Genomic DNA, 57,054 nt, shown 5'->3' with positions numbered 1-57,054 from the left:
GAGCGCGCCCTGGCCGCCGTGTCCGACCTGACCGACGAGCGCGCCCAGCGTTACCTGCCCTCGCTCCAGGTCCGGGCGTTCCTGCCGTCGCTGTACCTGAACCTGGCCGACTGCCACCGGCGCCTGGGCAACCCCGCCCAGGCCCGGGAGCACCTGGCCCGGGCCGGCGAACACCTGGCGCACCTGTCCGACGACCCGTACGGCGAGGCCATCCGCGCCGCAATCCGCGAGTTCGCCGCGGACGACCCGACCGACGCCCGGCGGTAACGGTCGGCGGGTCCGCCGGCGATCTGTAGGTTGTCTTCTTGACGGGCGGCTGGTGTGTAGCTAAGTTTCAGCCACCCGGACTGAGAGGCGTCTATGCAGACCCGACTCGTTACCGCGACCGCCTGGGCGGCCACACTGGTGGCCACCCTCGCTTCCCTCCCTGCCCAGGCCGCCACGCCGGCGCGCCCGCCGAATGCCGAGCACGGCTGGGTGACGTCCACGCTGCGACACATGAGCCTGGAGCAGAAGGTCGGCCAACTCTTCGCCACCTACGTCTACGGCGGTGACGCCGTGGACCCCAGCGCCACAGACCGGGCCGCGAACCTCGCCGCCTTCGGTGTGGAGACCCCGGCCGAGGTGATCGAGCGGTACCACCTGGGCGGCGTCTGCTACTTCTCCTGGTCGCACAACCTGGACAGTCCCCGGCAGATCGCGACCCTCTCCAACGGACTCCAGCGTGCCGCCCGCGGCGACGGGGCGAAGGGCAGGGTGCCGCTGCTCATCTCCACCGACCAGGAGCAGGGCGCGGTGGTGCGAATGCCCTCCCCCGCCGCCCAGTTCCCCGGGTCGATGGCGCTGGGCGCGGGGCGGTCGGCCCAGGCCGCCCAGACGGCGGCGGAGGTCACCGGACGCGAGCTGCGCGCCGTCGGCATCCGCCAGCCGTACGCGCCGATCGCCGACGTCAACGTCAACCCGGGCAACCCGGTGATCGGCGTGCGGTCCTTCGGCGCCGACCCCACCCTCGTGGCCGACCTCACCGCCGCCCAGGTCACCGGTTTCCAGGACCAGGCCGGGGTGACCGCCGCGGCGAAGCACTTCCCGGGGCACGGCGACACGGCCACCGACAGCCACACCGGTCTCCCGGTGATCAACCACAGCCGCGCCGAGTGGGACCGGATCGACGCGCCGCCGTTCAGGCGTGCCATCCGCGCCGGGGTCGACACGATCATGACCGCGCACATCGTGGTCCCGGCGCTCGACCCGTCCGGCGACCCCGCGACCTTGTCGCCGACGATCCTCACCGGTGTGCTGCGCGGTGAGCTCGGTTTCCGGGGCGTCATCGTCACCGACGCGCTCAACATGGCTGGCGTGCGGGCGAAGTACGGCGACGAGCGGGTGCCCGTCCTGGCGCTCAAGGCCGGCGCCGACCAGCTCCTGATGCCGCCGAATCTCGCGCTGGCGCGGGACGCGGTGCTGCGGGCCGTCGCCACCGGCGAGCTCACCGAGCGTCGGATCGACGAGTCGGTCCGACGCATCCTCGGCGTGAAGTATCGCCAGGGACTGGCCCGCTCCCCGCTGGTCGACGTGGAGAAGGCCGTGCGGACCGTCGGCGCTCCGGAGCACCTCGCCGCCGTCACCCGGGTCACCGACCCCACGCTCACCGCCGTCCGCAACGACGCCGGAGTGCTGCCCCTGCCCCACGCCGACCGGTCGGTCCTGATCACGGGCTGGGACAGCGCCGCCTTCGCCCCGGTCGCGACGGTCGCCGCCGGATTCACCGCGCGGGGTGCCCGTGCCACCGCCCGACCGGCGACCCTGCCCTCCGACGCGACGATCGCCGCCACGGCGAGCCAGGCCGCCGAGCACGACCTCACCGTCGTGCTCGTGAACAAGGCGTGGGACACCGCCGTCACCGACCCGCGAGCCACCCAGCAGCGCCTCGTCGCGGCGTTGCTCGGCACCGGGAAACCCGTTGTCGTCGTGGCCGTCCGCGACCCGTACGACATCGCTTACCTGCCGGGTGTCACCACCTACCTGGCGACGTACTCGTACACCCGCGCGGCGATGGACGCCCTCGTCCGCGCGCTGCACGGCGAGTTGTCCCCGAGCGGACGGCTGCCCGTCACGATCCCCACGGCCGAGGGGGCGGGCTCCGTGCTCTACCCCTACGGCCACGGCCTGAGCTGGTAGGAGGCAAGCATGCAGCGGAGGAATCTCCTCATCGGCGCGGTCGGCGCGGGCGCGCTGGGGGCGGGGACGCTCGGCGCAGGACCGGCGTCGGCCGGCTCCCGTGTTCGTCGGGTCCGCACCGGCCTCGACGAACTGGTGTCGTCCGGGTTCGCCGAACTCGCCGGTCAGCGTGTGGGCGTCGTCTCCAACCCGACCGGTGTCGACGCGTCCTACCGGCACCTCGTCGACCTGATGCACGGCTCCGGTCGGGTGCGACTGGTCGCGGCGTTCGGCCCCGAGCACGGCTTCCGCGGCTCCGCCCAGGCCGGTGGCAGCGAGGGAACCGGCGTCGACGCACGCACCGGCATCCCGGTGTACGACGCGTACGGCGCCTCGCAGGCTCGGTGGGAGGCCATGTTCACCGAGGCCGGGGTGGACACGGTGGTCTTCGACATCCAGGACGTCGGAGTCCGCTTCTACACCTACATCTGGACGATGTACACCTCGATGGTCGCCGCGGCCCGGGTCGGCAAACGCTACGTCGTGCTGGACCGGCCCAACCCGATCGGCGGGCGGGCCTACGGGCCGTTGATGACCAGCGCGTACACCTCGGGAGTCGGCCTGAAGGAGATCATCCAGCAGCACGGGATGACCGTCGGGGAGCTGGCCCGGTTCTTCAACGCCACGTTCCTGCCGGCCGAGGCGGGGCGACCGGTCGACCTGCACGTGGTCCGCTGCCGGCACTGGAAGCGCGACGCCCTCGCCGCCGACACCGGCGTGCCGTGGGTGATGCCCAGCCCGAACATGCCCACCCCGGACACCGCTCTGGTCTACCCGGGAACCGGCCTGTTCGAGGGTGTCGCCTCGATCACCGAGGGGCGCGGCACGACTCGTCCGTTCGAACTGATCGGCGGGCTGGCGACGGACTTCGACCACCACTGGGGTGACCGGCTCAACGCCCGGAACCTGCCCGGGGTCGAGTTCCGCGAGGCGTACTTCTCGCCGACCTCGGCGGGGCAGAAGCCGGACCTGCTCAACAAGCTCTGCGCCGGCGTCGAGGTCAAGGTCGTCGACCCGGCGGTGTACGACCCGATCCGCACCGGCGTGGCCATGCTCGTGGAGGCCCACAAGTACCCGGCGTTCGCCTGGCGACGTGACTCGTGGGACGCCGTGCGCCCGTACTGGATCGACAAGCTCACCGGGTCGCCGCGACTGCGGACCCAGATCGACGCCGGAGCTGACGTGGACGACGTCGTCGGCGCCTGGGCCGAGGAGTTGGCCACCTTCAACCGGCAACGCCGGCCCTACCTGCTCTACTGAGGAGCGCGGTCATGACCAGGTCGACTCGTCGTCCGCTCCGCTCACTCGCGCTCGGCCTGGCTCTGGTGACCCTGGGCACGGCGCTGCCCGCCACCGGGGCGGCCGCCGCGACACCTTCGTCCGGTCCGCCGACCGTCACCCCCGCCGACCTCCAGTTCCGCCACGACACGTTGCGCCGGGGCAGCGCCCGCCAGGTCGGACTGCTCCCCGACCAGGTGGATCGCATGCCCGCCGACCTGGCGGCGTACCTGCAGCCGACCCCGGACCACCCCGGCTACCCGGCGTACGCCGGCGCGGTGGTCCTGGCCGCCAAGGACGGTGTGATCGTCCAACACGCCGCCGTGGGCAGCGCGGTGAAGTACTCCGAGGTTGGGCCACCCCCCGGCCTGGTCGGTGTGGAACTCCCCGCCGACCAGCAGATCCCGACCCGGCGCGACACCATCTTCGACCTGGCGTCGGTGTCGAAACTGTTCACCACGATCGTCGCCATGCAACAGGTGGAGCGGGGACGGGTGGAGCTGGACGTGCCGGTCGCCCGGTACGTGCCGGAGTTCGCCGCCGGCGGCAAGGCGACGGTGACCGTGCGGATGCTGCTCACCCACACATCGGGTCTGCCCGCGTTCGCACCACTGTGGAGCAGGTACCCGACACCGGCCGAGCGGTTCGCCGCCGCGCTCGCCACGCCGCTCACCACCGGGGCGACGCCCGGTGGCCAGTACGTCTACTCCGACCTGGGGCTGATCGCGCTGGGCGTCCTGCTGGAGCGGGTCGCCGGTCGGCCGCTGGCCGACCTGGTCCGCGACGGCGTGACCGGGCCGCTGGGCATGACCGACACCGGCTACAACCCCGGCCCGCAGCGGCGGTCGCGGATCGCCGCGACCGAATACCAGCCGTACGCGGGACGCGGCATGGTGTGGGGTGAGGTGCACGACGAGAACGCGTGGTCGCTCGGCGGGGTGGCCGGGCACGCCGGGGTCTTCTCCACGGCCGCGGACCTGGCCGTGCTCTGCCAGTCGCTGCTCAACGGCGGCGAATACCGCGGCCGGCGGATCCTGCGCGCGCAAACGGTGCGCGCGATGCTGGTCAACTACAACGCGCCGCTGGAGTCGGCCTACCCGGAGAGCGACCGCGGGCTCGGTTTCGAGCTGAACAAGCACTGGTACATGATGGGGCTCTCCTCGCCGGTGGCCTTCGGGCACACTGGCTTCACCGGAACGTCGATCGTCATCGACCCGCTCTCCCACTCGTTCGTCGTGATGCTCAGCAACCGGGTGCACCCGGACCGGGGCTGGGGCAGCAACAATGTCGCCCGACGGGCCGTCGCGCGTGACCTCGCGGAGGCGTTGCCGGTACGCCCGCGCTCGGCCAGCTCCTGGCGGGCCGACCCACGGGACTCCGCGACGAGCACGCTCACGGCGCCGCTGCGCCGGCCCGGCCGTGGCGGGGCGGCGAGCTTCCTGCTCTGGTACGACACCGAGCCCCGCTTCGACAGCGCGCGATTCGAGGTTTCCACCGACGGTGGTCAGACCTGGGCGCTGGCGACGATGCAGCTCCGCGACGCCGCCCGCCGGTGGAGCGCCGACGGAACGGTCACCGGCTACGGGGGTCGGGTGTGGTGGCAGGTCTCGGTGGTGCTGCCCGACCAGGCCACCCACCTGCGGTTCAGCAGCAGCACCGACGGCTCCGGGCAGGGGCGTGGCGTCTACGTCGACCGGGTCGTGGCAGCGGACCGGCACGGCATCCTCTTCTCCGGCGAGGGTGCCGACGCCCCCCGGTTCGTCGCCGACGGGTGGTCACCGGCCCGGAGCTGAGACGTTGCACTGTCGCAGCGTCCCTGCCAGGGTCGACGGATGTCAGCAGCGACCGGTACCAACCTGCTCGAGGCAGCCGACGAGATGACGCGGGTGCTGCACCCGCACCACGAGCGTGACTGGTCCGTGCCCGCCGGCACGCTGACGTGGAGCTGCTGGACCACCGCCGCGCACGTCGCGCACGACCTGCTCGCATACGCCGGCCAGGTCTCCGCCAGCCCGAAGGACAGCTACCTGCCGTACGACCTGCGGGTCTCGCCCGACGCGGGCCCGGCGCAGACCCTCACCGTGGTGCGTGCCTGCGCCGGGCTGCTCGCCACCGCCGTCGACGCTGCCCCGACGGACGCGCGGGCCTGGCATTGGGGTCCCTGCGACCCGGCCGGCTTCGCCGCGATGGGGGTGGCCGAGACCCTGCTGCACACCCACGACATCACCCTCGGTCTCGGCGTGCCGTGGCAACCACCGCGGCGGTTGAGCACAGTGGTGCTGCGGCGGCTCTTCCCGGACGCCCCGGACGGCGCCGCGCCCGAGGTGCTGCTGTGGATGACCGGTCGCGGTGACCTGCCCGGCCGGGCACGGCGCACCTCGTGGGTTTGGCGGGCGGCGGTGGACTGACCGTCAGCCGGCGGTCAGCGAGTGCCGGTGACCGTCCAGCGGAAAGGGTGGCCGGGCCGGCAGCATCTCCTGAAAGACGTAGCCGCTCTTCTGCGCCACCCGGCAGGACGCCAGGTTGTCCACCTGGTGCAGCAGGTCGAGGCGGGTCAGGCCGGGAAACCGGTCGAACGCCCACCCGCTCAGCGCGACGACCGCCCGGGGGGCGATTCCGCGACCGCGGGCCCAGGCCGCTGTCCAGTACCCCACCTCGGCTGTCGGGCCGTCCGGCGTGGCGTTCTTGAGCACCACGTTCGCCACCAGCCGTGGGCCGTCCGGGTCGTCCCGGAGGACGGCGAAGCTGTAGCGGCTGCCGTCGTTCCAGTCCCGTCGCACCCGGTCCAGCCACTGCCGCGCCTCGGCGGCGTTGGTCACGGGCAGGCGGGTCCACCGGCGCAACACCGGATCCCGGTACGCGTCCACGAGGGCGTCCAGGTCGTCGGCGCACCACTGTCGCAGGGTGAGGTCCCGCGCCGGGGAGACGGCCGGCGCCCGTAGCTCGATCAGCATCCGCACAGTGTGCCGCCGCGAGTCCTGATCGGGGTGCCCCTACCCGTCGCGGGTCAGCCCCGGCGGCGCCAGCGCAGCCACCAGCTCCGGCGGGTGCGCCGCGGCGACGCGACGGCGGTCACCGGCTCGCCGGCGGGCGTGGTGATCTCGGGTCGGGCACGCTCGGCGCGCCACCGGCGCACCACCTCGTCGGCGTTCACCGGCCGCACTGAGACGCGAGGGCCGTCGGGGTTGCGCAGCCACGCCACGATCTGGGCGTTGAGCTGCCCCACGAAGTCCCGCACGGACTGTTCGGTGGGCAGGTCGCGGACCTCGTCGGGGACCTGCTCGACGCGTCGGCGCAGTTGCAGCGAGGTGGGCAGGAGCAGGTCGCTGGGCAGAGCCTCACGCTCCAGGAAACTCTTGATCCACCACGACTCGTCGTACGGCGCCCCTCGACCGGGGATCGGCTTGCCCATCCCGGGCAGGTCGTCGAACTCACCGCGTTGCACGGCTCCCTGGATCTGCGCCTCCACGGCCGCTTCCCACGCCTCTGTCACCCTGCGGCACCTCCCCCGGCCACCGTAACGCGCCGCCTCCGGACGGCGACACGCACTTGCAGTGACTCAGCGCGCCCGCAACCGTGACCATTCCCGGTGGCCGCCGGCCGAGGGGTTTCGGGCCGTCTGGGCGGATCCAGGGCCACGACCTGCCAGGTGGCCCTGGGCCAGCGCGGTCACCTCGGCCTACGGTCGGTGCGGGGTCGCCGAACGGGGGAATCGTCATGGTGAGCACGGGCGCTCTGCTGGGCATCACGTTGGTGGCGTTGGGGCTGGTGCTCACGCCCGGCCCGAACATGGTCTACCTGGTGTCCCGCTCGGTGGCGCAGGGCCGCCGGGCCGGGCTGATCTCGCTGCTCGGGGTGGCTGCCGGGTTCGGCGTCTACCTGGTCGCGGCGGTCGCCGGCCTGGCTGCGGTCTTCGTCCTGGTGCCGACGCTGTACGCGGTGGTGAAGCTGGCCGGGGCCGGCTACCTGCTGTGGCTGGCCTGGCGGACGGTGCGCCCGGGCGGCCACTCGCCGTTCGCGCCCACCCCGCTGCCGCCGGACCCACCCCGGCGACTGTTCACCATGGGCCTGATCACCAACCTGCTGAACCCGAAGATCGCCATCCTCTACGTGTCGCTGCTACCGCAGTTCATCGACCCGGCGCGGGGGCACCTGGCGATGCAGAGTCTGCTGCTGGGCCTGACCCAGATCGCCGTCGCGTTGAGCGTGAACGCGCTGATCGTGCTCAGCGCCGGGGCGCTGGCCGGCTTCTTCGCCCGCCGACCGGTGTGGCTGCGGGTGCAGCGGTGGGTGACCGGGACGGCTCTCGCGGCGTTGGCTGTCCGGATCGCCACGGACCGTTCCCGCGCGGCGATCGCCGCACCCTGACACCCGACGGTCACTGCCCCCGGTGGCGGCGGACCATCCCGGCGGCCAGCGGCGCGGCGTCCAGGTCACCGGCGGCGAGCCGGGCGGCGAGGGTACGGCGGACCAGCCGGTCGGCCAGTGCGGGCGCGTGCCGACCGACGGCCATCTCCAGGCGTCCACGGGCGGTGGTCGCCACGTCCCGGGGCGCCCGGCGGGCGGTGGCGGCGCGCAGGATCGCCGCGACCACCCCCTCGACCGACTCGGGGCGGGACACGCCCCGCAGGGACAGGCCCGCCTCGGCGGTGCTGTCGTGGATGGGTGAGGCGACCATGCTCGGGTAGACGACGCTCACCCCGACGTGGCTGCCCACCTCGTGGCGCAGCGCGTCGGCGTAGGCGACCAGGGCCCGCTTGCTGACCCCGTACGCGGCGGCGAGAGGCAGGGGCAGCACCGCCATCCGGCTGGCCACGAAGATCACCCGTCCGTGGGCGGTGAGCAGCGGGGGCAGCGCCGCGGCGGTGGTCCGCCAGGCGGCGAGCAGGTTGACCTCCAGTTGCTGGCGGACCACCTCGTCGGGCGGCAACTCGGCGGGGGCGGGGCCACCCACCCCGGCGTTGTTGATCAGCAGGTCGAGCCCGCCTAGCTGGTCGACGGCGCCGCCCACCGCCGGTGCGACGGCGTCCGGGTCGGTCAGGTCGCAGCCGAGCACCGGCAGGTTGTCGTCGGGTCGCGCGTGCAGGTCGAGGCCCACCACCCGGGCGCCGGCGGCGGTCAGCGCGGCCCCGAGGTGTCGCCCGAAGGTGCCGCTGGCCCCGGTCACCAGCACCCGGCGACCACTCAGCGTCCGGCGGCTCACTGCCCCGCCCCGACCCGGCGCGTCCCGGCGGCCAGCTCCCGGGTCAGCTCGGCCAGGTAGACGTCGAAGTCCACGCGCATCGCCGGGCGGCGCTGACCCCAGCGGGCGGTCGCGGCCCGCAGCTCGGCGCGGCAGACGGCCCGCTGCCGGTCCTCGTCGGGCAGCGCGTAGCGGCCGGCGAGGTTCGCGGCGATCAGTTTGGCCTGCGCCTCCACCAGGGGAAACGCCGAACCGGTGGACTGCATCAGCCCGACGAAGCTCAGCCCGGGGGCGTCCGGGTGGAACACGTGCCGGTACAACGGCAGGGTGTCGGCGCCCCCGCCGAGCAGCGCCGGGTCGAGGAACGGGACGTCCACCCGGTAGCCGGTGCACCAGACGATCAGGTCGACGCTGTCGCTGCGACCGTCGGTGAACTCGACCCGGTCGCCGTCGAGGGCGGCGACCCCGGGCCGGGCTTCGACGTCACCGTGCGTCAGCCGCGACAGCAGCCCGTCGGAGAGCGTCGGGTGGTCCTGGAGGAAGCCGTGCGTCGGCGCGGGCAGCCCGTAGCGGGCCGGGCTGCCGACGGTGGCGGTGAGCATCGTCTGGCTGATGCGCTGGCGCAGCCGCCACGGCAACCGGCGGGCCAGCGCCCCGTTGAGGGTGTCCGAGGGGCGACCCAGCAGGTACTTCGGCACCACCCAGACACCCCGGCGCAACGACAGCAGGGTGCGGGTGGCGGCGTACGAGGCGTCCACGGCGATGTCCATCGCGGAGTTGCCGCCGCCGACGACGAGGACACGTCTGCCGGCCAACTGCTCCGGACCCCGGTAGTCGTGGCTGTGGATCTGCTCGGCCGTGCAGGTGCCGGGGTACGCGGGGTCGGGCAGTCGGGGCACCCGGTTGTGCCCGTTGGCGACGACCACGGCGTCGACGGTGACCTCGACCGGCCCGTCCGGCCCGCGAGCGGTCACCGTCCAGGTGCCGGCGGAGTCCCGGGTGACCTGCTCGACGGTGTGGCGCAGCCGGATGTCCTCGCCCAGCCCGAAACGGTCGGCGTAGTCGGCGAGGTAGCCGGCGACCCGGCGGTGGTCGGGATAGTCGGGCCAGTCGGTGGGCATCGGGTGGTCGGCGAACTGGGTGCGGCCCCGACTGGTGTTCAGGTGCAGCGTCCGGTACGCGGGCGAGTCGGGTGCCCCGTACACCCAGAGGCCGCCGACCTGGTCGGTGGTCTCGAAGCACACGGTGGGCACTGCCGCGTCGCGTAGCGCCTTGACGGCGGCAAGGCCGGCCGCGCCAGCGCCGATCACCGCGACCCTTGGTGGTGCCTGCATCGCTGCCCCCATTTAATCCAACGTCCGATGGATAATCTCCGGGTGGGGGCGGCCCGTCAAGGGGCCGGCGGTCCGTACAACCCGTCGAGCAGACGATGCACGAACGCCCGGAACTCGCGCCGCTCCCGAGCACCCGGCGCACCCGCGGCCAGCGCCACCACGTGCCCGTGCGTCGCCCACACCAGGCTCCGGACGGTGATGTGCGGGGTGGGTTCCGCCAGCGCGCCGGCCGCCGCGGCGGCGGTGAGCAGCTCCGCCACCAGCCGGTACAACGGTTCGGCGTAGCGCTGGTCGAGCTCGGCGTGCCGCTGCGGTTCCAACCAGCGACGCAACCACAGCGCGGTGGTCTCCGGGCGGTCCTCCAGGAAGTCGACGAACACGTCGACCAACTGGTGCAGCGCCCGCCGCGCCGCGTCCGGCCCCCCGTCGAGGGCGGCGCGGGCCTGCTCGGCGGCCTCGGTCAGCACCTCCCGCTCGGCGGCGAAGACCCGGGCGAAGCAGGCGTCGTAGAGCGCTGCCTTCGTACCCGTGTGGTGCGCGACCGTGGCGACGTCGACCCCGGCGGCGGCGGCGACCTCCCGCAACCCGACGGCGTCGAAGCCGCGTTCGGCGAACAGCGCTGTCGCGGCGGTGAGCACCACCTCGCGGGTCGGCCGGGTCTCGTCGCGTCGCGGGCGACCCGGACGGCGTCGGGGCATGGTCATGGCCGCCATTCTGCCCCTAGAATCCAGCAACCGTTGGATTGCGGAGAGGATGCGGCGATGACCGGGCTCGACCGGCGGCCCGTGGCCGCCACCGACACGGCACTGCCCCGCGGCCCCCTGGCGGGCTTCGCGGCCGGGTCGCTCGGCATGGGTGTCTGGGTGACAGTGCCCGGCCTGCTGCTGCTGTACTTCCTCACCGACGTGCTGGCCGTCGGGCCGTGGCTGGCCGGTCTCGCGCTGCTGCTGCCGAAGATCGCCGACGTGCTGCTGCACCCGTGGGTGGGGCACCGCGCCGACGTCGAGCAGACCCGACGCGGCGACCGGCGTCGCCTGCTGCTGGTCGGATGCGCGCTGCCGCTCGCGTTCGCGGCGCTCTTCGCGGTGCCCGGGGGCCTGACCGGCGCCCCGGCGGCCGCGTGGGTGGCGGTGTTCTTCATCGCCGGCAACCTGCTCTTCGCCGCCTACCAGGTCCCCTACCTGGCAACTCCGGCCGACCTGCGGATCGGCTACCACGAACGCACCCGGCTGATGGCGTTCCGGATGGTCGTGCTGACCCTGGGCATCCTGGTGTCCGGCCTGCTGGCCCCGCTGCTCACCGGCGGCGACGCCGCGACCCGCGACGGCTACCAGCGGATGGGTGTGGTCCTCGCCGTCGGGATGCTGGCGGCCATGCTGGTCGGTGTCGCCGGCATCGCCCGGCTGCGCGGGTCGGCGGCGGATCCCACCCCGGCGGGGCACGGCGGGTGGCCCGCGCTGCGCATCGCGCTGCGCGACCGGCAGTTCCGCTGGCTCGTCGCCGCGTACCTGGCGATGTCCACCACCACTCACCTGGTGCTCGCCGGCGTTCCCTACTACGCCGAGTACGAGCTGCGGGCCCCCGGCCTGACCACGGTCCTGGTGGCCGCGTTCGTGGCGCCGGCGCTGCTGGTCACCCCGGTCTGGCTGGTGGTGGCCCGCCGCGTCGGCAAGCAGCGGGCGCTGCTCGGCGCGCAGGGCGCGTTCGCCGCCGGGTCGTTGGTGCTGGCGGTGGGTCGACCGGCCGGGCTGCCGGTGCTGATCGGCGCGGTGGCGGTGCTCGGGGTGGCGTTCGCCGGCATGCAGCTGCTGCCGTTCTCGATGCTGCCCGACGTGATCCGCGCCGCCACCACCAACGCCGCGGCGGACGGGACCGCCACGGGGGCCGGCACCTACACCGGGGTGTGGACGGCCACCGAGGCCACCGGCGCCGCCCTCGGCCCGTACGCCTATGCCCTGTGCCTGGCCGTTGGTGGTTTCGTGGCCTCGACGGCCGGTGAGTCGCCGGTGCAGCCGGACGCGGCGCTCGCGGCGGTCCGCTACGGCTTCGGGTTGCTGCCGGCGGTGGCGATGCTCGCGGCCCTGCTGCTGCAACGCCGCTACACCCTGGACGCGACCGCCCGGACGACGACGTGAACGGCCGGCACTAGACTTCGCCCTCGATGGACGCCCAGCCCAGCACCACCGAAACCCGCCCGTGCGCCCACTGTGGAGCGCCGGTGCCGCAGCGTGTCGGCGCGGGCCGGCCGTTTCGCTACTGCCGGGACAACGACGGCGCCTGCCAGCGCGCCTCCCGCAACAGCCGGATGCGGCACCGCAACGCCCCCGGCCTGCCCGGGCAGGTGGCCCGCACCTGGGAGGCGGTGGACCGCCTCGACCAGATCGTCGAGACGTTGACCGAGTCGCTGCACGCCGAGTTGTCCCCGGTGGGTGTGCAGCGGCAGGTCGCCCAGGTTCGCGCGGAGGCCGCCACCGAGGTCGCGGCGGCGCAGACCGAACGCGACGAGGCCCGCGACGACGCCGAGAACGCGGCGGCCGACGCGTCGCGCGCCCGCGAGCAGGCCCGGGCGGCTCTCGCCGAGGCCGACGACGCCCGGCAGCGCGCCGAGCAGGCGCACCGGCAGGCCACGGCAGCCGACGAGCGGGCACAGCGCGCCGAGGCCGCCCGCGATCAGGCGCGCCACGACGTCAGCGCCGCCGAGGCGTTGCGCGCCCAGGCTGAACGCGACCGGGACCAGGCCCGCGCCGAGGTGCGCGACCTGCGGGCGCAGCGCGACGCCGAGCGGCAGCGGGTGGCCGACCTGAGCGTGGAACGCGACGCGGTGCGCGCCGACGCCGAGCGGGCCACCCGGGCCGCCGCCGAGGCCACCGAGCGGGCCGGGCGGTGGCAGGCAGAGGTGCAGGACGTGCGGCGCCAGATCGAGCAGGCCCGCGCCGACGCCGCGCGGACCCGGGCCGAGGCCGCCGACGCCGCCCGCGCCCGGGAGCAGGCCGACCGGGCCCGCGACCGCGCGCAGGTCGCGGCCGTGCAGGCCGACGACGCCCGGCAGGAGGCCGCGGAACTCGCGGCGCGGCTGCGCGCGGAGCTGGCGGCCACCGCCGCCCAGCGGGACACGCTGACCGCCGAGCTGACCGCGGCCCGGCAGGCCGCGGCGACCGCCGAGGGCCGCCTCACCGCCCTGACGGTACGACTCGACGCCGCCGAGACCGACCGGGACCTGGCCCAGCGGCGGGTGGCGCAGCTCGGCGACCAGGTCAGCGACCTGGCGTTGGCCCTGGCTCGCCTCGGCGCTGCCACTCCCGGCGACGCCACCCGATGATCGTCGCGCAACCTTCGCTACGCTTCGGCGGTTAACATCCCCGGTGGCAGCGGACACACAGCCCGTTGCGACCCGCCTGGTGATCACCTCACCGGGTGATCGTCCCGGCCGGCTACCCTTGGTCCCGGCCCACACGTGGACGCCTCACGCCCTCGGGCGGGAATGGCTCGACGGGCACACACCGTTACACCCAGAAGACCAGCACCACGAACGAGGGGAAGTCGATCATGGGCGAGCGTATGCTGCGCGGAAGCCGCCTTGGCGCGGTGAGCTACGAATCCGACCGCAACACGGAGCTCGCGCCGCGTCAGACCCGCGAGTACCTGTGCGCCAAGGGCCACCAGTTCGAGGTGCCGTTCGCCGTCGACGCCGAGGTCCCGACGACCTGGGAGTGCAAGTTCGACGGCAGCGTCGCCCGACTCGTCGACGGCAACGAGCCGGAGCAGAAGAAGGCCAAGCCCCCGCGTACCCACTGGGACATGCTTCTGGAGCGGCGTTCGATCGCCGAGCTGGAGGACATCCTCGAGGAGCGCCTGCAGGAGGTTCGGACCCGCCGCGGCCGCGCTTGAGCCGCACGACGAACAACGACGGCGCCCCCGGGTTCTCCCGGGGGCGCCGTCGTTGTCTGCACGCGTGGTCTCAGTGGCGGCCGGGCTCGACGATCTCTCCCTCGATGGCCCGCCCGCCGTCGACCACCACCGGTTGCTCCGGCTGCGGGGTCGGCTGCGGTGCACCCTGACGCACCCGCACCGTACGCGGGCCGAACAGGTCACCGGCGACCATCGACGACACCCGCCGCTCGGTGGCACGGCGCACTCCGGCGCGGGCCAGTCGACGCACCGGCGGCACCAGCAGCAGCAACCCGATCAGGCCGCTGACCAGGCCGGGCACCGCCAGCAGCAACGCGCCGGCCAACCCGACGAGCCCGTCGGTCACCTGCCCACCCGGTGGCTGTCCGGCCGCCGCGGCGGAGCGGAAACCACGCCAGGCGCGCATCCCCTCGCGGCGCAGCAGCACCAGCCCCAGCAGGGACGCGGCGAACACCAGCAGCACGGCCACGCCGAACCCCAGCGCCCGCCCCACACCGACGAACACCGCCAGCTCCACCACCACCGCCAGCAACAGGGCCAACGGCACGAACCTCAGTCCTCGGCGCATCTCACCTCATCGCCATTCCCGCAGGCACCACGGACGTGTCCCGCCCATCCAGCATGACACGAACCCGCTCACGGCCATCGGGCCTGACCGGTGGCGGTGCCGTGCAGACCTCGGCGTACCGCCTGGCGGCGGTCCTGCACACCCCAGGCGGTGATCCGCCACAGCGCCTCGGCCACGATCTTCGGGCTCATCTTGCTGTCGCCGTGTTCCCGTTCGGCGAACGTGATCGGCACCTCCACGATCCGCACCCCGGCCTGGTGCGCCAGCCGGGACAGCTCCACCTGGAACGAGTAGCCCTGGGAGGTCACCGACTCCAGGTCGATGGCGTCCAACGCGCTGATCCGGTACACCCGGTAGCCGCCGGTGGCGTCCGAGACGGGCATGCCCAGCGCGAGGCGCGCGTACAGGTTGCCGCAGCGCGACAGCATCAGCCGCCGCAGCGGCCAGTTGAGCACCCGCGCGCCGCTGGTCCACCGCGACCCGATCACCACGTCGGCGTCGCGGGCGGCGGCCAGCAGCGCCGGCAGGTCCTCCGGGGCGTGTGAGCCGTCGGCGTCCATCTCCACGACCGCCTGGTAGCCGCGCTCCCGCGCCCAACCGAACCCGGCCAGGTACGCCGCGCCGAGGCCCTGCTTGCCGTGGCGGTGCAGCACCTGCACGTGCGCGTCGCCGTCGGCGAGGGCGTCGGCGATCGCGCCGGTGCCGTCGGGGCTGTTGTCGTCGGCGATGAGGATCTGCACCGCCGGGGCGGCGCGCCGGACCCGGCCCACGATCGCGGCGATGTTGTCGGCCTCGTTGTAGGTGGGGATCACCACCAACACCCGGCCCACACCGGGCACCTCGTCCGGGCGTCGGATCGTATCGGTCGCCTGGATCACGGTTCCTCCGCTCCCGCCGGCGTACCGGCTGTTGCTATCCGGACATGACCCGCTGTCGGCGGCGCAGCACCGCCGCGCCGATGAGGGCCGCCGCGGCCAGCGCGGCGAGCGCCACCTCCGGCCACCAGCCGAGGCGGGTGGCGAGGGTACGACCGTCGTCGAGTCGCACCTGCCGCACCACGACCTCCCGGGTGTTGAACCCGGTGGCATCGCTTACCCGCCCGTCGGGTGCGACGAACCCGGACACGCCGACCGTGGAGGCCATCAACGCCGGCCGGCCGTGTTCCACCGCCCGCAGCCGCACCATGGCCATCTGCTGGCGGGCCTCGGCCACGTTGAAGGTGGCGTTGTTGGTCTGCACCACCAGCAGCTGCGCGCCACCGGTGACGGTGTCACGGACCACCTCGTCGTAGGCGACCTCGAAGCAGATCACGTCACCGAGCACGGCCGGGCCGGCGCGTACCACGCCCGGGGTGCTTCCGGGCACGAAGTCGCTGCGGATCAGGTCGACCTGCTTGCTGACCATCCGGGCCACGTCGCGCAGCGGCACGTACTCGGCGAACGGCACGGGGTGGCGCTTGGTGTACAGCTGGTCCAGGTCCGCGCCGGTGCCGGGGCGCCACAGGATGCCCGCGTTGCGGACCTGCCCGACGCCGGGGCCCAGCAGCACCGCACCGACGAGGATCGGCGCGCCGATGGTGTCGGCCGCCTGGGAGATCCGCGCGCCGGCGGTGGGGTTGCGCAGCGGGTCGATGTCGCTGGAGTTCTCCGGCCACACCACCAGGTCGGGTTGGCGCTCCTGCCCGGCGGAGACCCGCGCGGCCAGCTCGATGGTGGCGTCGACGTGGTTGTTGAGCACCGCCTGCCGTTGGGCGTTGAAGTCCAGACCCAGGCGCGGCACGTTGCCCTGCACGATCGCCACGGTGGTGGTGCCGCCCGACCCGGCGGTGGCGACCGGCACGAGCAGGCCCCCGGCGGTCAGCGCGACCGCCACGGCGGCCGGTACGGCCACGGGCGCCCACCGCCGCGCCGAGGTGACCCCCTGCGCGCCGTCGGCGTCCTGGGAGCCCTCAGGGGGCGATGTGCGGGCGGCGGCCCAGCCGCGCCAGGCGGCGGTGACGAGCAACCCGCCGACGAGCGCCACCGCGAAGGTCACCAGCGGCGCGCCGCCCAACGCGGCCAGGCGCAGCAGCGGTGAGGTGTCCTGGCTGAACGCCAACCGCCCCCAGGGGAACCCACCGAACGGGGTGCGGTCCCGCAGCGCCTCCTGCCCCACCCACAGCAGCCCGGTCAGCACCGGCCACGCCCAGCGGACGCGGTCGGCCAGCGGCGACACCCAGGCGGTGGCCGCGCCCAGCAGGGCCAGGTAGCCGGCCTGCAGCAACGACAGCAGCACCCACGGCAGGTAGCCGGTGTGCAGGTTCGTCCAGGCCAGCAGTGGGGCGAAGAGCGCCACGCCGGTGAGGAAGCCCAGGCCGGCGCCCGCGCGCAACCGCCGTCGGTGCGCGGCGGCGGCCAGCAACGCCACCCCGACCGGCGCGAGGGGCCACACCCCGTACGGGGGGAACGCCACCAGCAGTGCCAGCCCGGCGGCCACGGCCAAGGGCACGGCGAACCGCAGCGGCAGCGGCCCACCGGTCACGACCGGCTGACTCGGCGCCGCCGGGCTGTGGGTTTCGTCCCGGTCCAGAATCGTCACCGCTTCACCTCGATCACGGGGCGAAGGCTACCTGGCCGGCGGCCGGAGCAGCCGCATCGGGCCGTTGGGCACGAACCGCCCGACGGACATGAAATCGGGGCGCGGCTCACGCCGCGCCCCGATGCTCCCAGGCCCTTCCCGGCCGGTGTGGCGAGGATGGGGTACGACGACCTTCGGACCGACCGGACGCGGACTGGCTGCCCCCGCCGGGCCGTTGTCTACTGGCCGTGCACCTCACCCTGCCCGTACACCGGTAACCGCGGCCGGTTCGCGCCGCCCCGCCGACCCCCGCCCGCTGGACCTGGCCGCCGCGACGATGACGCTCAAAAATGTCGCTCGGCCAGCGGACGAAGGGACGAAGCGAACAACAGCCGCTTCCCGTGGTAGGACTCAAAGACGGTACGTGCCGACCCCCGTCCGTTGTCAACCCACCCCCGGCCTGTCGTGTGTTGCGCCACGGCGTGTCGGGTCGGCGAGTCTCAATGCGTCCGCAGATGGTGACGCAGCAGCGCCCCCGCCGCGGCCCGGTGTTCCTCGGCGAGCAGCCCTCCTGCGGCCAGCACGTAGTCGGCGTCGATGACGGCGGAGGCTGCCCGCGGCAACGCCCACCCGCCGGCGTGGTCGGCCAGGACGGCCGCCAGCACCTGCGCGGACGCCTGCGCCGGCGCGTGCCGCAGCACCCCACCGGACCCCACCACCAACCGCACGTCACGCAGGTCCCGCCCGGCCCGCTCGCCGGTGGCGGCGCCCCGCGCGTGGCGCCGCAACGCCACCGTCGCCGCGAGGGTGGCGATCCGCCGGTCCACGGCCCGCTCGACGTCGTCGCCGGCGAGGAACGCCGGGTCGGCCGCCCGGCGGGCCGCCGCGTCCGTCAGGTCCTCGGACTCGTCCGGGGTGAGCAGCCGCTCCTCGACGGCGGCGCGCAGCACCCCGGGGGCGCTCCACCGCATGCCCAGGTCGCCCTCCACCGTGCGGGCCCGCCAGAGGCTGCCGGCGACCTCCCGCGCGGGGCCGGTGGCCCGCTCGTCGGGGGTGAGCACCGAGTACACGTCGGTGGTGGCCCCACCCACGTCGACGACGGCGAGGTCACCGCCGATGGTGTCGGCGAGCACCTCCACACCGGTGAGGACCGCGTCGGGGGTGGCCGCGCGGACCAGCCGCGCGAACCGGGTGCCCCTCGACAGTCGTTTCCCCCCGATGACGTGGCGCAGGAACACCGCGCGGATCGCCGCCCGCGCCGACGCCGGGGCGAGCACCCCGATGCGCGGCAGGACGTTCTCGGCGCCCGTCACCGGCACCCCGGCGGCCTCCAGCAGCCCGGTCAGCTGCGCGCGGACGTCGGCGTTGCCCGCGTACACCACCGGCACCCGCCACCGGGAACGGGCCAGGCGGGTCGCGTTGTGGGTGATGGTCTCGGCGTCACCGCCGTCGGTGCCGCCGACCAGCAGCACCACGTCGCATCGGGCCGCCCGCAACGCCGCCAGGTCCGCAGCGCCCAGCCGACCGGCGGCCACGTGCACCACGTGCGCCCCGGCGGACAACCCGACCCGCCGGCCCGCCTGCGCGGTGACCAGCGGCTCGTAACCGATCACGGCCAGCCTCAGCCCACCGCCGGCCGACGAGCAGACGTACCACGGCACGTCGCGCACCCCGAGCCCGGCGGTGGCGGCCGCGACCGCGGCGTCCAGGCCGTGCAACACGTCGGTGCCCACCGTGGTCGGCGCCGCCGCCGCTCCCACCAGCACACCGGCGGCCAGGTCCACCACGGCCACCTTGGTGTACGTGGACCCGACGTCCCCGCAGACCGCCAGGGTCACGACGCCGCGGGAACGACCACGGTGCCGGTCGCGGTGACCGCCACGATCGGCGGGTCGAGGACCTCGGCGGCGGACTCGGAGCGCTCCGGGCGGCCCCGGCACACCACGGCGCAGGACAGCTCCAGGGTGCGGCTGCGGGTGCCCACCCGCGACACCTGGGCGGTGACCTCCACCACGTCACCGGCGCGGATCGGCGCGGTGAACCGCACATCGGAGTACCCGGCGAACAGGCCCTCGTCGCCGTCGGTGCGGATGCACACCTCCGTGGCGACGTCGCCGAACAGCGCGAGGGCGTACGCCCCGTCGACGAGGTTGCCGGCGTAGTGGGCGTGCGAGTACGGCACGTACCGCCGGTGCGTCACGGTCAACCCGAGCCTTGCGTCGGTCATGCCATCGCCTTCCGTTGCGTGATCAGGGCGTGCACGAGGTAGCTGGCCACCTCGCCGGGAGTGGTGCCGCGACCGAAGATGCGGTCCACGCCCAACTCGTCGGTCATCGTCTCGTCGAACCGGGGGCCGCCGACGATCAGCAGTGGCCGCCGCCCGGCGGGCATCGCCTCCCGGAACGCGGCGGACATCTCCCGGGTGTTGTGCAGGTGCGCGTCGCGTTGGGTGACCACCTGCGACACGAGGACCGCGTCGGCCTTCTCCGCCCGGGCTGTCTCCACCAGCTCCGGCACGCTGACCTGCGCGCCCATGTTGGTGACCTTCAACTCCCGGTAGTACTCCAGGCCCTTCTCCCCCGCGATGCCCTTGACGTTGAGGATCGCGTCGATGCCCACGGTGTGCGCATCGGTGCCGATGCACGCCCCGACCACGGACAGCTTGCGCCGCAACCGTTGCTTGATCACCGTGTTGACGTCCTTCGCCGACAGCAGCGCGAAGTCGCGTTCCACCACCTGCACCGCGTTGAGGTCGACCAGGTGGTTGACCCGCCCGTAGACCACGAAGAACGTGAATTCGTCGCCCATCGGCTTGGCGTGCACGACCATCGCCGGGTCGATGCCCATCCGGTTGGCCAACTGCACCGCCGCGCCCTCGGCCCGCTTGTCGTGGCTCACCGGCAGGGTGAACGACACCTGCACCATCCCGTCGCCGGTGGTGTCCCCGTACGGCCGCACGATCTTCTTCGCGGCGTCGGCGGCGCTCATGCCGCGTCCCCTTCCAGGATGTCGGTGGCCGGGTTGCAGTAGTCCGCCTCGTGCGCGGCGACCCCGGCGAGGCCCTTGCCCCGGTCCGCGGGCCGCTTCATGATCCCGAACGTGCCCTCGGCGATGGCGGTGAGCAGCGTCTGCTCCCCGATGCGCTCCAGCAGGTCCAGGGCCTCACCGAGGACCTGGTTGGCGCGGCGGCGGATGAACCCGCCGGGCGCCGGCACGAAGTCCTCGTGCAGCCCACCGGCCGCGCCCAGCACGTACCGCACGTTCTGCAACGCGATGTCCCGGTCGGACAACCACGGCGTCACCACCGCCTCGGTCATCATCCCCACCAGCAGGATGCCCTGACCGGTCAGCGCGCCCGCCAGGTTGAAGAACCCGTCGAGCAGGTTGCCCCGGAACACGTCACCGGTCATGTGCTTCGTCGGCGGCATCCACTTCAGCGGCGCGTCGGGGAACAACTCCCGGGCCAGCAGGGCGTGCGCCAACTCCAGGCGGAACGACTCCGGAACCTCGGGGTTGATCTCGAACGCGTGCCCCAGCCCCAACTGCCAGTCCGCCAACCCCGCCTCGTGCGCGAAGAACTCGTTGAGCAGCTGCGACACCGTCACCGTGTGCGCCTCGTCCACGGCGTCCGCGGTGGTCAGGTAGTTGTCCTCACCGGTGTTGATGATGATCCCGGCGCGGGCGTGCACCTGCCGGGAGAACCGCTGGTCGACGAACGTGCGCACCGGGTTGATGTCGCGGAACAGGATCCCGTACATCGAGTCGTTGAGCATCATGTCGAGCCGTTCCAGGCCCGCCAGGGTCGCCATCTCCGGCATGCACAACCCGGACGCGTAGTTGGTCAACCGCACGTAGCGGCCCAACTCCTTCGACGACTCGTCCAACGCCGCGCGCATCAGCCGGAAGTTCTCCTGCGTGGCGTACGTGCCGGCGAAACCCTCCCGGGTCGCGCCCTCGGGCACGTAGTCCAGCAGCGACTGCCCGGTGGAGCGGATCACCGCGATCACGTCCGCGCCGGCCCGGGCGGCCGCCTGCGCCTGCGGGATGTCCTCGTAGATGTCGCCGGTCGCCACGATCAGGTAGATCCACGGCCGCTGCTTCGGGTCCCCGTGCCGCTTGATGAGCCGGTCCCGCTCGGCGCGCCGCCGGTCGATGCGCCGGACACCCGCCCCGACGGCCCTGCGCGCCGCCGACCGGGCCGCCGTCGCGGCCCGCCCGGTGGGCAGCGCGAAGCGCACCGACCCGGCCGCGGCCTTCTGCGCCAGCAACGTCACATCGGTGATGCCCTCGCGGGCCAGGGCGTCGAACACCGGCACCGCCACCCCGTGGCCCAACCCGACGTCCGCCACGACGGCGTCGACGAGCCGGTTCACCCACGGAATGCCGTCCGGGTCGGCGCCGCTCACCCCGGCCAGCCGCAGCACCGCCCGCTCCACCGACACCGTGGTGTGGCTGCGCGCCAGGTCCACCACCGGCTGCCCGGCCCGGCGCGCCAACTCCCGCGCCCGCGCCACCAGCACCGGATCAAGATCAAGCTTGCCGGTCACGCCGCCGCCCCCGCCACACCGCTCGTCCGCTCGTTCACGACGACCCTTCCTCATAGATGACCTCACCGCGCAGCACCAGCCGCCGGCACACCGGCAACGGCGTCGGGTCGTCCGGACCCCGCTCCTCCGGGTCCTCGGCGAGCAGCACCGGCAGGCCCCGCTCCACCCCCGCGGGCGTCGACCACACCGCGAACGTCGCCGGCGCACCCAACGCGAGGACCCCCTCGACGTCCAGGTGCACCGCCCGCCACCCACCACGGGTGTGCGCGGCGAACGCCGCCCGCACACTCATCCGCTGCGCCGGGTTGTGGTGCGCCGCCGCCGCCCGCACCGAACCCCACGGGTCCAGCGGCGTCACCGGCGAGTCCGACCCGAACGCCAACGCCACACCCACCGAGTGCATCGCACCCATCGGGTTGGACTCCAACGACCGGTCCAACCCCAGCCGCGCCTCGTACATCCGGCCCGCGCCACCCCACAGCCGGTCGAACGCCGGCTGCATGCTCGCCACGACCCCGTACTCCACGAACCGCGCGATCAACCGCTTGTTCATGATCTCCGCGTGCTCGATGCGGTGCCGGGCCGCCCGCAGCCGCTCCACACCCAGCGTCTGCGCCGCCGCGGCGAAACCGTCCAGGACGGTGCCGATCGCCGCGTCACCGATCGCGTGGAAACCGCCCTGCATGCCGTGCGCCGCGCAGTCCACCAGGTGGTCACGCACCTGCTCGGCCGTCAGGTACCCGTGCCCGCAGTCGTCACCGTCGCCGTACGGCTGCGACACGTGCGCCGTGCGCGAACCCAACGCCCCGTCGGCGAACAGGTCACCTCCGGCGCCCACCGCACCCAACTCTCGGGCACGGGCGGCGCCACCCAGCTCACCCCAGTACCCGTACACCTCCGGCAACCCCGCACCGGAGATGCCCAGCAGCCCGGTGAAGTCCTCCTCGTCGGAGATGTCCGGACCGCCGCACTCGTGCACCGCCGCGATCCCCAACGACGCCGCGTGCGACAGGGCCACCCGCTGCGCGGCGACCCGCTGCGCCCGGCTCACCGACGCCTGCGCCGCCGCCCGCACCACGTGGTGCGCGTCGCGCCGCAACCACCCCGACGCGTCGTACCCCGCCGCGTCGGCCGCCTGAGGGCACGCCGCCAGCAACGCCGACGACACCAACGCCGAGTGGATCGACGCCTGCGACAGGTACACCCGCCGACCCCCGGCCGCCCGGTCCAACGCCGCCGCGTCCGGCAACGTCGCATCCGACCAACCTGACTCGTCCCAGCCGTGGCCCAGCAGCACCGCGTCCGCCGGCAGGCCCGCCGCGAACCCGGCCACCGCGTCGAGCAACTGCGCCGCCGAGCGCACCCCGGACAACTCCAGCCCCGACAACGCCAACCCCGTGTCGGTGGCGTGCACGTGCGCGTCGACGAACGCCGGCGTCACCAACGCACCGTCCAGGTCCACCACCCGGTCGGCCGGCGGCGCGGCACCGTCGGTCCCCAACCAGGCAATCCGCCCACCGGACACCAGCAGCGCGGTGGCGCTCGGATCGGCGGGGCAGTGCAGCACGCCGCCGCGGTACAACGTCGAGGGGTTCGTCATGACCTCAGTCTGCCGCGACCCGCGCCGTGAACAGCTGACGCACCCCCGGCTCGGCCCGCAGCAGCCCCAACGCCAGCTCCGCGTGCCCCGGCACGTACCCGTTGCCCACCAGCATCGTCACGTCCGCTGCCAGCCCCTCCGCGCCCAACGCCGCCGCGGAGAAGCTCGTCGCCATCGAGAAGAAGATCACCGTGCCGCCGTCCGCGGTGGCCAGCACCGCGCCGTGCTCACACCCCGGCACGTCCACGCACACCACGGTGACGTCCGCCGGCGCCCCCAGGGCGGTGGTCACCGCCGTGGACAACCCCACCGGGTCCCGCGCGTCGGCCAACGCCACCACCGAGGCCAGGCCGGCGGCCGTCAGCGCGTCGCGCTCGGCCGCCACCGGCACCACCCCGACGGTACGCGCGGCGCCCACCCGCCGCGCCGCGGCGAGGGACAGCGACCCGCTCTTGCCCGCCCCACCGATCACCGCGACCCGCACCGGCGTCGGGTCACCGACGCGACGACGGTCCTCCACGTAGCGCGACACCACCCGCGCGGTCAGCGCGGGCGCCCCGCACACGTCCAGCACCGCCAGGGACAACTGCGGGTCCTCGTCGTCGGGCAGCACCGCGGCGATGGAACGGGCGAACAGGATCGCCCACCCGTCACAGGGCACCTGCTCGCTGCGTCCGTCCCACCGCGCCAGCCCGTCGGTCACCACCAGCGGCGTCAGCGTCAACGACACCAACGTCGCGACCCGCTCACCCACCTTCAGCCCCAGCGGGGAACGCCGGCCGGCCTCCTCGACCGTGCCGATCAACATCCCGCCGGAACCGGTCACCGGGTTCTGCATCTTGCCCCGGGTGGAGATGATCTCCAGCACCTCGGCGCGGACCGCATCGCCGTTGCCGCCGTGCTTCTCCGACAACTGCCGGAAGCTCGCCGCGTCCAGGTTCAGCCGCTGCACCCGGATCCGCACCTCGTTCGGCGCGATCGCCGCCGACGCGTCCAGGCGCCAGGCCGCCTGCGGCAGCACCCCCGCCGGTTGCACGACGCGGTGCAGTCCCACCGGTGACGTCACGCCGACCTCCCCTTGTCCAGCCGCTCGAAGCCCCGGTCAAGGCTCGCGTAACGGGAAAACTTACGGCAGACTAGTTTCTGTACCGAATATTTTCCAGTAGCCTTCGGGCTTCGATGATCAGCCGCAACACCGAGGAGGGGCCGTGACCCAGACCATCCCGCACCCCCGTCACGTCCCGGCCGCCACACCGACCGCCGGGCAGCCCTACGAATACCACCGCCGCCCCCTGGTCGAACCCGACTGGACCCGATTCCCCGGCTGGCGCCACGTCACCCGCGACCAGTGGGAATCCGCCCAGTGGCAGCGCGTCAACTGCGTCAAGAACATCAAGCAGCTCCGCGCCGTCTTCGGCGACCTCATCGACGACACCTTCTACACCGACCTCGAGGCCGACCAGTTGGCCCTGGCCACCATGTCGATGCTGGTGCCACCCCAAATGATCAACACGATGGTGCCGTTCGCGCCCCTCACCACCGAGGCGCTGCTCGCCGACCCCATCCGCCGCTACATGATCCCGGTCGCCTCCGACCGCCGCACCGACTGGCCGTCACACCCCTACGCCAGCCGCGACAGCCTGCACGAGCACGACATGTGGGTCGCCGAAGGCCTCACCCACCGCTACCCCACCAAGGTCCTCGCCGAGCTGCTCTCCACCTGCCCCCAGTACTGCGGGCACTGCACCCGGATGGACCTCGTCGGCAACTCCACCCCCGCCGTCGACAAACTCAAGCTCACCCTCAAGCCCGTCGACCGCTACGACGCCCACATCGCGTACCTCAAGGCCCACCCCGGCGTCCGCGACGTGGTCGTCTCCGGCGGCGACGTGGCCAACGTCCCCTGGCGAAACCTCGAGTCGTACCTCATGCGGCTGCTGGAACTGGAGACGGTCCGCGACATCCGGCTCGCCACCAAGGCCCTCATGGGCCTCCCCCAGCACTGGCTGCAGCCCGACGTCGTCGAGGGCCTGGAACGCGTCGCCCGCACCGCCGCCCGCCGCGGCGTCAACCTCGCCATCCACACCCACGTCAACCACGCCCAGTCACTCACCCCACTGGTCGCCAAGGCCGCCCAGACCGCCCTCGACGTCGGCGTCCGCGACGTCCGCAACCAGGGCGTGCTCATGCGCGGCGTCAACGCCACCACCCCCGAGCTGCTCGACCTCTGCTTCGCGCTCCAGGGCGAAGCCGGGATCCTGCCGTACTACTTCTACATGTGCGACATGATCCCCAACGCCGAACACTGGCGGGTCCCCGTCTGGCACGCCCAGCAACTCCAGCACGACATCATGGGCTACCTGCCCGGCTACGCCACCCCCCGCATCGTCTGCGACGTGCCCTTCGTCGGCAAACGCTGGGTGCACATGCTCACCGACTACGACCGCGAACGCGGCATCTCCTACTGGACGAAGAACTACCGCACCTCCATCGAGTCCGCCGACCTGGAGGCGCTCAACAAGCGCTACGCCTACTACGACCCGATCGACACCCTGCCCGCCGGCGGCCAGCAGTGGTGGAACGACCACCGCGACGACTGACCCACTGACGGCGGCGCCCCCGGGATGATCATCCAGGGGGCGCCGCCGTCGCCCGTCACCGGCAATCCAGACCCTGGACGTACCCGGGCCGCAGCGTCCCGGCCGCGATCTCGTCGGCGTACTCCCAGAACACCTCCGGCCAGTCACCGGCCTTTTCCATGTCCCGCAGCACCCGCCACCCGTGACTGCTCCGCAACGCGTCGGCGGCCCGCCGCACCCCGGCCTCATCCCCGCTCGCCCGCGCCCGCTGCCACTCCGCGATCCACCCACAACCCACCCGCGACGTCGCACCCGCACCGAACTGGTACGAGTCACTCACCGCGATGTCCTCCAACGCGGCGACATCGAACCCCGGCGGGAGCGGCACGTCCGCGAGCACCTTCGCCGCCCGCTCCCGCACCGGCATGACCATCTCCGCCGGAAGCATCGCCAACAACGTTCGCGCGTCCACCCGAACGACGTCCGCGAGAACCCGGTCCAGGTCCTTACGCGACCACTTCCCCGAGGTCTTCATCTCCACGACCACTTTGTCGCGGGGACGCAGCAACACAGTGAAGTCACCATTGAGGCCCTGGAACACATCAGCCGGCCAACCGTCGACCCGCACCGACCTCCCAGGACCGTCAACGCGCTGACCGGCATACCGGTCCGAGTACACGTACGCCGAATACCAGTTCATCTCCAGCTCCCGCTCACCCCGGCGAAAGCGGATCGCGCCCTGCTCCTCGGCGAACCCGTACAGACCCGCCACCGTCCAACCGGCCCGGTCGATCAGCAGCCGCGGGTTCCTCTCCGCCGCCTCCATCGCCGACGGTGAGAAGACGACCCCCGCACCCGCGCTGACAATCGGGGAGACCCCGTCGCCCTCAGCCTGCCCCCGCAACACCATGGACGCCGGCACGACGCTCACGAGCACGGCCGCCGCCGTCATCACGCCCGCGAAACGACGCACCCACAACCGCCGCGGCCGGCCGACACCACGCCAGCCCAACGACTCGGACATGATGTCCTCCAAGAGGGTCTGCTTCACCCCGTCGAGGTCCCCGACGACCCCGAACCCACCCAGGTCGACATCCCGAACCAGCCGGTCGACACGCTCATCCGTGGTCATCAGTCCTCCTTGCCGGTGGATGCGGTCAGCACGTCGAGTACATGTCCGGGCGGCCCCGGTGCGTCACCGACCAACCCCCGCAACCTCGCCCGCGCCCGCGACAACCGGGTCCGCACCGCCGCCGGAGACACCCCCAGCACCGCCGCCACCTGATGCGGCTCCAGCCCCTCCCAGACAGTCAGCATCAGCACCTCCCGGTCCACCTCCGGCAGACCCGCCAACGCCGCCCGAACGGCAAGCTGCTCCGGCACCGCGCTCCCCGGATCGGGCACCGACACGGCGATCTGCTGACGCAACCGCTCACCCAGGCGCTGCCGCCGAACACCACCACGGTGATGATTCGCCAGCACCCGCCGGGCCACCCCGTACAACCACAGCCGAGCCTCACCGACCACCGGAATGTCCTGCCGACGACGCCACGCCACCAAGAAGGTCTCCGCGACCACGTCGGCCGCGTCCTCCGGATGCGAGACACGGCGCAACGCGTACGCCAGCAACGACTCGAAATTCTCGGTGTAGGCCCGCCGGAAGCGGTCCTCGTCCTGCTCTGTCCCGGAGCTCACACCCACTCCATGTCCGACGGGACCCCAACCGTTACAGCCCACGCGACCCGCCCCAGAACGTTCCCCAGGAGAATCACCAACCCGCGAATGCCGTGCACCGCCCACAGCTAGCGTCCACCACCATGGGACACCCGAGGCCAGAGCCAGAAACGGGCACCGCCGACGGGGTCACGCTCGACGAGGTCTTCTTCGACGTCGTGTTCGTGCTCACCGTCACCCAACTTGCCGGCGCCCTCGAAACCCACCTCAACTGGGCTGGATTCGGAAGCAGCGCCCTGATCTTCGGCCTGCTCTGGTACCTCTACACCGGCTACGCCTGGCTCAACAACCACCTGCCACCCCGACAGAACGCCACCAGGCTGCTGCTCTTCGCCGGCATGGCCGGCTTCCTGCTCACCGCCGTCGCCCTACCCGACGCCCTCACCCACACCGGCGTTCTCTTCGCCGTCGGCTATCTCGTCGTCGTCGCCGTACACCTCACCCTGTTCCTGCACTCCAACGCCCGCAGCGGCGCACTCCGACTCGCTCCCTACAACATCGGCGCCGCACTCCTCGTCCTGGCGGCCGCCGCGTTCACCGGCCCCGCCGTGCCCGCCCTCTGGGCCACCGCCGTCTTCACCCAGTCCGTCCTGCCCTACCTGCTCCCCCACCTCTCCTGGACCAGCGTTCCCGACGCCTTCCACCTGCGCCCGAGGCACTTCGTCGAGCGACACGGCCTGCTCGTCATCGTCGCCCTCGGCGAATCCGTCGCCGCCATCGGCATGGGCGTACCCACCGAACAGCTCACCGCCGCAAAGGCCGCCGTGATCGTGCTCGCCCTCGCCCTGCCCGTCGCCATGTGGTGGACCTACTTCACCGACACGCGACCCGCCGAAGCTGCCCTCGCCGCCGCCACACCGGCCACTCGCACCCGGATGGCAGCCCGCGCCTACGTCCTCCCCCACTTCCTGTTGCTGATCGGAGTCATCGCCACCGTCAGCGGCCTGCACGCCGCCGTCGCCCATCCCGGTAAGCCGGCTACCCCCGGTGCCGCCCTCGCCCTCAGTGGTGGCGTCGCGCTCTTCCTGGTCGGCATCACCGCCCACTGCCGCGCCCTGCGCCTGCCCATCCCCCTCAGTCGACCCACCACCGCGCTCGCGGCGCTGGCAACCGTCGCCGTCGGCCTCGCCCTGGCCGCACCCGCCCAGCTTGTCGCCGTCACCGCCGTCCTGGTGCTGATGCTGGCGACCGACACCCTGCGCGCCAAACGTCGCGTCGGCCACGACCGCGGCGCGCCGGTCAGCCCGGGATGAGCGCGCCGCCGCTCGGTCTTGCGCCCGACAACGCGTGCCGGTCAGGCCTCGCCCAACACCTCGGACAACGGCGCCGGCACCAGCCCCCGCTCGCGCAACCCAGCCAGGATGTGCGGCAACGCCTCGTCGGTCATCGCGGCGTTCGCCTCGGTCACATGCATGATCACCACCGACCCCGGGCGGACGTGGTCCAGCACGGCTCGCACCAGCGGCTTCCACGCCGTCGCGAAGGGATCACCGCTGACCACGTCCCCGTCGACGACCGTCACGCCCAGCGGCGCAAGAGCGTCCAGCGTCGCCGCGTCGTGGCAGAGCCCCGGAAAGCGAAAGTACCGGGTCTGCCGACCCCCGTACGGCTTGATCACCTCGAACGTCTTCGCCACGTCCCCGGCCAACTCGTCGACAGGCAGCGAGGGCAGGTCGTAGCAGTCCCCGGTGAACGCCGCGTGCCCGTAGGTGTGGTTGGCCAACTCGAAGCGCGGGTTGTCGGCGATCCGCCGGGTCACGTCCGGATACCGCTGCACCCATTTGCCGGTCAGGAAGAACGTGGCAGACACCTCCTCCCGCTCCAGCAGGTCGAGGATGCGCAGGTTGGCGTACGACTTCACGCGACCGGCACGCAGGCTGGCCAGCATCCCGTCGGTCATGTCCGCGTCGAAGGTCAACGCGACCTTGTTACCGGTCCGCGGCCCGTGGTTCACCACCGGCGCCCTGGTCCCGGTCGGCGTCGTGCCCGGCAACGAGGCAACCGGCGGCGGCGACGGGACACTGGCCGACGGCACGGCCGGGACGACATCCGCGGACGGCACGGCCGAGGAGGCGCCGACCGACGGCGCTTCGGTCGGCGTGGATGGGCCCGACGAGGCGGACGAGCCGACGAAGACCGGCTGGTCCGAGGGTGGTACCCGGGACGCCTCGCACCCGGCACCGCCGAGGATGGCCGCCACAACCAGTACGCCAACAGACCGGCGAAGCCGAGCTCGGATCACGCCGGAGATCATCGCAGACGCGAAAGCGTCTCACTGCCCCGTGCGCGCTGGCGGGGTACTCGTGGGCGCGCGTCTCAGGCCCGCCCGAGAGGTGCCACTCCGATAAGCGATATACCTCAAAGGTATGAATATGACTCTGAGGTATATCGCTTATCAGTGACACACCGCCCCACGGGGACCACCGGGCGGGGCCACCGAGCGACCAGCGGATCAGGCGGAACCGCCGCGCGGGGCGTACATGATGACCGCGACGCCGAGCAGGCAGAGTGCCGCGCCGGTCAGGTCCCACCGGTCCGGGCGGAAGCCGTCCACCACCATCGCCCAGGCCAACGAACCGGCCACGAACACCCCGCCGTACGCGGCCAGGATCCGGCCGAAGTTCGCATCCGGCTGAAACGTCGCCACGAACCCGTAACAGCCCAGCGCGACCACCCCGGCTGCGATCCACCACAGGCCACGGTGCTCCCGCCAGCCCTGCCAGATCAACCAGGCGCCACCGATCTCGGCCAGCGCGGCCAACGCGAACAACACCAGCGAACGGAGCACGGTCACCCGGCGACAGTAGCCGCAGCACAGGTCGGGTCCCCGGGCGACGATGCGCCCGGGGACCCGTGAACCGCTCAGGTCACCTGTTGAAAGCATCCTTGATCTTGCTGCCGGCGTCCTTCATGCTCTGCCCTGCCTGCTTGGCGCGCGCGTCACTCTGCTGACTGGCGCCCTCGCCACGCATCCGCTCGTTGTCGGTCTTGTCGCCCATGCGCTCCCGCGCGGCGCCGGCCATCTGCTCGACCTTGTTCTTTGCCTTCTCGGTGAAGCTCATCGCGCCTCCTCGGTCTGGCGATTGTCCCCGCACGCTTGCCCGGTCTCCGGGTGCCGAAACCGGCGGTGCCGGTCGGCACACCCCGTAAGGCATCCTAGGAAGATAGGTTGAGGGAGGGCCGCTGTCGAGGTCCGACCACGGTGGTTAACTGGCCCCATGGGAGAGCTCCTGCTGATCCGGCACGGCGAGACCACGTGGAGCGCCAGCCTGCGGCACACCTCGTACACCGACCTGGAGCTGACCCCCGACGGCGAGCGACAGGCGCGCACCCTCGCCGCGTTCCTGGCCGACCGGCGGTTCGTGACCGTGCTGTCCAGCCCCCGCTCCCGGGCGCTGCGCACCGCGCAGCTGGCCGGCCTCACCGTCGACGGCGTCGACGAGGACCTCAGCGAGTGGAACTACGGCGAGTACGAGGGCCGCACCACCGTCGACATCCACGCCGACCAGCCGCACTGGAACATCTGGACCGACGGCTGCCCCGGCGGCGAGTCACCCGCGCAGGTGGGTGAACGGCTCGACCGGGTGCTGGCCCGCGTCACCCCGCTGCTCGACCGCGGCACCGTCGCACTGGTCGGTCACGCGCACAGCCTGCGGGTGCTCGGCGCCCGCTGGATCGGCCTGCCCCCGTCCGCCGGCGGACGGCTCCGCCTGGAGACCGCCACGGTCAGCGCGCTCGGTCACGAGCACGGCCGACAGGTCATCCTGCGGTGGAACCAGCCGGCTCCTCCGGCGCCCGGGACCGCGACCGACTCGGCACCGCGGCACTGATCTTCGGCGGCCGGTTCTCGTACGGGGTGGACAGCACCACGGTGGTCCGGGTCGTGACGTTGGCCGAGGTGCGGATCTCCTGCAACACCCGCTCCAGGTCGGCCGGACTGGCCACCCGCACCAGCAGCATGTAGAAGTCCTCCCCCGCCACCGAGTAGCAGGAGTCGATCTCGGGCAGGTGGGACAGCCGCTCCGGCGCGTCGTCCGGCTGCGACGGGTCGAACGGGCGGATCGCCACGAACGCGGTCAGCGGCAGGTCCAGCGCCTCGAACGAGACCCGGGCGGCGTACCCCTTGATCACCCCGCGCTGCTCCAGCCGGCGCACCCGCTGGTGCACCGCGGACACCGACAGTCCCACCTTCTCGGCCAGGTCGGTGTACGACAGACGGCCGTCGGCGGTCAGCGCGGCGACGATAGCGCGGTCGATCTCCTCCACGGCGTGCAACCTACCGGGAAAACCGCCCGACTGCGACGCAGCGCCCGACGCGGCCACGCGGGCGGTGGGCCACGGCACCGCCGCCGCCCACCACCACGCGCCGTCCTCAGCCCTGGGCGAGCGCCCGGGAGATCACCAGACGCTGGATCTGGTTGGTGCCCTCCACGATCTGCAACACCTTGGCCTCGCGCATGTACCGCTCCACCGGGTGATCGGCCACGTAGCCCGCGCCGCCGAGCACCTGCACCGCGTCGGTGGTCACCCGCATCGCCATGTCGGTGGCGAAGAGCTTCGCCTTGGCCGCCTCGATCGCGTACGGGCGACCGGCGTCCCGCAACCGGGCCGCCGCGAGGGTCAGCGTACGGGCGGCGGAGATCTGGGTGGCCGCGTCGGCCAGGAGGAAGCCGAGGCCCTGGAAGTCGATGATGGACCGACCGAACTGCTGCCGCTCCCGCGCGTAGGAGACCGCGTAGTCCAGGGCCGCCTGGGCCAGCCCGACCGCGCACGCCGCGATGCCCAACCGGCCGGAGTCCAGCGCGGACATGGCGATGGTGAAGCCCACGCCCTCGCCGCCGATCAACCGGTCGGCCGGCACCCGTGCCTCGTCGAAGGCGATCTGCGCCACCGGGGAGGAGCGCAGACCCATCGTCCGCTCGGCCGCCTGCGGGGCGATTCCGGGGGTGCTCGCGTCGGCGAGCAGGCAGGAGATGCCCTTCGGGCCGGGCCCTCCGGTGCGGCAGAAGACGTTGTAGAAGTCGGCGGTCCGCGCGTGGGTGATCCACGCCTTGGTGCCGGAGACCAGGTACGCGTCCCCGTCCCGAACCGCCCGGGTGCTCAGCGACGCCGCGTCGGAGCCGCCCTGCGGCTCGGAGAGGCAGTACGCGCCCAGCAACTCGCCACCGAGCATGTCCGGCAGCAGCTTGCGCTGCTCGTCGCTGCCGAACGCCGCCACCGGGTAGCAGGACAGGGTGTGCACGCTGACCGCCTCGGCGACCGCGAGCCACCGGCTGGCCAGGATCTCCAGCACCTGCAGGTACACCTCGTACGGCTGGGCCGCGCCGCCGTACTCCTCGGGGTAGGGCAGGCCGAGCAGGCCGGCCCGGCCGAGGGTACGCAGCACCTCGCGGGGGAACTCGGCGCGCTCCTCGAAGGCGGCGGCCTTCGGCGCGAGCTCGCGGTCGGCGAGCTCGGTGGCGAGACCCAGCAGGTCGTGGGCCTCGTCGGTGGGGAGAATCCGGTCGACAGTCATAACGCGATGAGCTCCGTGGGGGTGGTGTTGAGCCGTTGCACGCCGTCCGTTGTGCAGACGACGATGTCCTCGATACGGGCGCCGTGCCGGCCCGCCAGGTAGATGCCCGGTTCGATGGAGAACGCCATGCCGGCCTCCAGGGGCTGGTCGTTGCCGGCCACCAGGTAGGGCTCCTCGTGACCGTCCAGGCCGATGCCGTGGCCGGTGCGGTGCAGGAACGCGGGGCCGTAGCCGGCGGCGGCGATCGGCTCCCGCGCTGCGGCGTCGGCCGCCGTGCCGGTGACCCCGGGCCGCACCGCCGCGACCGCCGCGCGCTGGGCGTCGCGCAGCACGGTGTAGTAGTCCAGGAAGTCGGCCGGCGCCGGCCCGCCCGCCACGTAGGTGCGGGTGCAGTCCGAGCGGTAGCCCGAGGGCATCGTGCCGCCGATGTCGACCACCACCGGCTCTCCGACGCCGATCGGCCGGTCCGAGGTGCCGTGGTGCGGGCTGGCCCCGTTCGGGCCGGCCGCCACGATGACGAAGTCGACGCTGACGTGCCCGGCGGCGCGGATCGCCGCGGCGATGTCCGTCGCGACCTCGGCCTCGGTGCGGCCGGGGCGCAGCCACTCACCCATCCGCAGGTGCACCTCGTCGATGGCCGCGCCGGCCTCGGCCAGCGCCGCCACCTCCGCCGGGGACTTGCGGATCCGCAGCTCATGCAGCACCTCCCCGGCCAGCCGCTGCGCGGCGCCGGGAAGCGCGGCGCGCAGCGCGAGGACCTGCTCGGCCCACATCCGGTCGGCCAGCCCCACCGCCGCCGGCGGGCCGTCGAGGGCGGCGACCACCAGGGGGTACGGGTCGGTGCCGTCGACGTGGTCAACGATGCGGACCCCGGTGGCCGGCGCGGGGGACGCCTCCGCCGCCGGGCGTTCCAGCCTCGGCACGATCAGGGTCGGCTCGCCCTCGGCGGGCAGCACCAGGCAGGTCAGCCGCTCCCCCGCGTGGGCGTCGTAACCGGTCAGGTAGCGCAGGTCGGAGCCGGGGGTGAGCAGCAGGGCGTCCAGGCCGGCGGCGGCGGTGGCGCGCTGCGCGGCGATCAGCCGATCCGGCGGATACAGCTCGTCGATTCCCACCCCGTCAGCTTAACGGTCGTTTGGGCAAACCCCATATCGACACCGATCGTCGGAAAATCCATCGACGTTGATTGACGCGGACAGTTAACACTCTTTAAGATTTGGCTGCCTCGAGGCCCACCCGTCCCTGCGTCCCCCGCATCTCCCGCCCGTGACAACCCTGCGCGGGCGGGCGTCGTCCCCCGCCCACGGGAAGGCCCCCGATGTCCTCACCACTGCGCCGCGCCCTCACCGCCGGCCTCCTCGCGCTGGCCACCGCCGGCGCCACCCTCGCCATCACCCCCACCGCCGCGCAGGCCGTGGTGCTGCCGAACAACTTCAAGAGCGTCGGCTACATGCCCTCCTGGGCCGGCAACGTCAACACCATCCAGTACAACAAGCTCACCCACATCAACTACGCGTTCGTGCTGCCCAACAACGACGGCAGCCTGCGTGCGGTCGAGAACCCGAGCAAGCTCTCCTCGCTGGTCTCCCTCGCGCACGCCAACAACGTCAAGGTGTCGATCGCCGTCGGCGGCTGGAACGACGGCAACGACTCGGCCTTCGAGGCCCTGGCCGCCAACTCCGGCAGCCGGACCACCTTCGTCAACAACCTGGTCAACTTCGTCAACCAGTACAACCTGGACGGCGTCGACATGGACTGGGAATACCCCGACCCGGGCGCCTCGGCCAACAACTACACGGCGCTCATGACGCAGCTCGGCAGCGCTATGCACAGCCGCGGCAAGCTGCTCACCGCCGCCGTGGTCTCCGAGGGCTACTCCGTCGACGGCGTGCAGACCGCCGTGTTCAACCAGGTCGACTGGCTCAACATCATGGCGTACGACGGCGGCAGCCCGCACGCCAACTACGACTGGTCGATCAACAGCATCAACCTGTGGAAGGCCCGGGGCCTGCCGGCCAGCAAGGCCGTGCTCGGCATCCCGTTCTACAGCCGCCCCGGCTACTTCACCTACTCCGCGCTGGTCGCGCTGGACCCGGCCAACGCCAACCGGGACTGCACCACGGCCGGTGGCGCGCAGCAGTGCTACAACGGCATCCCGACGGTCAAGCGCAAGACGCAGTGGGCGCTCGCCAACGCCGGCGGCGTGATGAACTGGGAGCTGTCGCAGGACACCACCGGCTCGACCTCGCTGGTCAGCGCCATGTACGACACGATCATGGGCGGCACCACGCCGCCGCCGACCGGCCGCACCGGGCGGATCACCGGCATCGGCGGCAAGTGCGTCGACGTGGCCTCGGCGAGCACCGCCAACGGCGCCGCCATCCAGCTGTGGGGCTGCAACGGCACCAACGCGCAGACCTGGACCGTGGCCAGCGACAGCACGCTGCGCGCCCTCGGCAAGTGCGCCGACATCACCAGCGGCTCGACCGCCAACGGCGCGAAGATCCAGCTCTGGGACTGCAACGGCAGCGGTGCGCAGGTCTGGCAGTCGCAGTCCAACGGCACGCTGCGCAACCCGCAGTCGAACAAGTGCCTGGACGCCAGCGACAACAGCTCCGCCGACGGCACCCGGCTGCAGATCTGGGACTGCTTCGCCGGCGCCAACCAGCGCTGGACGCTCCCGGCCTGACGGGTCGAGCCAGGGTCCCCGGTCGACGCCCCGCGCGTCAGCCGGGGATCCCTGCGTGCTGGCGGACCAGGGTGAGCATCTCCTGCACCGAGCCGGCCGGATCGGTGACCGGGAACTGCACGTCCCGCACCACCGCCTGCGGGTCGACCAGCAGCGTCAGCCGCTTGAACCGGGTCATCCCACCGGCGCGGAAGACGGGCAGCAGCAGCCCGGCGGCCAGGCGGCCGTCCTGGTCGGACAGCAGCGGAAACGGCAGCCCGGCGTACGCGGCGAAGTCGGCGAGCTGGTCCGGCCGCTGCGTGCTGATCCCGTACACCCGCGCCCCGGCGGCCTCGAAGTCCGGGTGCCGCTTGGCGTAGGTGGTCGATTCGAGGGTGCAGCCCCGGGCACCGGGGATCTCCGACCAGGCCGGCGGATAGCCCTGCGTCCCCGGCGCGTACGCCCCGGGGAAGAGGTAGAGGACGCTCCACGCGCCCGTCGCGGCCACCGACACCGGCTGACCGTCGGCACCCGGCAGCACGGCCTCGGGCAACCGTCGCCCGATCAGGTCGTGCGCCCGGCGCGCCTCGGCAGACCCGGCGTCGGCCGTCGCGGTCAACTCTCCGTCACCCATCAGATGCCTCGTCCCCCAGTCCTGTAGGGCGATCAGCACCGGTAGGAGCCCCTCGCCCTTGGCGGTGAGCAGGTAGTCGTAGCGCGGTGGGTGTCGTGAGTACGGCCGGCGCTCCAACACACCGTGCTCGACCAGCGCGCCGAGGCGTTCGGTCAGCGCCCGTCGGCTGACGCCCAACTCACGTTGCAGCGCGTCGAAGCGGGTCGTCCCTCCGGCGACGTCGCGCACGATGAGGAACGTCCACCAGTCCCCCAGTACGCCGAGCGCCTGCGCGATGCCGCAGTCCGCATCGGCAAGATCCTCTCGCCGCACCCGCTACCTCCGTTGCTCCCGCTCCGACTATAGTCCGTTCCAGATTGGAACGCATCGGCCGACCAACGGGGGCCGGACGACACGCGCGTCGGAGATCAGGCCGGGGTGTTCTGGCGCTGGTGGACCGCCGGCACGACCAGCATGGTCGGGTCGGCGGTCGGCGCGGTGGCCCGGCCGCCGACCGCGCTCACCGTCCTGGGCACCTCAGCGTTCCCGCTCCACCTGGTCGGAAAGGTCAGACGCTGCCGGCGATGCGGCGCACCCGCGCCGCGTCGGTGAGGACATCGACGCTGTGCACGTACTGGTCGACCGTGCCGGCTGCCCGCCGGGTCGGAGACGCCCAGCCGTCCGTCCTCGCCGACGAAGCGGGTCGGGCAGCCGAGGAAATCCACCGGCAGGTCGGCGTCGAGCGCGGCGCGCAGCGCGGGGGCCCGGGCCACCTCGGCTGCCGGGACGAACAGCTGCAGGCGTGGCCCCCAGTCGTGATCGGTGGACCGCACGGTGTGCAGGCCGAGCAACTCCGAGCCGCCGTCGAGCAGTCCGGCCGCGTACGGCAGGTGGGGACACCGGCGGCGCAGGATCGGCGCGACCACCTCGTCGTGGTGGCGACCGGCCAACGTCAGGCCGGGAAGGAACGCCATACCGGCAGTCTGCGCCGCGCGGCGACCAGCTCGCACGGTCGTTTTCCGGCCCGGCGCGCCCCTGCGGCCCTAGCCTGGGACCGGGGTCCCGCGCGGGCGACCCCGACCGGGAGGACCGACGTGGCAGGGAACGAGGCGAACCGGGCGTCGACACGCCGCCGCCGCCAACTGTGGGCGGGAGTCCTCGCGCTCGTCGGCCTGGCTCTGCTGATCGTCGGGCTCACCGTCGCGGACGGCGTCGCGGCCTGGGTCGAGGTGCTGGTGGCGATCCTGCTGCTGGTGACCAGTTACGTCGTGCAGCACCTGGCCCGGCGGGAGACCGTCTACCGGCACGACAACCAGCGCTGACAGCACCGGGCGGCCGGGGGTGCCCCGGATCGTCGGACGGCTGTGCCAGGCTGTCCGGCGTGGCACACCGACCCCCGATCCTGCTGATCGACGCAGCGAGCCTCTACTTCCGGGCCTACTTCGGCATTCCGGAGTCCGCCGCCAAGGCCGAGGACGGCACCCCGGTCAACGCGGTGCGCGGTTTCCTCGACATGCTCGCCACCCTGATTCGCGTGCGGGGCGCCGACCGGATGGTCTGCGCCCTCGACTACGACTGGCGCCCGGCGTGGCGGGTCGACCTGCTGCCGTCGTACAAGGCGCACCGGGTGGCCCCGCAGGGCGGCGAGATCGTTCCGGACACGCTCTCCCCGCAGGTGCCGATGATCCTGGAGGTGCTGACCGCCGTGGGCATCACCGCGGTCGGCGCGACCGGCTACGAGGCCGACGACGTGCTCGGCACGCTCTCGGTGACCCAGCCCGGCCCGGTCGAGGTGGTCTCCGGTGACCGGGACCTGTTCCAGCTCATCGACGACACCCGGCCGGTCCGGCTGCTCTACGTGGGGCGCGGCGTCGCCAAGCTGGACGACTGCGACGACGCCGCGGTGCGAGCGCGCTACGGCGTGCCGGCCGACCGGTACGCGGACTTCGCCGCGCTGCGCGGCGACCCCAGCGACGGGCTGCCCGGGGTCGCCGGCGTCGGTGAGAAGACCGCCGCCCGGCTCATCGAGCGGTACGGCAGCATCGCCGGCATCCTGGCCGCGCTGGACGACTCCGACTCGTCCTTCGCACCGGGCCTGCGCACCAAGCTGGCCGCGGCCCGCGACTACCTGGCCGTCGCGCCGACGGTGGTCCGGGTCGCCCTGGACGTGCCACTGCCGGAGCTGCCCACCGCGCTGCCGGCCGCCCCGGTCGACCCGGAGCGACTGCTCGACCTGGCCGGACGGTGGAACCTGGCCGGCTCGGCCCGCCGCCTGGTGGACGCCCTCGCCGCCCGCTCCGACGCCTGACCGATCGCCGTGCGGCTGGCGCCTGACCCACTCCCGGGGCGGCGGGCGGGCTCAGGCGCGCAGTCGTGCCGCGAGGTCGCCGACCGCCCCGATGGCGTAGCGCTGCATGGCCGGCCCGAAGGTGATGCGCGTCGCGCCCCAGCGCGCCAACTCGGCCACGGACCCGCTGTCCGCGCCGGCGACCATGTTGATCGGGCCGGTGATGCCCTCGCGCAGCACCGGCAGCAGCTCCGTCGGCGCCAGGATCGGATACACGCAGTCGGCGCCGGCGGCCGTGTAGAGGCGGGCTCGTGCCACCGCGTCGGCCGGGTCACCCGCGCCGACCAGGAACGTGTCGACGCGCGCGTTGATGACGAGCGCGTCGCCGGCCTCCGCGCGGACCTCGGCCAGCCAGTCCGCGTGCCGCTGCGGATCCTTCAGCGTGGTGCCCCCCTCGGAGTCCTCCAGGTTGCAGCCGACGGCGCCCGTCTCCAAAAGCCGCCCGACCAGCTCGCCGGGGGTGAGGCCGTACCCGCCCTCGACGTCGGCGGACACCGGGACGGAGACGGCCCGGACGATCCGCGTCACCGCGGCGAACATCTCGTCGGGCGGGGTCGCGCCGTCCTCGTAGCCGAGCGAGGCGGCGACCCCGGCGCTGGGAATGGCGAGTGCGGGATAACCGGCCTCGGCGAAGGCGCGCGCGCTGGCCGCGTCCCAGGGACCGGGGAGGACGAGCGGGTCTCCGAGCGCGCGGCCGTGGTGCAGCGCCCGGAGGGTCTGAGCAGTCATCGTTCACTTCTCCCGACGGGATGAAGGGCGGAAGGCGCCCGCTTACTTGATCTTGCGGGTCGAGCGGACCACGATGCCCTCGTACTCCGGGTGCTTGACCAGCCAGTCGGCGAGGAACGGGCAGATCGGCACGACGGTCCGGCGCTTGGCGCGCGCGTCGTCCATCACGGCGCGAGCCAGCGTCGACCCGACGCCCCGGCCCTCGAACGCCGGGTCGACCTCGGTGTGGGTGTAGGCGATGATCGAGCCGGTCAGCTGGTAGGTGACGAACCCGGCGACCACGCCCGCCTCGTCGCGCGCCTCGAAGCGCTCCCGCTCCGGCGCGTCTGTCACGGTGAACTGCACCCGACCATCCAACCACCCGAGCGGGTGACGCCTCCCCCGAGGCCAGCAGGAGACCACGCGCCGCGCATTGTCCGGGCCGGAACGGGAAACGCAGCGCCGCAGCCGGCACGTGGGAGGAGACACGCCACATGACGAACCCATCGACGGACGGCGGCTTCGCGGTCGTGGAGATGTTCACCTCACAGGGCTGCTCCAGTTGCCCTCCCGCCGAGGAGCTGCTGACCGAGATCGAGAGTGACGCCCGGGAGCGGGGCCAACCCGTCTTCGGCCTCGGATTCCACGTCGACTACTGGGACGATCTGGGCTGGCCCGACCAGTTCGCCGACGCGGCCTACACCGCGCGGCAGGAGGCGTACGCCCGCGCCTTCGGCTCCGGACGTCTGTACACGCCGCAGATGGTCGTCAACGGCACGGTCGAGTTCGTCGGGTCCGACCGTCGACGGGCGGCCGGCGCGATCGCGTCCGCCCTGGCCACGACCGCCACCACCACGCTCACGCTGTCCGCACCGGACGGCGGCGGGCCGCGAGTGGTGCTGGATTACCAGGTCGATCGGCCACCGGAGGGCGCGGTGCTGAACGTGGCGATCGTGCAACGCGGCCTGGACAGCGAGATCGCCCGGGGGGAGAACGCCGGGCGGACGCTACGGCAGGACAACGTCGTACGCGCCTTCACGTCGGTGGGAGCGGACGCTGAGGGCGGACGGATGGAGCTGACGGTGCCGCCCGACCTCGATCCGCGCAGTGCCATGGTCGTCGGGTACGTGCAGGAGCGCGGCAACCGGGCCGTCATCGGGGCGACCGCCATCGGCCTGTCCACCGCGTAATCTCGGCACATGCGGACGGTACGCGGTGTGCGGGGTCCCGGTGGTTGACGCGGAGGACGTCCGCCGGGTGGCGCTGACCCTGCCGCACGTGGTGGAGATCGCCAGTGACGGCTTCGACTTCCGGGTGGCCGACAAGGGCTTCGTCTGGTCCTATCCGGAGCGGGTGCCGGGCCGGCCGCGGGTGATCCGATCCGACATCGCGGTGCTGTTCGTCGGGGACGAGGCGGAGAAGCAGGCTCTCCTGCTCGGCGAACCGGACGTCTTCTTCACCGCGCCCGGTTACGACGGCCTGCCCCTGGTGCTGCTGCGCCTGGCCGAGATCGACTTCGAGCGCCTGGACGAGCTGGTCACGGACGCGTGGCGGATGCGTGCGCCGGAAACGCTGCTGAGCGAGCGTGAGGGCGCCGACAAATAGCGACATCAGTACGCAACCGGATGGACACATTGACGGGGATCTAGGTGCTCCACTACCGTGGCCGTGAGAGCGCTCTCTCACCTGACCTTCCCCCCAATTCAGACGCAACGCGTCGGAGCCGGCAAGGGCCGCACCCGGCGCGCGATGGAGGCACCATGAAACCTCCCGTCCCCCACCGCCGATGGGTCCTGGCCGCCACCACCGCGCTGGCCCTGATCGTCGGCGGCCTCGCGATCCCCGTCACCCGCGCCGCCGAGGCGGCGCCCGTCGGCGCCGGCAGCTACACCACCACCCCCGTCGGCCCGCTCCCGAGCGGGTGCGGCGCGATGTCCAGCAACCCCCGGCAGTTCGCCACCGCCAACGCGCCCGCCGGACCGATACCCACCAACGACTGGTGGTCCTCGCTGCTGTGGAAGCGCACCGACTGCGCCTTCAGCGAGCCCCTGCACGCCCACCCGATCTCGTACGACACGTTCACCGACGGCCTCGGCTTCTCCGCCAACTCCACGCCCGCCATCAGCGGCACCGCGACCGGAGTCGGGGAGTTCCACTACCCGTACGTGCAGGACATCCGGGTCGGCGTGGCCGGGCTCGGCGCACCCCAGGTCAAGGTCGACGGCTGGACGGACTGGACGGTCAGCCCGCACTGGAGCGACGGGACACGCACGCTGCGCGCCACCATCGGCCACGGCCTGCCCTTCGCGTACTTCCAGGCCACCGGCGGGAACGCGCAGATCAGCACCGCCGGCACCCCCGACGTCTGGTCCAACAGCGGCACCACCATCGGTTTCCGGGTCAACGGTCACGACTACGTCGGGTACGCGCCCAGCGGTGCCAGCTGGTCCGTGGCGTCCGGCCGAATCTCGTCCACCCTGGCCGGCCGCGGCTACTTCTCCGTCGCCCTCCTGCCGCCGACGTCCAGCGCGACCGAGCGCGCCGACCTGGCCGCCACCTACGGCCGGTACGCGCACGCCCACGTGACCGGCACCCAGGTGTCGTACGCGTACAACCCGGCGACCAGCGGCCTGACCACCACGTACGCGTTCACCACGACCGCCCGGGAGGGCACCGCCACCCAGACCGTGGTGAGCCTCTACCCGCACCAGTGGAAGTCGCTGAGCGGCTCCACCGCGATCACGCCGACCTACCCGTCGGCGCGCGGCCGAATGAAGGTGCTCACCGGCGTCAACCAGTTCCGCACCGCCATGAAGTTCCAGGGCATCCTGCCGGAGCTGCCAGCTGTCGGCGACGGCAGCGGTGGGGACCTGTCCACGCTCACCGGGCACCTGGCCGCGACCCGCGCCAACCCGATGGACCAGCGCGGCAACGACACCTACTGGACGGGCAAGGGCCTCGGCCGCGCCGCGCGGATCGCCGAGATCGCCGACCAGGTCAACGACACCACGACGCGCGACAGCGCGCTGAACGCGATCCGTAGCACGCTCACCGACTGGTTCACCGCGTCCAGCGGCAAGACCAGCAGGGTCTTCTACTACGACAACAACTGGGGCACCCTGATCGGCTACCCGGCGTCGTACGGGTCCGACCAGGAGCTCAACGACCACCACTTCCACTACGGCTACTACATCGCCGCCGCAGCGACCCTGGCGAAGTTCGACCCGACGTGGGCGTCCACCAGCCGCTATGGCGGCATGGTCGACCTGCTGATCCGGGACGCCAACAACTACCGTCGCGACGACACCCGCTTCCCGTATCTGCGAGACTTCGACATCTACGCCGGCCACGACTGGGCGTCCGGGCACGGCTCGTTCGGCTCCGGCAACAACCAGGAGTCCTCGTCGGAGGGGATGAACTTCGCGAGCGCCCTGATCCAGTGGGGGCAGACGACCGGCGACACCGCCGTCCGCGACGCGGGCGTCTTCCTCTACACCACGCAGGCCGCGGCGATCCAGGAGTACTGGTTCGACGTCAGCGACCAGAACTTCCCCGCCGCGTTCGGGCACTCGACGGTCGGCATGGTCTGGGGTGACGGCGGCGCGTACGCCACCTGGTTCAGCGCCGAGCCGGAGATGATCCAGGGCATCAACCTGCTGCCGGTCACCGGCGGTCACCTCTACCTGGGCAACAACCCGGCGTACGTGCGGACCAACTACGCCGAACTCGTCCGCAACAACGGCGGACAACCGACGGTGTGGCAGGACATCCTCTGGCAGTTCCAGGCCCTCGGCGACCCCGACGCGGCGCTGGCGAACCTCCGCGCGAACCCGGGCTACACCCCGGAGGAGGGCGAGAGCCGGGCACACACCTTCCACTGGATCCGCAACCTCGCGGCCCTGGGCAATGTCGACACGACGGTGACCGGAAACCACCCACTGTCGGCGGTGTTCTCGCGCAACGGGTCGCGCACCTACGTGGCATCGAACCCGACCGCCGCGCCGATCACTGTGACCTTCTCCAACGGCACCACGCTCACCGTGGGAGCCGGCAAGACGGCCACCACCGGGGCGTACACCTGGAGCGGCGGCAACGCGGCCGGCGGCGTCCCCCCGACGACGCCGTCGGACCCCCCGCCGACGACCACCCCACCGCCGGCCACGGGCGGTCCGACGCGGTACCTGCTGCCCGGAGGCGGGTTGGGCGCCGCCGGTAGCGCGGCCACGACGACAGTCGCGGCGGCGAACGGAAACCACGACGGTACGCCCACCAACGCCCAGGTCTTCACGGCGACCGGCCTCAACCTCGCCTACGCCGGCGGGCAGACCACGTTCGACCTGTTCGTGGACGCCGGGACGGCCGTCGGCAACGGCGTGCAGGTGCGGGTCTCCTACGACCTCACGGGCAACGGGAGCTGGGAGCGGGTGGAGACCCTGCGCTACTTCGCCACCGACCCGGTCCCCGGCTACGAGCACTACACCCAGAACACCGGCCTGTCCTCGGCCACCGGCACGTTGGGCGCACTGAGCAACGGCACGGTCCGGGTGGAGGTCTGGTCGGCGATCGGCAGCAACCCGAGCACCGTGGGCATCGGCAACCAGTCGGTGCTGCGGCTTCCGTACTCCTGATCGATCCGCACGGCGCGACCTGATGTCGGCCGGTGCGGAGGACCCGTCGTGGTTCTCCGCACCGGCCGACGTCAGTCGGTCATCGGGTGTGCTCAGGAAGCGGTGCAGGTGGGCGTCAGGCCGGAGGCGCTGCCGTTGCCCTGGAAACCGAACTCGGTGACCTGGCCGGCACCCAGCCGACCGTTGTAGTCCACGTTGGTGAACCGGACCGTGCCGGTGGAGCCACTGGCCGTCGCACTCCAGGTGTTGGTGACACTCGCGCCACCGGGAAGCGCGACGCTGACGTTCCACCCGTTCGTGGGCAGGCTCGCCCGGTGAGTCACAGGTGCGGCCGCCCTCACCCATCGACTGTGAGCGATAACATGCCGTTCGTCAAGCGTCGGTGGTGCTCGCGCCGATCCCGCGCCGCGGCGGAGTGCCGGAGCCGTGCGGGCACGGCTCCGGCACCGCCCGTCACTGGAATGAGGCGTCGTCGACGAGGAGGCTGTCGGTGCCCGCCGCCGTCTCCACGTAGAACGTGGCCCCGGTCAGCGTGCCGCTCCACGAGACGGTCGCCGTGCCGGTGAGCTGGGTCCAGCCGTTGACGTTCACGTCCGCCGTCGGCGTCAGCTGAAGGTAGTTCGTCGTGCCGTTGGCGGTCAGCGCGATGGTCGCCTTCGCGGACGGTGTGCCGCTCTGCGCGCGTACCCAGACGCTCGTGGTGTAGCTCCTGCCGTTGATGAGCTTCGAGGTCACGTCCTGGCTGGGGCCGTTCCACGCCGAGGTGCGCCCGGTGATCGACAGCGATCCGCTGCCGCCGTGCACGACCGAGGTGTTGGTGGAGAGCGTGCCGCTGCCGTTCACGCCCCAACCCGTCGTGCCGCTCTCGACGTTGCCGTTGGTCAGGACGTTCCCGCTGCCGCCGGTGCCACCGAACTGCCACCAGTTCAGGTTGAACAGGTTGCCGCTGCCGCCGGCGAAGCGCAGGTACAGGTCACGCGTGCCGGTCGCGCCGCTCACCGCGCAGGTGGTGGTGGCCCAGTTCTGCCAGCCGCCGGTGCCACCCACGGTGCAGGTGCCGACGACCGGGCCGCTGGCACTGTCGAGCCGCACCTCGATCCGGCCGCCGCTGGTCGCCGAGGCGACCCGTGCGGTGAACGAGGTCGCGCCCCCGCCGAAGGCGACCCCCTTGACCTTGACGTAGTCGCCGTTCTCGATCCAGCCGACGTTCATGCCGCCCTCGCTGGACGGCTCCGTCTCGATACCGGAACCCCAGGCGATCGTCTCGGCCTCCTGTCGCCCGTACGGATTGAGCGTGCCCACCTGCGGCGCCCCGGCGGTGCTCATGGTGATCGTCGGGATGGTGCCGTTGGAGTTGTAGCTGAACTTCTCCACCGCGACCGAGCGCGTGTAACCGCCACCGCCGGGCAACGCCCCGTTGTGGTAGAAGAAGTACGAGCCGCCGTTGAAGTCGATGACACCGGCGTGGTTGGTGAAGCTGCCGCCCTGCCGGGGCATGATCGTCCCCCGGTACGTCCACGGTCCGGTCGGGCCCGGCGCGGTGGAGTAGGCGATGAACTCCGAGCAGCACTCGGCCGCGAACACGTTGTAGTACAACCCGTTGCGCTTGAAGACCCAGGGCCCCTCCTCGTAGAGGGTGGGCCGACTCGCGTTGCCGGTCCGGGTGCCGAACCCCGCCGTGGTCAACGTGATCCGGGTCGCGCTGCCGGAGTAGGAGATCATGTCCGAGTTCAGCTTCACGTACCACAGGCCCGGGTTGCCCCAGTAGAGGTACGCCTGCCCGTCGTCGTCGATGAACACCGACGGGTCGATCTCGTTGTTGCCGACCAGAGGTCGACCGATGGCGTCCCGGAACGGCCCGGTCGGGCTGTCCGCCACCCCCACTCCGATGACCATCTGCCCGTTCGAGCGCTGTCGTACCGGCACGTACCAGTAGAACTTCCCGTTGCGGGCGATGACCTGCCCGGCCCACGCGTTGGCGTCCGCCCAGGCGAAGGTAGACAGGCTCATCGGCGAACCGTGGTCGGTCCAGTTGACCATGTCGGCGGACGACCAGACGCGCCATTCACGCATGGTGAAGTAGGTGGAGCCGTCCTCGTCGTGTCCGGTGTAGAGGTACACCCGGCCGTTGTGCACCAGGGGTGCCGGGTCGGCGGTGTAGATGTGCTGAACGATGGGGTTGTCGGCCCTGGCCGTGCCGGGCACCAGTGCCAGCACGCAGACGATGCTCGTCAGCCAGGCGACGGCGCGCCGGGCGCGGCTGCCGGTGCCGGTTCTGGTGCGATCTTTCACCTTCACGATTTCTCCTGCCGAATGCGCGGTGCGCGATGTCTGACTCGATCATCTGTTAGCGCTAACAGATGATCGTCGACACTCCCTTCGATTGCGTCTGAGCTGGGTTTTTGACCTGGCACGAGATGACCGGCGCAACCTCGCCGTAACGCTGGCGTATCAGCGCTGACATCCACGTTTTACGATGCACCGTACTGAGGGGTGCGGCGGGCGTCAACGGAGGGCCGGTCGCCATGATCCGCCACCCGCTGCTTCGGGCCATTCCGCCATAACCTCCATTTCGGACCGTGCCGGAGCCCTCAGGCTGCCGTCGGGGTGAGGCACGACGCCGCCAGCCGTGCGAGGCGCGAGTTCGGCACGACCGGATCGGGCGGCAGGCGTCACGGGGGTTGCGGGCATGTTAACGACCAACTATGTTAGCGATCACATTGATGTGGAGCGATTACACAGGGCAGCACGTGGAAGTCCGCAGCGGCCGCACCACCACCCCGCGACGGCCGCCGCCGGCGCGCCCACCCCGCCCGCCGTTGCGCTCGTCCCCCACCAGACCCGTCCCGCTGTCACAAGCCCCCTTGGAGGTTCCATGCCACCCCTCAGCCGCCGACACCTGCTCCAGGCCGCCGGAGCCACAGTGGTGCTCTCCGCAACCGGCACCACTGTCGCCGCCGGCAGCGCGGCTGCGGCCGTGGTGCCACCGGTCCGGTCGGACATCGGTGTCTCGGCGTACCCGTTCGACCTCGGCCAGGTGCGGCTGACCAGCGGCCGCTGGATGGACAACCAGACACGGACGCTCAACTACCTGCGGTTCGTCGACGTCGACCGCCTGCTCTACAACTTCCGCGCCAACCACCGGCTGTCCACCAACGGTGCCGCCACCAACGGCGGCTGGGACGCGCCGAACTTCCCCTTCCGCACCCACATGCAGGGGCACTTCCTGACCGCCTGGGCGTACGCGTACGCGGTGCTGGGCGACACCACCTGCCGGGACAAGGCGAACTACATGGTGGCCGAGCTGGCCAAGTGCCAGGCGAACAACGGGGCTGCCGGTTTCGGCGCGGGTTACCTCTCCGGTTTCCCCGAGTCCGACTTCACCGCGCTCGAGGCGCGGACGTTGTCCAACGGCAACGTGCCCTACTACTGCATCCACAAGACCCTCGCCGGGCTGCTCGACGTCTGGCGCTACACCGGCAACACGCAGGCCCGTACGGTGTTGCTGTCCCTCGCGGGCTGGGTCGACACCCGCACGGCCCGGCTCAGCTCCAGCCAGATGCAGTCGATGCTGGGCACCGAGTTCGGCGGCATGAACGACGTGCTCACCGACATCTACCAGCAGACCGGCGACTCCCGGTGGCTCACCGCCGCCCAGCGGTTCGACCACGCCGCCGTGTTCAACCCCCTGGCCTCCAACTCCGACCAGCTCTCCGGCCTGCACGCCAACACGCAGGTCCCCAAGTGGGTGGGCGCCGCCCGGGAGTTCAAGGCCACCGGGACCACCCGTTACCGGGACATCGCCAGCAACGCGTGGAACATCACCGTCGGCGCGCACTCCTACGTCATCGGCGGCAACAGCCAGGCCGAGCACTTCCGGGCGCCCAACGCGATCGCCGGGTACCTCAACAACGACACCTGCGAGCAGTGCAACACCTACAACATGCTCAAGCTGACCCGGGAGCTGTGGCTGCTCGACCCGAACCGGGCGGACTACTTCGACTTCTACGAGCGCGCGACGATCAACCACCTGATCGGCGGGCAGAACCCGGCGGACAGCCACGGCCACATCACATACTTCACCCCGCTGAGGCCGGGCGGGCGTCGAGGCGTGGGGCCGGCGTGGGGCGGCGGCACCTGGAGCACGGACTACAACTCGTTCTGGTGCTGCCAGGGCACCGGCCTGGAGATCAACACCAGGCTGATGGACTCCATCTACTTCCACAACGGCACGACGCTGACCGTGAACCTGTTCACGCCGTCGGTGCTGACCTGGTCGCAACGCGGCATCACTGTCACGCAGAGCACCAACTACCCGGTCAGTGACACCAGCACGCTGACCCTGTCCGGGTCGATGAGCGGCTCGTGGAGCATCCGGGTGCGGATCCCGGCCTGGACGACCGGCGCCACGATCGCCGTGAACGGCACGGTGCAGAACGTCGCCACCACACCGGGCAGCTACGCCACTGTCACCCGCACCTGGGTCGCCGGCGACACCATCACCGTGCGCCTGCCGATGCAGGTCGTCATGCGGGCCGCCAACGACAACGCCAACGTCGCCGCGGTCACGTACGGCCCGTCGGTGTTGGCCGGCAACTACGGCAACACCGCCCTGAGCACCCTGCCGGCACTCACCGTCTCGTCGATCTCCCGGAGCAGCACCACGGCGCTCGCGTTCACCGCGAACGCCAACGGGTCCACGGTCAACCTGGCCCCCTTCCAGGACGCCCACGGATACAACTACACCGTCTACTGGAGCACCAGCGGCGGCGGCAGCACCGGCGGCAGCAGCCGCCTGGTCAACGTCGGCACCGGGCTGGTCCTCGGCATCCAGAACATGTCCACCGCCGACGGCGGGCTGGCGGTGCAGTGGGGCGACAGCGGCACCGCCGACCACAACTGGGTGATCGTGACCGACGGCAACGCGGTCCGGTTCCGCAACGTCAACAGCGGGAAGGTCCTCGGCGTGGAGAACATGTCCACCGCGGACAACGCCCGGGTCCTGCAATGGTCGGACAACGGCACTGCCGACCACCGATGGATCCTGGTGGACAACGGCGACGGCACCTACAAGATCCGCAACGTCAACAGCAACAAGCTGCTCGGGATCCTGAACGGGTCGACCGCCTGGGGCGCGCAGGCCGTACAGGACTCGGACAACGGCAGCGCGGACAACCGGTGGCGGCTCGTCCGCAACCCCTGACATCCGCAGTCCGACGCGTCACCGGCGCGGCCTCCTGAGGGCCGCGCCGGTGACGTCGGGCGTCGCACGCCGGGCGAGCGGTCGGCAGCGGTCGTACAGTGGATCGGGTCCTGGCCCCAGTGATCGTGGCGGATGTGTCGGCTCGTGCCGCCCCGCCGCCCGGAAGGAGCACAGTGAACCGACCCCTCAGGGCCGCCCTCGGCGGCGCCCTGACCGCCGCCCTCCTGACCTCGGTCGCCGTCGCGCCCGCGCAGGCGCACCCCGGAGTCCGGCCGCCCACCGTCCTCGCCCTCCCCGACGGGTTCCAGCCCGAGGGCATCGCCACCGCCGGAAGGTACGCCTACTTCGGCTCCCGCGCGACGGGCGCCATCCAGCGCGTCGACCTGATCACCGGCCGGGGAACGACGATCGGCGCGCCCACCGGCACACCGTCGCTCGGCCTCAAGGTCGACGCACGCGGCCGGCTGTTCGTCTCCGGCGGCACGGCCGGCGACGCCCGCGTGCTCGACACCCGCACCGGCGAGGTGCTGGCCCGCTACCAGTTCGCCACCACCCCGACGTTCGTCAACGACGTCGTCCTGACCCGCCACGCCGCGTACTTCACCGACTCCAACCGCCCGGTGCTCTACCGGCTGCCACTCGGCCGCGGTGGCGCGCTGCCGCCCGCCGACGGCTTCACCACCATCGCGCTGACCGGCGCGTACGAGCAGGTCGGCACCGGCGTCAACCTCAACGGCATCACCACCACACCGGACGGCAAGGCGTTGATCGTCGTCCAGTCGACCACCGGCACGCTGTTCCGGGTCGACCCGGCGACCGGCGTGAGCACCGTCGTGGACGTGCCCGGCCACACCTTCACCAACGGCGACGGGCTGCTGCTGCTCGGCCGCACCCTCTACGTCGTGCAGAACCGCCTCAACCAGATCGCGGTGGTCACGCTCAACCACGCCGGCACCGCCGGAACGCTCACCACCACCATCACCGACGGAAACTTCGACGTCCCCACGACCGTCGCCAAGGCGCTCGGCCGGCTCTACCTGCCCAACGCCCGCTTCACCACCACACCGACCCCGACCACGCCGTACACGGTCGTCGCGGTCCGCGCGCGCTGACCAGCCCGATGGGGGTACGCGCACCGCGCGTGCCCCCATCGGCAACCCGCGCGGGGAGAGGCCGGGGGCCGGCGCGAGTACGATCACGGGCACCGCGGCGACGACTGTCGCCTCCCCCACCCGGAGTGCGCGTGGCCAATCGTCTGTACCGGTTCCCGCGCCGAGCCCTGGCCGTGGGCCTCCTGATCGTCGCCGCCGGGCTGCCCGCCGGGTCGACGGCGGCCAGTTCCACGGACACCGGCAGACCCATGGTCCTGCGGATGCTCCAGCTGAACCTCTGCAACAGTGGCCGCGCCGGCTGCTACACCGGCCGGTCCGTCGCCGTCGCCTCCGACGTGATCAGGGCCGAGGCCCCCGACCTGGTCACCCTGAACGAGATCTGCGACGACGACGTGCCCGCCCTGCGGCGTGTGTTCGAGACCGTCCACCCGGGTCGCAGCGTCGTGGCCGCGTTCCGGGCCGCCGGCGACCGGCCCAGCGGCGCCGACACCAGGTGTCGCAACGGTCAGGCGTACGGCATCGGGCTGCTGGCCCACGTCCGGACGCCGGACACCCCGCGCGTCGTGTACAGCGGCATCCACCCGACGCAGGACCTCGCGGACCCGGAGGAGCGGGCCTGGCTCTGCGTCGACGTCGACGGCGGCCTGCTCGCCTGCACCACGCACCTGGCCAACACCGGTTACCGCGTCTCGCTCGCCCAGTGCGGCCATCTGCTCGACACGATCCTGCCGACGCTCCGCGGGAGCACCGGATCCGGGCCCGCCCTGCTCGGTGGTGACCTCAATCTGCGGGCCGACGCCGACCCCGACGTGCGCTCCTGTGCGCCGCCGGGCCACTCCCGGGTCGACGACGGCGCACGACAACACATCATGGCGACAACCGGCATCACACTCTGTTGCCGCAGGTCGGTGACCATGCGCGGGGCCACCGACCACCCCGGGCTGCTGGCCACCGTCGTCATCGACGGCAGCCGGCCCGGCCGCCCGCCGACCTGAGTCTCCGGCGACCTGTCCGCCCGTCGCGGGTCAGCGGGGCGGAGTGTCCCGACGGGACGGGAACGGGGTGCCCGGCTGGCCGAGGGTGGAGCGGGCGCGCAACCCGACCGGGTCCGGGGCGGCGACGGGCGTCGCGGCTGCCGCTTCCGGGACCCGACGCCCGTCCAGGTACGCGGCGGCGGCCCGGTCGTCGTCGGTCGGGGCGGCGAGCAGGGCGTAGAGCAGACCGACCACCCCGAAGATCACCGCAACCATGATCGGCACCAGCATGGTGCTCACCCCGACGCCGGTCACCTCGCCCGCCCGTTCGTGGCGGTGCACCGACAGGGCAGTCATGCCGGTGAAGTGCATCCCGTTCACGGCGACGCCCATGACCAGCGCGGAGGCGAAGATGGCCAACCCGCGGCGGACGGTCATCGCGAGCCACAGCGCGACGGTGGACGCCACGACCGCGATGACGACGGACAGCGCAACCCGGACGGTGTCGTACTCGAGGCTGCCGTTGAGCCGCATCGCCGCCATGCCCGTGTAGTGCATGGAGGCCACACCGGCACCCGTGAAGACGCCACCGGCGATCAGCCGTACCGGGTTCAGCCGACCGGTGCCCACGATGGCCAGGCCGATACCGACCGCCACCACCGCGATCGCCGTGCTGGCGGCGGTCAGCGGCACGTCATAACGGATCCTGGCACCTTCGACGGCGAAGCCGAGCATGGCCATGAAGTGCATCGCCCAGATGGCGGTGCCGCCCAGTGCCCAGGCCGACAGCAGACCCCACCAGGCCCGCTGGCCGTTCGTCTGCGCCCTGCGGATGCGCCCGGCGCAGACCAGTCCGAGGATCGAGCCGAGCACGGACAGCGCGTAGCTCAGCGCGGGCGTGATCCACCCGTACTCAAAGTGATTGATCTCCGCCACGGCGGTTATCTCCCCAATTGTTAGCGGCGCGTCAACAAGGCGCTCCGGCAATGATCGGGGGTGCTGTGATCAGGCGCAACAGTGCCCCCCGGGCTATCCGAGGGGTGCTGTCGCGGTGACCGTCCGATGCGTCGATTCGTCACCGATCGTGACCGAATGCGGTGATCAGGCCGAGGTGTGGTACGCCAGGACACCCCGGTTGATGGCCGCGATCGCCTGCCGTGCCGTGGAACGCAGCTCCGGGGAGGCACCGCCGGAATCGGCGAGCTGACCGAGGAGGTCGACCACCTGTCGCGCCCACCGGACGAAGTCACCGGCGGGCATCTCACCGTCGATCTCGTGACCGCTGCCGAGCACCTTGGCCAGCACCTCGCCCCGGGCCCACCGGTAGACCGGCCAGGCGAAGCCGAGATCCGGCTCCCGGGTCGCGGTCAGCCCGCGCGCCGCCTCGTCGGCCTCGATCTCCCCCCACAGCTTCAACGTCTCGTCGACCGCGTCGGCCACCGGCCCGCGCGGCAGCGACGCCCGCTCGTCGACGTCGCGGCGCGCCTCGAAGACCACCACGGACACCGCGGCGGCCAACTCGGCCGGGGACAGGCCGTTCCACACTCCCCGGCGCAGGCACTCGGCGACCAGCAGGTCCGCCTCGGTCCAGATCCGGCCGAGCATCCGCCCCGCGTCGGTGACCGCGCCGTCGCGAGCGAGGTAGCCACGGTCGGTCAACAGCGCGACGATCCGGTCGAAGGTGCGGGCGAGGGAGCCGGTACGCCCGGAGACGCGCTCGCGCAGCTCCTCGGTGTCGCGCTCCAGCCGCCGACGCCGCTCCGCCCAGCGGGCGTGGTCCTCCCGCTCCGGGCAGGCGTGGCAGGGGTGGTTCCGCAACTCGGTGCGGAGCTGGGTGATCCGGTGGTCCTCGCCGGCCGCCTGTCGGGAACGGCCACCCCGTCGGCCGCCGTGCCGGTCCAGACCGGTGCCGCTGACCTCGGCGGCGAGATCCCGCCGAGCACCCGGTGAACGGTGGTTGAAGTGCTTGGGCACCCGGATCCGGGCCAGCACCTCGGCGGGGGTGGTGAAGTCGCCGGGGCTGACCCGCCCGGCCCAGCGGTCCTGGGTGAGCACCAGCGGCCGGGGCTCCCCGAACCCACCGGTCGCCGGGTCCAGCACGACGGCCAGCCCGGCCCGACGGCCCGACGGCACCCGGATCACGTCGCCGACGCGCAGCCGCTCCAGCGACGCCACCGCGGCGGCCTTACGCTGGGTCTGTCCCTGCCGGGCGATGGCCTTCTCCCGGTCGGCGATCGCCACTCGCAGCGCGAAGTACTCGTCGAAGTCGCCGTGGTGGCAGGCGGCCTCCGCGCCGTACGCCTCGATCGTCTCGGTGTTGCGCTGCACCTGCCGGGCCAGACCGACCACCGACCGGTCCGCCTGGAACTGGGCGAACGAGGACTCCAGCAGGGCCCGGGCCGGCTCCGCGCCGACCGTGCCGACCAGGTTCACCGCCATGTTGTACGAGGGCCGGAAGCTGGAGCGCAGCGGGTAGGTGCGGGTGGACGCGAGCCCGGCCACCTGCCGTGGGTCGGTTTCCGGGGACCACACCACGACGGCGTGCCCCTCCACGTCGATGCCCCGGCGGCCGGCGCGGCCGGTGAGCTGCGTGTATTCCCCCGGGGTCAGGTCGACGTGCGCCTCGCCGTTGTACTTGACCAGGCGTTCCAGGACCACGCAGCGGGCCGGCATGTTGATGCCCAGGGCGAGGGTCTCGGTGGCGAAGACCGCCTTGACCAGGCCGCGGACGAACAACTCCTCGACGATCTCCTTGAACACCGGCAGCATGCCGGCGTGGTGGGCGGCGAGGCCGCGCTCCAGGCCGTCGAGCCACTCCCAGTAGCCCAGCACCGTCAGGTCCTCGCCCGGGATGGCGGTGACCCGGGACTCGACCACCCGGCGGATCTCGGCCCGCTCGTCCGGCGAGGTCAGCCGCAGCCCGGCGGCGAGACACTGCTGCACCGCGGCGGCGCAGCCGGCGCGACTGAAGATGAACAGGATCGCCGGCAGCAGACCCTCCCGGTCCAGTCGGTCGACGATGTCCGGGCGCATCGGGCCACGCCAGCGCGGGCCACGCCGACCAGCGCCGGGCCCCGCGCTGCGCCCCTCGCCCAACTCCAGCCGCCGCACGGTCTCCCGGGTGTAGCGCAGCAACTCCGGGTGCACGTCGTGCTTGCGGGCGGCGTCGGCGTCGTGGAACAGGTCGAACATCCGCTTGCCGACCAGCATGTGCTGCCACAACGGCACCGGTCGGTGCTCGCTGACCACCACCGCGGTCTCGCCGCGCACGGTGACCAGCCAGTCGGCGAACTCCTCGGCGTTGGAGACCGTCGCCGACAACGAGACGAGGGTGACCGAGGCGGGAAGGTGGATGATCACCTCTTCCCACACCCCGCCACGGAACCGGTCGGCCAGGTAGTGCACCTCGTCCATCACCACGTACGCCAGCCCCTGCAGCGTGCTGGAGCCCGCGTAGAGCATGTTGCGCAGCACCTCGGTGGTCATCACGATCACTGGCGCGTCGCCGTTGATCGCGTTGTCGCCGGTCAGCAGACCGACCTGCTCGGCGCCGTACCGGGCGACCAGGTCGTGGTACTTCTGGTTGGACAGCGCCTTGATCGGCGTGGTGTAGAAGCACTTGCGCCGGGGCGGCGGTGTCGCCGCGTCGTCGGCGGCCACCGGGTCGTCGGGCCGCCCGCGCAACGCCAGGTGGACGGCGAACTCGCCGACCACCGTCTTGCCGGCGCCGGTGGGTGCGCAGACCAGCACACCGCTGCCCCGCTCCAGCGACTGACACGCCTCCCGCTGAAAGTCGTCGAGGTCGAACCCCAGGTCAAGGGCGAACTCGTCCAGCGCTGGAAACTGTGAGGCCTGCGCGGCCCGGCGGCGCGCCGCTGCGTACCGCTCGGCGGGACTCGACATGACACCAAGATTAGTGCGTGCCGGGACACGACACCCCACAAGGCCGTCCGGAGGTGCCATCGGGGGCGGTCGGTAGGGTGCACGGCGTGCCGGACCATGCCGAACCGACCCAGACCCGTTCGCCGGGCAACGCCGAGGCCGCCGCCCCCCGGGCGTCCCGACGGCCCGTGAAGGCGGTGCTCTTCGACTTCCACGGCACCCTGGCCCAGGTGGAGGAGCCCCGGCAGTGGGTGCTGGAGGCCGCGGCGGCGTGCGGGGTCACCCTGGACCGGGTCCGGGCCACCTCGCTGGCCGACCGGCTCCTCACCGCCGGGCGTGCCGGAGGGCCCCTGCCGGCGCGGGTGCCACCCCGGTTGGCCGAGCTGTGGGCCGACCGGGACCTCTACCAACACGCCCACCGGGGCGCGTACACCGGGCTGGCCGAGACGGTCGACGCGGGCATCGAGGGTTTCGCCGACGCGCTCTACGAGCGGCTGCTGACCGCCGACGGCTGGCTGCCGTACGCGGACAGCGCACCGACGCTGACCGCCTTGCGCGACGCCGGGGTGCCGGTCGCCGTGGTCAGCAACATCGGCTTCGACCTGCGGCCGCACTTCGACGCGTGGGGGTTGACCGACCTGGTCGGCGCGTTCGTGCTCTCCTACGAGGTGGGGCGCTGCAAGCCCGACCCGGCGATCTTCTGGCGGGCCTGCGGGATGCTCGGTGTCGACCCGGAACAGACGCTGATGGTCGGTGACACACCGGCCGACGCGGGCGCGGTGACCGCCGGCTGCGCGGCGCTGGTGCTCCCGGCCGCCGAACCCGGCCGGGAGAACGGGCTGGGCGCCGTCCTGGACCTGGCCCTGCCGTCCTGACCGGCGGCCTGTTCGTCGTCAGTCGGGAATGTGAATCACCGGTAGTTCACCGTCGCCGTACCGGTCCTCCCCGGTGAGGATCGAGGCGTCGTGTTCGAGGACGGCCAACGCTGTGGTGGCCAGATCGGCACGGCCCGTCACCGTGCGCCAGTAGCTGAGTTCGTGCCAGGAGTGGCCGTCGGTCGAGAGCACCTCGCAGGCGTCCAGGCTCAGCAACCGGTGCAGGGTCGCCCGTTCCTTCGGGTCGCTGACGATCGCCAGCGCTTCCGCCGCGGTCACGGCGGTGACGCCGAACCTGTTGCGGTCCTGGATGACCTCGTGCAGCGGCTCCCCGACATGCACCGATCCCGACAGGTACGCCAGCAGTGCCGACCGGTCCAGCACGAGCCGGACCGGTCGGTCGTCGTCGTTGGTCACGCGGCCGGCTGGTCGAGGGTGCCGGCGGCGGCGTCCTGCGCGTGCTGGCGGGCCCTCTCGCGAAGGGCGCTGCGGCGCTCCGGCGACCATTCGGCCTCCACGGCAGCCCGGCGGGCGCGTGCCTCGGCGACGCCCTGCTCGGTGATCGGGATGCCCTGGTGGGCCAGCTCCGCGTCCAGGGCGTCCAGCCGCATCCGGTCCCGGACCGCCTGGGTGATGTAGGCGCTGGCGTTGGACTCGCGCTCCAGGCGCTCAGCCACGTCGGGTGGCACAGAGATGGACAGTTTCCGCATCGCGCTGGTCATACCAGGGACCGTACGCCGGTAGCACCGGGTTGGCGAGCACCTACGTCGGTCGGCGTCGCGGTAGCCGCGCGCGACCCCGGCCCCGAACGGCGGGACAGCGCCGCCCGGAACCGGGGTCACCGCTCAGGCGGACCCTGCCTCGCGCAGGGGACGCCAGGCCAGGGCGGTGATCGTCACCATCACGGCGGCGGCAATCCAGAACGGCGTGGTGATCTCCCAGGCGCTGGCGAACAGGCCGCCGAGGAGCGAGCCCAGCGCAGCACCACCGAGATCCAGCAACGCGTACACGCTGCCGACACGCCCACG

Annotated in this window: 55 protein-coding genes (2 of these 55 cut by a window edge); 22 read left to right on the top strand and 33 right to left on the bottom strand. The window is 72.3% G+C overall.

The window, feature by feature from the left end; all coding sequences use genetic code 11:
* From HNR22_RS03665 to HNR22_RS03645, 5 genes are all read left to right on the top strand, one after another.
* Positions 1–267: the 3' portion of a hypothetical protein gene (locus tag HNR22_RS03665; protein ID WP_179779073.1), read on the top strand. The gene continues 210 nt to the left of window position 1, outside the view; only the last 267 of its 477 coding nucleotides appear in the window; its start codon lies beyond the left edge, outside the window; it ends in the stop codon at positions 265–267.
* A 93-nt stretch (positions 268–360) separates the two neighbouring features.
* Positions 361–2,178 carry a glycoside hydrolase family 3 protein gene (locus HNR22_RS03660; RefSeq protein WP_179779072.1) on the top strand — a complete coding sequence of 606 codons (1,818 nt, stop codon included), beginning with the start codon at positions 361–363 and terminating at the stop codon, positions 2,176–2,178.
* Between the two features lie 9 nt (positions 2,179–2,187).
* Positions 2,188–3,477: an exo-beta-N-acetylmuramidase NamZ family protein gene (locus tag HNR22_RS03655; protein WP_179779071.1), complete on the top strand. Its 1,290-nt coding sequence runs from the start codon at positions 2,188–2,190 to the stop codon at positions 3,475–3,477.
* Between the two features lie 11 nt (positions 3,478–3,488).
* Entirely contained in the window at positions 3,489–5,288 is a 1,800-nt protein-coding gene (locus tag HNR22_RS03650; protein WP_179779070.1) for a serine hydrolase domain-containing protein, read from the top strand.
* A 39-nt stretch (positions 5,289–5,327) separates the two neighbouring features.
* On the top strand, positions 5,328–5,903 hold the full coding sequence (locus tag HNR22_RS03645) for a maleylpyruvate isomerase N-terminal domain-containing protein (RefSeq protein ID WP_179779069.1): 576 nt from the start codon (positions 5,328–5,330) through the stop codon (positions 5,901–5,903).
* A 3-nt stretch (positions 5,904–5,906) separates the two neighbouring features.
* Here HNR22_RS03645 and HNR22_RS03640 read toward each other — a convergent pair whose 3' ends face one another.
* Both HNR22_RS03640 and HNR22_RS03635 read right to left on the bottom strand, forming a co-directional pair.
* Positions 5,907–6,449: a GNAT family N-acetyltransferase gene (locus HNR22_RS03640; RefSeq protein WP_179779068.1), complete on the bottom strand. Its 543-nt coding sequence runs from the start codon at positions 6,447–6,449 to the stop codon at positions 5,907–5,909.
* Between the two features lie 53 nt (positions 6,450–6,502).
* Positions 6,503–6,988: a DnaJ family domain-containing protein gene (locus HNR22_RS03635; protein ID WP_179779067.1), complete on the bottom strand. Its 486-nt coding sequence runs from the start codon at positions 6,986–6,988 to the stop codon at positions 6,503–6,505.
* A 224-nt stretch (positions 6,989–7,212) separates the two neighbouring features.
* On the opposite strand from HNR22_RS03635, the gene HNR22_RS03630 reads away from it, so the two are divergent.
* Positions 7,213–7,863 carry a LysE family translocator gene (locus tag HNR22_RS03630; protein ID WP_179779066.1) on the top strand — a complete coding sequence of 217 codons (651 nt, stop codon included), beginning with the start codon at positions 7,213–7,215 and terminating at the stop codon, positions 7,861–7,863.
* Positions 7,864–7,873: 10 nt separating this feature from the next.
* Here HNR22_RS03630 and HNR22_RS03625 read toward each other — a convergent pair whose 3' ends face one another.
* Genes HNR22_RS03625 through HNR22_RS03615 form a run of 3 tightly spaced genes read right to left on the bottom strand, consistent with a single transcriptional unit; the run spans position 7,874 to position 10,715 of the window.
* Positions 7,874–8,698, bottom strand: coding sequence for an SDR family NAD(P)-dependent oxidoreductase (locus HNR22_RS03625; protein ID WP_179779065.1), 825 nt, complete (start codon positions 8,696–8,698; stop codon positions 7,874–7,876).
* Positions 8,695–10,011 carry a flavin-containing monooxygenase gene (locus HNR22_RS03620; RefSeq protein WP_246380654.1) on the bottom strand — a complete coding sequence of 439 codons (1,317 nt, stop codon included), beginning with the start codon at positions 10,009–10,011 and terminating at the stop codon, positions 8,695–8,697. The genes HNR22_RS03625 and HNR22_RS03620 overlap by 4 nt, the downstream gene beginning before the upstream one ends.
* A 56-nt stretch (positions 10,012–10,067) precedes the next feature.
* The gene (locus HNR22_RS03615; RefSeq protein WP_246380651.1) at positions 10,068–10,715 is read right to left on the bottom strand and encodes a TetR/AcrR family transcriptional regulator; all 648 of its coding nucleotides are present in this window, start codon (positions 10,713–10,715) and stop codon (positions 10,068–10,070) included.
* Between the two features lie 57 nt (positions 10,716–10,772).
* Between HNR22_RS03615 and HNR22_RS03610 the strand changes: the two genes are divergently transcribed.
* The 3 genes from HNR22_RS03610 (at position 10,773) to HNR22_RS03600 (ending at position 13,899) form a co-directional block, all read left to right on the top strand.
* A complete protein-coding gene (locus tag HNR22_RS03610) occupies positions 10,773–12,146 on the top strand; it encodes an MFS transporter (protein WP_179779063.1) in 1,374 nt (457 codons plus the stop codon).
* Positions 12,147–12,172: 26 nt separating this feature from the next.
* Positions 12,173–13,330, top strand: coding sequence for a coiled-coil domain-containing protein (locus tag HNR22_RS03605; protein ID WP_179779062.1), 1,158 nt, complete (start codon positions 12,173–12,175; stop codon positions 13,328–13,330).
* 227 nt (positions 13,331–13,557) lie between these two features.
* Positions 13,558–13,899 (top strand): RNA polymerase-binding protein RbpA, encoded by a 342-nt coding sequence (locus tag HNR22_RS03600; protein WP_091398247.1) that lies wholly within the window; start codon positions 13,558–13,560, stop codon positions 13,897–13,899.
* A 70-nt stretch (positions 13,900–13,969) separates the two neighbouring features.
* Here HNR22_RS03600 and HNR22_RS03595 read toward each other — a convergent pair whose 3' ends face one another.
* The 9 genes from HNR22_RS03595 to kdd all read right to left on the bottom strand — a co-directional run bounded on the left by HNR22_RS03595 (position 13,970) and on the right by kdd (position 24,257).
* Complete coding sequence (locus HNR22_RS03595; protein ID WP_179779061.1) at positions 13,970–14,488, bottom strand: FxsA family protein; 519 nt, start codon at positions 14,486–14,488, stop codon at positions 13,970–13,972.
* A 68-nt stretch (positions 14,489–14,556) separates the two neighbouring features.
* Positions 14,557–15,366, bottom strand: coding sequence for a polyprenol monophosphomannose synthase (locus HNR22_RS03590; RefSeq protein ID WP_343059664.1), 810 nt, complete (start codon positions 15,364–15,366; stop codon positions 14,557–14,559).
* 34 nt (positions 15,367–15,400) lie between these two features.
* Positions 15,401–17,065 (bottom strand): apolipoprotein N-acyltransferase, encoded by a 1,665-nt coding sequence (gene lnt / locus HNR22_RS03585; RefSeq protein WP_179779060.1) that lies wholly within the window; start codon positions 17,063–17,065, stop codon positions 15,401–15,403.
* Positions 17,066–17,544: 479 nt separating this feature from the next.
* Positions 17,545–18,882 (bottom strand): glutamate mutase L, encoded by a 1,338-nt coding sequence (locus HNR22_RS03580; RefSeq protein ID WP_179779059.1) that lies wholly within the window; start codon positions 18,880–18,882, stop codon positions 17,545–17,547.
* On the bottom strand, positions 18,879–19,271 hold the full coding sequence (gene kal, locus HNR22_RS03575) for a 3-aminobutyryl-CoA ammonia lyase (RefSeq protein WP_179779058.1): 393 nt from the start codon (positions 19,269–19,271) through the stop codon (positions 18,879–18,881). The genes HNR22_RS03580 and kal overlap by 4 nt, the downstream gene beginning before the upstream one ends.
* Positions 19,268–20,032, bottom strand: a complete 765-nt coding sequence (kamE, locus tag HNR22_RS03570; protein WP_088948159.1) for a lysine 5,6-aminomutase subunit beta — start codon at positions 20,030–20,032, stop codon at positions 19,268–19,270. The genes kal and kamE overlap by 4 nt, the downstream gene beginning before the upstream one ends.
* Positions 20,029–21,591, bottom strand: coding sequence for a lysine 5,6-aminomutase subunit alpha (kamD, locus tag HNR22_RS03565; protein WP_179779057.1), 1,563 nt, complete (start codon positions 21,589–21,591; stop codon positions 20,029–20,031). Before kamD ends, kamE begins: the two co-directional genes overlap by 4 nt.
* 34 nt (positions 21,592–21,625) lie before the next feature.
* A complete protein-coding gene (locus HNR22_RS03560; RefSeq protein WP_179779056.1) occupies positions 21,626–23,191 on the bottom strand; it encodes an amidohydrolase in 1,566 nt (521 codons plus the stop codon).
* A gap of 4 nt (positions 23,192–23,195) precedes the next feature.
* Positions 23,196–24,257 carry an L-erythro-3,5-diaminohexanoate dehydrogenase gene (kdd, locus tag HNR22_RS03555; protein WP_099853450.1) on the bottom strand — a complete coding sequence of 354 codons (1,062 nt, stop codon included), beginning with the start codon at positions 24,255–24,257 and terminating at the stop codon, positions 23,196–23,198.
* A 142-nt stretch (positions 24,258–24,399) separates the two neighbouring features.
* Between kdd and HNR22_RS03550 the strand changes: the two genes are divergently transcribed.
* Positions 24,400–25,791, top strand: a complete 1,392-nt coding sequence (locus HNR22_RS03550; protein ID WP_179779055.1) for a lysine 2,3-aminomutase — start codon at positions 24,400–24,402, stop codon at positions 25,789–25,791.
* A gap of 55 nt (positions 25,792–25,846) precedes the next feature.
* Here the strand turns inward: HNR22_RS03550 and HNR22_RS03545 are convergent, their stop codons facing one another.
* Both HNR22_RS03545 and HNR22_RS03540 read right to left on the bottom strand, forming a co-directional pair.
* The gene (locus HNR22_RS03545; protein WP_179779054.1) at positions 25,847–26,902 is read right to left on the bottom strand and encodes a hypothetical protein; all 1,056 of its coding nucleotides are present in this window, start codon (positions 26,900–26,902) and stop codon (positions 25,847–25,849) included.
* Positions 26,902–27,465: a sigma-70 family RNA polymerase sigma factor gene (locus HNR22_RS03540; RefSeq protein ID WP_179779053.1), complete on the bottom strand. Its 564-nt coding sequence runs from the start codon at positions 27,463–27,465 to the stop codon at positions 26,902–26,904. The genes HNR22_RS03545 and HNR22_RS03540 overlap by 1 nt, the downstream gene beginning before the upstream one ends.
* 122 nt (positions 27,466–27,587) lie before the next feature.
* On the opposite strand from HNR22_RS03540, the gene HNR22_RS03535 reads away from it, so the two are divergent.
* Positions 27,588–28,757, top strand: coding sequence for a low temperature requirement protein A (locus HNR22_RS03535; protein WP_179779052.1), 1,170 nt, complete (start codon positions 27,588–27,590; stop codon positions 28,755–28,757).
* Between the two features lie 41 nt (positions 28,758–28,798).
* On the opposite strand, the gene HNR22_RS03530 is transcribed toward HNR22_RS03535, so the two are convergent.
* The 3 genes from HNR22_RS03530 to HNR22_RS03520 form a co-directional block, all read right to left on the bottom strand.
* Complete coding sequence (locus tag HNR22_RS03530) at positions 28,799–29,746, bottom strand: polysaccharide deacetylase family protein (RefSeq protein WP_343059663.1); 948 nt, start codon at positions 29,744–29,746, stop codon at positions 28,799–28,801.
* Positions 29,747–29,956: 210 nt separating this feature from the next.
* Entirely contained in the window at positions 29,957–30,298 is a 342-nt protein-coding gene (locus HNR22_RS03525) for a YnfA family protein (protein ID WP_179779051.1), read from the bottom strand.
* A gap of 73 nt (positions 30,299–30,371) precedes the next feature.
* Positions 30,372–30,566: a CsbD family protein gene (locus HNR22_RS03520; protein ID WP_179779050.1), complete on the bottom strand. Its 195-nt coding sequence runs from the start codon at positions 30,564–30,566 to the stop codon at positions 30,372–30,374.
* A gap of 156 nt (positions 30,567–30,722) precedes the next feature.
* On the opposite strand from HNR22_RS03520, the gene HNR22_RS03515 reads away from it, so the two are divergent.
* Positions 30,723–31,334, top strand: coding sequence for a histidine phosphatase family protein (locus HNR22_RS03515; RefSeq protein WP_179779049.1), 612 nt, complete (start codon positions 30,723–30,725; stop codon positions 31,332–31,334).
* Here the strand turns inward: HNR22_RS03515 and HNR22_RS03510 are convergent.
* From HNR22_RS03510 to HNR22_RS03500, 3 genes are all read right to left on the bottom strand, one after another.
* Positions 31,264–31,770, bottom strand: a complete 507-nt coding sequence (locus HNR22_RS03510; RefSeq protein ID WP_099853440.1) for an Lrp/AsnC family transcriptional regulator — start codon at positions 31,768–31,770, stop codon at positions 31,264–31,266. The genes HNR22_RS03515 and HNR22_RS03510 overlap by 71 nt on opposite strands.
* A 106-nt stretch (positions 31,771–31,876) precedes the next feature.
* Positions 31,877–33,019 carry an acyl-CoA dehydrogenase family protein gene (locus tag HNR22_RS03505; protein WP_179779048.1) on the bottom strand — a complete coding sequence of 381 codons (1,143 nt, stop codon included), beginning with the start codon at positions 33,017–33,019 and terminating at the stop codon, positions 31,877–31,879.
* The gene (locus HNR22_RS03500; protein WP_179779047.1) at positions 33,016–34,131 is read right to left on the bottom strand and encodes a M24 family metallopeptidase; all 1,116 of its coding nucleotides are present in this window, start codon (positions 34,129–34,131) and stop codon (positions 33,016–33,018) included. The genes HNR22_RS03505 and HNR22_RS03500 overlap by 4 nt, the downstream gene beginning before the upstream one ends.
* Positions 34,132–34,334: 203 nt before the next feature.
* Here HNR22_RS03500 and HNR22_RS03495 point away from each other — a divergent pair, with 203 nt between their 5' ends.
* Positions 34,335–35,705, top strand: a complete 1,371-nt coding sequence (locus HNR22_RS03495; RefSeq protein ID WP_179779046.1) for a glycosyl hydrolase family 18 protein — start codon at positions 34,335–34,337, stop codon at positions 35,703–35,705.
* Between the two features lie 37 nt (positions 35,706–35,742).
* Here the strand turns inward: HNR22_RS03495 and HNR22_RS03490 are convergent, their stop codons facing one another.
* Both HNR22_RS03490 and HNR22_RS03485 read right to left on the bottom strand, forming a co-directional pair.
* Positions 35,743–36,630 (bottom strand): winged helix-turn-helix transcriptional regulator, encoded by an 888-nt coding sequence (locus tag HNR22_RS03490; RefSeq protein ID WP_179779045.1) that lies wholly within the window; start codon positions 36,628–36,630, stop codon positions 35,743–35,745.
* A 95-nt stretch (positions 36,631–36,725) separates the two neighbouring features.
* The gene (locus HNR22_RS03485) at positions 36,726–37,271 is read right to left on the bottom strand and encodes a hypothetical protein (protein WP_179779044.1); all 546 of its coding nucleotides are present in this window, start codon (positions 37,269–37,271) and stop codon (positions 36,726–36,728) included.
* Between the two features lie 120 nt (positions 37,272–37,391).
* On the opposite strand from HNR22_RS03485, the gene HNR22_RS03480 reads away from it, so the two are divergent.
* Together HNR22_RS03480 and HNR22_RS03475 are read left to right on the top strand one after the other, a co-directional pair.
* Positions 37,392–37,619: a hypothetical protein gene (locus tag HNR22_RS03480; protein ID WP_179779043.1), complete on the top strand. Its 228-nt coding sequence runs from the start codon at positions 37,392–37,394 to the stop codon at positions 37,617–37,619.
* Positions 37,620–37,678: 59 nt separating this feature from the next.
* Positions 37,679–38,605, top strand: coding sequence for a 5'-3' exonuclease H3TH domain-containing protein (locus tag HNR22_RS03475; RefSeq protein WP_179779042.1), 927 nt, complete (start codon positions 37,679–37,681; stop codon positions 38,603–38,605).
* A gap of 51 nt (positions 38,606–38,656) precedes the next feature.
* On the opposite strand, the gene HNR22_RS03470 is transcribed toward HNR22_RS03475, so the two are convergent.
* Positions 38,657–39,373, bottom strand: coding sequence for an isocitrate lyase/PEP mutase family protein (locus HNR22_RS03470; RefSeq protein ID WP_179779041.1), 717 nt, complete (start codon positions 39,371–39,373; stop codon positions 38,657–38,659).
* Positions 39,374–39,415: 42 nt separating this feature from the next.
* A complete protein-coding gene (locus HNR22_RS03465; RefSeq protein WP_179779040.1) occupies positions 39,416–39,718 on the bottom strand; it encodes a GNAT family N-acetyltransferase in 303 nt (100 codons plus the stop codon).
* 128 nt (positions 39,719–39,846) lie between these two features.
* On the opposite strand from HNR22_RS03465, the gene HNR22_RS03460 reads away from it, so the two are divergent.
* The 3 genes from HNR22_RS03460 (at position 39,847) to HNR22_RS03450 (ending at position 43,980) form a co-directional block, all read left to right on the top strand.
* On the top strand, positions 39,847–40,542 hold the full coding sequence (locus tag HNR22_RS03460) for a DUF1223 domain-containing protein (protein ID WP_179779039.1): 696 nt from the start codon (positions 39,847–39,849) through the stop codon (positions 40,540–40,542).
* Positions 40,543–40,582: 40 nt separating this feature from the next.
* Complete coding sequence (locus HNR22_RS03455) at positions 40,583–40,957, top strand: MmcQ/YjbR family DNA-binding protein (RefSeq protein ID WP_179779038.1); 375 nt, start codon at positions 40,583–40,585, stop codon at positions 40,955–40,957.
* Between the two features lie 155 nt (positions 40,958–41,112).
* The gene (locus tag HNR22_RS03450; RefSeq protein WP_179779037.1) at positions 41,113–43,980 is read left to right on the top strand and encodes a glycosyl hydrolase; all 2,868 of its coding nucleotides are present in this window, start codon (positions 41,113–41,115) and stop codon (positions 43,978–43,980) included.
* Positions 43,981–44,072: 92 nt separating this feature from the next.
* Here the strand turns inward: HNR22_RS03450 and HNR22_RS03445 are convergent, their stop codons facing one another.
* Positions 44,073–44,339, bottom strand: a complete 267-nt coding sequence (locus HNR22_RS03445) for a cellulose binding domain-containing protein (protein ID WP_343060027.1) — start codon at positions 44,337–44,339, stop codon at positions 44,073–44,075.
* A gap of 94 nt (positions 44,340–44,433) precedes the next feature.
* Positions 44,434–46,197: a family 43 glycosylhydrolase gene (locus tag HNR22_RS03440; RefSeq protein ID WP_343060026.1), complete on the bottom strand. Its 1,764-nt coding sequence runs from the start codon at positions 46,195–46,197 to the stop codon at positions 44,434–44,436.
* A gap of 658 nt (positions 46,198–46,855) precedes the next feature.
* Here HNR22_RS03440 and HNR22_RS03435 point away from each other — a divergent pair.
* The 3 genes from HNR22_RS03435 (at position 46,856) to HNR22_RS03425 (ending at position 51,290) form a co-directional block, all read left to right on the top strand.
* Positions 46,856–49,183, top strand: a complete 2,328-nt coding sequence (locus HNR22_RS03435) for a beta-L-arabinofuranosidase domain-containing protein (RefSeq protein WP_179779036.1) — start codon at positions 46,856–46,858, stop codon at positions 49,181–49,183.
* A gap of 173 nt (positions 49,184–49,356) precedes the next feature.
* Positions 49,357–50,295, top strand: coding sequence for an NHL repeat-containing protein (locus HNR22_RS03430; RefSeq protein ID WP_179779035.1), 939 nt, complete (start codon positions 49,357–49,359; stop codon positions 50,293–50,295).
* A 131-nt stretch (positions 50,296–50,426) separates the two neighbouring features.
* Positions 50,427–51,290: an endonuclease/exonuclease/phosphatase family protein gene (locus HNR22_RS03425; RefSeq protein ID WP_343059662.1), complete on the top strand. Its 864-nt coding sequence runs from the start codon at positions 50,427–50,429 to the stop codon at positions 51,288–51,290.
* Between the two features lie 30 nt (positions 51,291–51,320).
* Here HNR22_RS03425 and HNR22_RS03420 read toward each other — a convergent pair whose 3' ends face one another.
* Both HNR22_RS03420 and HNR22_RS03415 read right to left on the bottom strand, forming a co-directional pair.
* Positions 51,321–52,205, bottom strand: coding sequence for an MHYT domain-containing protein (locus HNR22_RS03420; protein ID WP_179779033.1), 885 nt, complete (start codon positions 52,203–52,205; stop codon positions 51,321–51,323).
* Between the two features lie 165 nt (positions 52,206–52,370).
* Positions 52,371–55,172 (bottom strand): DEAD/DEAH box helicase, encoded by a 2,802-nt coding sequence (locus tag HNR22_RS03415; RefSeq protein ID WP_179779032.1) that lies wholly within the window; start codon positions 55,170–55,172, stop codon positions 52,371–52,373.
* A gap of 86 nt (positions 55,173–55,258) precedes the next feature.
* Here HNR22_RS03415 and HNR22_RS03410 point away from each other — a divergent pair, with 86 nt between their 5' ends.
* Complete coding sequence (locus HNR22_RS03410; RefSeq protein ID WP_179779031.1) at positions 55,259–56,026, top strand: HAD-IA family hydrolase; 768 nt, start codon at positions 55,259–55,261, stop codon at positions 56,024–56,026.
* Between the two features lie 18 nt (positions 56,027–56,044).
* Here the strand turns inward: HNR22_RS03410 and HNR22_RS03405 are convergent, their stop codons facing one another.
* From HNR22_RS03405 to HNR22_RS03395, 3 genes are all read right to left on the bottom strand, one after another.
* The gene (locus HNR22_RS03405; protein ID WP_179779030.1) at positions 56,045–56,443 is read right to left on the bottom strand and encodes a PIN domain-containing protein; all 399 of its coding nucleotides are present in this window, start codon (positions 56,441–56,443) and stop codon (positions 56,045–56,047) included.
* Positions 56,440–56,748, bottom strand: coding sequence for a hypothetical protein (locus tag HNR22_RS03400; RefSeq protein ID WP_179779029.1), 309 nt, complete (start codon positions 56,746–56,748; stop codon positions 56,440–56,442). Before HNR22_RS03400 ends, HNR22_RS03405 begins: the two co-directional genes overlap by 4 nt.
* Before the next feature lie 123 nt (positions 56,749–56,871).
* Positions 56,872–57,054, bottom strand: the final stretch of a protein-coding gene (locus HNR22_RS03395) for an MFS transporter (RefSeq protein ID WP_179779028.1). It continues 1,026 nt past the right edge of the window; only the last 183 of its 1,209 coding nucleotides appear in the window; its start codon lies beyond the right edge, outside the window; its stop codon occupies positions 56,872–56,874.

The sequence above is a fragment of the Micromonospora jinlongensis genome (genome assembly GCF_013410645.1).
Taxonomy (GTDB): domain Bacteria; phylum Actinomycetota; class Actinomycetes; order Mycobacteriales; family Micromonosporaceae; genus Micromonospora; species Micromonospora zamorensis.
Note: the sequence above shows the minus strand (reverse complement) of the source record. Positions and strands in the feature narration are given on the sequence as shown.

Coding starts and splice junctions, on each gene's coding strand:
- HNR22_RS03660 (WP_179779072.1), top strand. CDS start 361: ATGCAGACCCGACTCGTTACCGCGACCGCCTGGGCGGCCACACTGGTG.
- HNR22_RS03655 (WP_179779071.1), top strand. CDS start 2,188: ATGCAGCGGAGGAATCTCCTCATCGGCGCGGTCGGCGCGGGCGCGCTG.
- HNR22_RS03650 (WP_179779070.1), top strand. CDS start 3,489: ATGACCAGGTCGACTCGTCGTCCGCTCCGCTCACTCGCGCTCGGCCTG.
- HNR22_RS03645 (WP_179779069.1), top strand. CDS start 5,328: ATGTCAGCAGCGACCGGTACCAACCTGCTCGAGGCAGCCGACGAGATG.
- HNR22_RS03640 (WP_179779068.1), bottom strand. CDS start 6,449: ATGCTGATCGAGCTACGGGCGCCGGCCGTCTCCCCGGCGCGGGACCTC.
- HNR22_RS03630 (WP_179779066.1), top strand. CDS start 7,213: ATGGTGAGCACGGGCGCTCTGCTGGGCATCACGTTGGTGGCGTTGGGG.
- HNR22_RS03620 (WP_246380654.1), bottom strand. CDS start 10,011: ATGCAGGCACCACCAAGGGTCGCGGTGATCGGCGCTGGCGCGGCCGGC.
- HNR22_RS03615 (WP_246380651.1), bottom strand. CDS start 10,715: ATGACCATGCCCCGACGCCGTCCGGGTCGCCCGCGACGCGACGAGACC.
- HNR22_RS03610 (WP_179779063.1), top strand. CDS start 10,773: ATGACCGGGCTCGACCGGCGGCCCGTGGCCGCCACCGACACGGCACTG.
- HNR22_RS03605 (WP_179779062.1), top strand. CDS start 12,173: ATGGACGCCCAGCCCAGCACCACCGAAACCCGCCCGTGCGCCCACTGT.
- HNR22_RS03600 (WP_091398247.1), top strand. CDS start 13,558: ATGGGCGAGCGTATGCTGCGCGGAAGCCGCCTTGGCGCGGTGAGCTAC.
- HNR22_RS03595 (WP_179779061.1), bottom strand. CDS start 14,488: ATGCGCCGAGGACTGAGGTTCGTGCCGTTGGCCCTGTTGCTGGCGGTG.
- kal (WP_179779058.1), bottom strand. CDS start 19,271: ATGACCGACGCAAGGCTCGGGTTGACCGTGACGCACCGGCGGTACGTG.
- kamE (WP_088948159.1), bottom strand. CDS start 20,032: ATGAGCGCCGCCGACGCCGCGAAGAAGATCGTGCGGCCGTACGGGGAC.
- HNR22_RS03560 (WP_179779056.1), bottom strand. CDS start 23,191: ATGACGAACCCCTCGACGTTGTACCGCGGCGGCGTGCTGCACTGCCCC.
- HNR22_RS03545 (WP_179779054.1), bottom strand. CDS start 26,902: ATGACCACGGATGAGCGTGTCGACCGGCTGGTTCGGGATGTCGACCTG.
- HNR22_RS03535 (WP_179779052.1), top strand. CDS start 27,588: ATGGGACACCCGAGGCCAGAGCCAGAAACGGGCACCGCCGACGGGGTC.
- HNR22_RS03520 (WP_179779050.1), bottom strand. CDS start 30,566: ATGAGCTTCACCGAGAAGGCAAAGAACAAGGTCGAGCAGATGGCCGGC.
- HNR22_RS03515 (WP_179779049.1), top strand. CDS start 30,723: ATGGGAGAGCTCCTGCTGATCCGGCACGGCGAGACCACGTGGAGCGCC.
- HNR22_RS03505 (WP_179779048.1), bottom strand. CDS start 33,019: ATGACTGTCGACCGGATTCTCCCCACCGACGAGGCCCACGACCTGCTG.
- HNR22_RS03495 (WP_179779046.1), top strand. CDS start 34,335: ATGTCCTCACCACTGCGCCGCGCCCTCACCGCCGGCCTCCTCGCGCTG.
- HNR22_RS03485 (WP_179779044.1), bottom strand. CDS start 37,271: ATGGCGTTCCTTCCCGGCCTGACGTTGGCCGGTCGCCACCACGACGAG.
- HNR22_RS03470 (WP_179779041.1), bottom strand. CDS start 39,373: ATGACTGCTCAGACCCTCCGGGCGCTGCACCACGGCCGCGCGCTCGGA.
- HNR22_RS03460 (WP_179779039.1), top strand. CDS start 39,847: ATGACGAACCCATCGACGGACGGCGGCTTCGCGGTCGTGGAGATGTTC.
- HNR22_RS03450 (WP_179779037.1), top strand. CDS start 41,113: ATGAAACCTCCCGTCCCCCACCGCCGATGGGTCCTGGCCGCCACCACC.
- HNR22_RS03435 (WP_179779036.1), top strand. CDS start 46,856: ATGCCACCCCTCAGCCGCCGACACCTGCTCCAGGCCGCCGGAGCCACA.
- HNR22_RS03415 (WP_179779032.1), bottom strand. CDS start 55,172: ATGTCGAGTCCCGCCGAGCGGTACGCAGCGGCGCGCCGCCGGGCCGCG.
- HNR22_RS03400 (WP_179779029.1), bottom strand. CDS start 56,748: ATGACCAGCGCGATGCGGAAACTGTCCATCTCTGTGCCACCCGACGTG.